Consider the following 57,671-nt stretch of genomic DNA (forward strand, 5'->3'; position numbering starts at 1 on the left):
AGTAATCCATTGATAAAGCTAAAATCTACTGCTGAATCTATTCTTTTTAGTATATGATTTTCTGGTATTTTATTATATAATGATGAGTGAAAAGATATTTGCTTTGGCTTATGTTGAAGCATGAAAAAACCCCCTTTTGGTTTTGTTTGGTCGTACTTACATTATACCATAAACGGGGGTTTTTTTGTCTAAAATCAAGTATTTTCAATGACCTTAAAAATATTTTGCACTTAATATATAAACATATGTGTAAGTTAAACTGGATGTTTACAGGGGACTTTTTCACTGGTCCCAAAACGTCCCCTTGACTTTGGCTTGTATTATACATTTATACTATTGTACCTATCGCCCTTTAAATAAATTACTTTATTACCGGCAACATGTATGTCTGAATTATTATCAACTGAATCCACAATTTTTTCGTTTTTACTTCCATCAATACTTAATCTATAAAGACCGTCATCTTCCTTTATATAATAAATCCATTTACCAGTGACATTCATCCGATAAGAGGTACCCCTAATTTTAAATATATGTACTCTTTTATTACCCTCTAAATCACACTTATAGAAATCACAGAAATTTTCCATATAATAGATTGAACCATCAACTATATTCACGTTATAAATGGAACCTTCCAAAATGGTACTTAGATTTGTTCCATCCTTCATCATTCTACGTAAGCCGCTTTGACGAAAATATATCCAATTATCCCAAACCACAAAATTATAATCGCCTATTTTACCCAGTTGTGTTTTGTTAGTTCCATCCGTTTTAATTTTACAAAGGTATAGATCAGACTGATTGCTAAACAAACCTTTTTTCACACTTTTACAATAGTATATCCAGTCCTCGGCTACATGCATATATATAGCTCTATCGAGGTCTATGGTAGTAAAGGATGATCCATCAGTTTTGACTTTGCCGATTCCACCTAAAATGCTACCATATTTATTAAAATAAACCCAATCACCTACTATATTAAGATTATTTACTTCGCCTTCATAAATCCTTAGAGGTTTTCCATTCCCCACCTGCTCTTTATAGATACCTGCTTGCCCTCCCATTGTAACAGCAGAGTATATATAGTTACCCTTAAATCCATAACGTCCTCCGTTATTAATATTTCCAGATGTATTTCCATACTCAATCCTGTTTTTACTTGTATTATCTTTAATTGACAATGTATTTTTATCTTGGAATGAATTATTACTTCTTTTTGAGTCGTAATCAACTTTCATTTTAGGCTCTACCCTTTGTTTTTCTGGTTTCTTTACTGTTTTAGTAGTAAATCCATTCATAACATCATATTTAAATTCCATAGACCAGTTAAGTTCTTCAAATAATTCATCTATACTAAAACCTGAAATATTTCCTAATCTAACATGGATAATTAGTGCTCCCAGGTAAATATCTTCTAATTCATAATCCCCTTTATAATCTTTTAGTGTTTCAAGGGTCATTTCATACAAGGATGAATGGATGCTTGATATCTCATTTATCACTGACAATGTTGATGCTTGCATTGGAAAGTGTTTTCTTAAACATTCATCAAAGGAAATGCTATTATTATTCTTTTTATCATGTGTTCCCATTTGGCTATTGTTTTTTCTTTGGTTTCCAATTGCTTTTTCTTTATTCTTATCGGCTATAAACTTTCTCTTAGCTAAAACATACATATCTCCCATCATAGCCGTCATAGTTTTTTTATCGTTTGATTGAAATTTTCCGTAAACGTCACTTAAAAATATATTCATAATAGGCCTGGCAGATTCATCATCTCCAGCCTCTGCGGCAAATGTTCCAGTGAAAATAGCTAGAATCATTCCTGAAAGCACTATTCTTTCAAACGTATCACATTGTTCTGTTAAGGAGTCAAGTATCTTATTAAGTGTATCTTTACTCCGACCAGAATCTTCGTATTTAATCATATAGTCAAAGCTTAATTCAAAAATATTAGTAGACATTTTTTTTAATTTTACTCTGTCAGTAGTATTACAATGTTTATGAATCAACTCTTCAATATCATCAATATATCTATTCTTAAAGTCGTTAATATGATTATTTTCATTAATACTACTGGTTTGAGATTCCTGTTCGATTAATTTCAAGCTGCCTTTATTAACTAGATTATTAATAACAGTTAAGCATACAAATTCATTTTCATATTCTAGATCGTAATCTATTAGGAACTTATTTATAGTAGTTTTTTTCCCTGCAAAAAATACCATTTGATTTCTGTCAAGTTTATTAAGTTTCACGCTAATGCCCCCTCAATTGTCAATTTTAATTGTCAGATAATTACCAGTTAGTGCTTTAAAGCTTTGGTTTACAAATTAACAATTTAATTGCAACTATTTTTTCATATACTGTAAATTTCAACTATTATACGGCAACGCTTGATAGGTTGTTTTCCTGTGTTTTTTAAACAAATATTATTATGTCAAGCAAAAATATACTTTAGCTAAAAATCAAGTTGTTTCATGTTTCTAATGGCACTTAAAGTCAGCTCAGGAGAAACCCCTTCAAGCATTACATCTATAGCTTGCTGAGATTTTTTTATCATTTGATGTAAATAGCCATAATCAAGCTCCCCTTGACCTGCGGTAAGCATTTGCTTCTCATGGCCTAAATATGCAAAATCCTTCACATGAACCATACTGATTCGATTATCAAAAGCCTCAAAAAAAGTTTCGAAAAACCGCCTTTGATCGACTTTCAGTTCTTGTGTCATCAAGTTTACTGGATCAAAAATAACCTTCACCCTTTTGGACCCAATGTCATGAATTAATTTAGTCATTGTCTTAATATCATATATAATGTGATGGACAGCTGGCTCTATTGCAAAATCTACTTGACGTTCCTCGGCATATGCAATTAAAGGCTCTAATTGCTTGATGAAATGATTGTAACCAACTTGTGAGTGATCCTCCTTATGGGGCTTTCCATTTGCATTTAGCGTAAAGGATTCTGTTCCTACGCACTTTATGTTATTTAACGCTGCAATATTTATATAACCCTTACTAATATCTAGGAAATGCCTTTGTTGCTCAGAATCTGGATGTGCATGGTTAAGATAGCAACCAAGCATTAAAATTTCTTTCTGACATTCTTTAAATAATTGACAAACAAATGATGAGAAATCACCCTCCATAAACATTTCATGCCTTTTAATCGTATCAAACACCTTAACAGGTGCCAACTGTACACCGTCTAGCTTTAGTTCATCCAATTTATTCAATATTTGTTCTGGGGTCAATATCCCTAAATCATGTGCTCTAATACCATATTTTCGTATCATCTTTTTCTCCTATTCCGATTTTTTTGTATCTATATTAACTATAATTTATAATTGGGTTACAAATCAATGAAATGTTATCTGGTTTTTCATAGTTTATATAAATTTTTCAGCTGTGTCATAGCCTAAAAAATTAACATACATCTGCTTGTGCCTTCAGACTATATCTAGACAATATTAACTGCTGAATAATTTGAAAAACATTACTTGATACCCAGTACAACGTTAATCCAGCTGAAAAGCTGCGTCCCCACCAGAAGATCATAATGGGTAATAGGTAATTTAGAGCCCTTTGACTTTGGCCAGTACTATTAGATGATGCTGTGATACTTGTTAGGTAAGTTGTGAATCCTGCCAACAGAGGTAATATCAAAGGGTCTGGATCCGTTAAGTTGCTAAGCCATAAAAAATTGGTGCTCATACTGCGATAAATTTCTTCAGAAGCAAAAACGTACACCTCAGGACTTCGCAACACCGTAAATAAACCGATAATTATTGGAAACTGAATTAGTAGAGGTAAACACCCTCCATAAGGGCTAACATTTTGTTCTTTATATAGCTCTAGGGTTTTAACGTTCAACTTCTCTTGATCGTTCTTATACTTTTCCTGTAGCTCTTTGAGTTTCGGCTGCATAGCCTGTATATCATTCATTGATTTCGTTTGTTTTAGAGTTAACGGTACCATAAAAAGCTTCACTAATACAGTAAACAATATAATGGATAAACCATAATTTCCTCCTATCCCATAAATTAATCTTAGTAATATACCTAATGGTTGTGCTAATATATTCAAATACTCAACCTCCCTTGTGTTTTATTGCAGCTTTTTCTACACAAAATAATTAATATTTTCCCTTGCAAACTCACGGAAGGTTCGAGGTTTTTTTCCTGTAAGCTGATAGAATTCATTAGTCACTGTCTTAGCTGTACCCATTCTTGTCATGAAGTACAGGGCTACTGTTACATTTACATAATTTTTATCCAATCCCCTTTTCTTAATGTAGTAACTTCTATACTTTAAGAAGCTGGGTTTTTTATATGTTATTTTTTTCCCAGTAACCTCGCTTAAAATTTCTGCTATTTGATGGTAATCCAAAGACTCTGGCCCAGTTATAGTATGGGCAGTATTTTTATATTTTTCTGATTCATTTAATAGCGTTGCTACTGAAAGTCCTATATCTAATGCATCAATAAAGCTTGTTTTACTCTTTCCAGCTGGAATAAATATTTCATTTTTTTCTTTAATTTCTTCTGAATGTATCCCTGATAAATTCTGCATAAAAAACCCTGGCCTAATATGAGCGTATGGAATTCCTGATTTTTCAATATATTTCTCTATCTTGTGATGAGGAGGTATGGTATTTTTTTCAACACCCATTAAAGATAAAAATGAAACCAGTTTTATACTATGAAACTTCATAGAGTCAATAAAGGGATACATATCCTCAGGCTTGCCAAGATGTGGCGGCCTCATTAGAAACACACGGTCTACTCCCTTTAGTCCATTATCAAATGTTCTTTCGTCTGTAAAATCAAGTTTAACAGCATCAACTTCATCACCAAATATATTTACAATTTTAGTAATGTCGATGTCTCCAGCCACTACTTTCTCTCCTTTTTTTATTAACTCCCTTACTACATACTTACCTACATTACCTAATGCCCCGGTTACTAATATTTTCATTTACCTCTCTCCTCAATCAGTATTGTATTTGCTTTTTGAATAAGCTTAAAAAATGATTTAAAATCATCATCTCCCATTTTATCTTCTAGTATTGCTATGACTTTAAAGTATTCATCATGTGTTGATGCAACTAGTTCTTGTCCCTTCTCAGTAACAGAAACAGTATAGCTTCTTCCGTCGGTAGCAGAAGGTACCTTAACTAAATACTTTTTCTTAATCAGCTCATTAATCATTGCAGTCACCGAAGGTTTGGCTATTTGAAAGAAATTACTTATCATTAAGGGAGTAACAGGTTCATCTTGTTTCTGAATATAAATAAGCACCCCCATCTCACTTGATCTAATTGGCAACCCCTTTTTTACCTGCATTTGCAATCTACAAAACATAGCTATTTCTTCTGCGGCTAGAATTGTATTTTTCTGCATTGTTGTATCATCCTCTCATTTGTTAGTTAGTTTAACTAACTATATTGTATATGTATAACTATTTATTGTCAAACTTTTTTATTCCATCCAACTGAATTCTCTCATCTCACAAAATCCCTCTAGTCTACTAAATACTTCTCCACACTTTAAAAGCACTCCCCTCACTGATTATAGTTAATCAAATAACAAACCCTCTCACCGATTTGTGAGAGGGTTTGTTATTATGGAATTTACTAATTCATTTATCAATTTGCTTCAATATTAATTTCAACTAGCTGATACTTCATTGTACCCAGTCCAATTTTTTCTGCATGATAAAGAGATACCCTTCCTTTTTCAAAAAGCTTTTCTCCGCTATTACTCTGCACTAAGTCTAAACATGCAGTATCTAAAGCTACTGGATCCTTTGAAGCTAGTATACCTATATTGTCTGCAATTGGTTTCATTGGTTTACCCATACAGTCACAATCCTTAGTAATGTTATGTACGAAGGTTATGTATATTATATCTTTGTTCTTTGATGCCCCATAAGCATACTCTGAAAGCTTCTCGAGAAAATTAGAACCTCCCCAAGTGTTTCTAATTGCACCTTTAGGACAAACAGCTATGCAGCCAGCGCATCCAATACATTTGCTATCATCAATAACAGCAGTATCAGTCCTATATATGGCATCAAAATCACATTTCTCTACACAAAGATCACATCCAATACATTTTTCAGCTGTTACATTAGGGGAAATCCCTGAATGCTGTGCTAACTTGCCTCCCCGCGAAGCAAAACCCATACTTAGTTGTTTTAGGGCACCACCGAATCCTGCTTCTATATGTCCTTTAAAATGACTCATAACGATATACTGATTAAAGCTTTCAAAACCTTTGCCTATTTTGCAACTATTAATATATTCTTTGTTTATTTCTATTTCATTGTATTCTGTTCCCATTTCCCCATCAGCAATTATAATGGGGATCTGCGTGAATCCATGGCTTCTTGCTGTTTGAATATGACTAGTTGATGTTGTTCTTGCTCCCCTATACAATACATTGGTTTCAATATAACATGGAGATACTTCATTCTCTTTAAGATAATTTATAATTTCTTCGTAGCATACTGCAGGAATGAAGGTTGTGTTTCCCTTTTCACCGAAATGGACCTTTATAGGCATTTCTTTTTCAAACTGATGTGCAGTTTCTGATATGATTTTTTTCAATAAAGTTAACGCATCTTTTCCTAGTTGGGCATAATCCGCACCAGAATTCCTAATAAAATATACTATATTCATGATATTTCTCCTCTTACATACTAGTTTAATCAGTGGATTTTTCTAGTAATTTGTGTTTATATGAAACATATATTATCAATTAACCACTACCTGATTTTTGTCTATCACCAATACATAATCCACATGTGTTTTGATAGAAGGATGATAATGATATATCTTTAATCAATTTTGGAACTTAACCTGTTAAACCGTTGCATCCTCCTCAGTTTAGCATTGATAAGGGCGATCAAAACGTTTTTCATATGCATTGTTTGCTTTTAGCTGTTGATCCCAAAAAAGGTTTATTAGTCCAATTCTTGTAAGTAACTTAAATAGAATACTCAAACCCTTTCCCAATCTAATTGGCCTGCCCAGTTGACGAATATCTGACGGGCTGAAATTTCCATTACACACCAGGTTCACAATGGCACCTACCATTGGTTCAATAATTTTTTCTTGAGCATTAGTAGGTCTAACCTGCAAACCTTCCACTTGTCCCTTAATGGCTGTACCAACATATGTTCTTCCCAATCTAAGAGCCAATTGTTCAAAATATGCCTCAAGGAAATGAGACTGACTACTTTCAGGAAACCCCGATTGTATAAAAAAGCTTATACTTCCTTCAGAGGCTTGAAGTTTCTCTATAAAGCCCATGACATGGGAAGGCATTGCATGGACATATAGAGGCATGAAGAACATAACATGTTTCTCACTTTTAAAGGTCTCTATCCACTCCTCCCATTTATCTCCTTCCTTCAAATCACGAACCTCAACCCTATTGGAAAGGGCTTCAACAGCTTTTTTTAGAATAAGTGCCGAATTGCTTCCACTTTTTCTAGGCGAACCGTTGTAAATAACTAGTTTTTCCATGGGTTCAACCGACTGAAAGGCTACAGTCTGTCTTTTCGCCTTCCTTGATTCCAATAATCTCAATTGAATCCCACCATCTTTTACAGTTCTGTAGGCTCTAGACTTAAAATGGAAGGCAGTACGATACAAATAATCCTCAATAATCTGTTCTTCTCTATTTTTTAAGTCTACAGCATCATAGTAAAATACCATATCAGGATAGCACTTGTATCTAGCAACATGATGACATTCGCCATCTACAATTTCTATATATGGATGGTAGTGGGGAATAGTTCTGTCAAAAAAAGCTTTAGCTTGATGGTTTATGAATCCTTGGGCTGTATCCATAAGTAAAATTACTGTATCACTGTTTACATAGTCGTGATAGGACTCAGCCATTTGATCCTTCATTACACATCTACCAGGGTTCTTGAGCCAACAATTCCAACAGCCAATGCATGCAGCTATGGATTGATCTCCTAATTTAATAACCTTCAACGGTTCATCATAAAGATTTCTAATGGTCTCAATCATTTCGTCATCTTGCTTTACTCTTAAATCAATCAAAGTTTTCATATATTGTGCTCCTTCAATACCTTTTTTATATTTTAAAGGCGTCAATATTATAACCCATTCATATATACTTCATATATTTTACTATTCTATGCCTTTTTTATATTTACCTCCTAGTTATTATTGTTTTTGCAATCTTATTTTTTATCAAGCAGGCCCATCATTAAAAATCCAGTAGTCTTCATTGTGACAAATCCATCATTGTACTATTCATTAGAAAAACAAAGAGGACAAACTGTCTTAACGTTTATGGTTTTTAATCGACAAGTATAAAAACTACTTAATCCCAAGCTCTTCCATTTTTATGATTTATCGTGTATAATTACTAATATTATAGTATTAATTAGTCTGGAGAATGTGGAATGGATTATAAATTATTACTTAAAACCATTTTGAAATATAAAAAACAAAGCATAATTGTTGTTGATTCAGATGGCACTATTGTATATTTAAATGACATCAAAGGTGAAATATTTGAAACAGATCCAAAGTATGCAATAGGCAAAAATATACTGGATATCTTTGGAGGTATAGATAAAGAAGAAAGCACTTTATACAGAGTTTTGACAAGTAAAACGCCAATTATTAATAATATCCAGACTTTTTATACCTACAAAGGCAATAGAGTGAAATCTATAACGACAACTTTGCCGCTGCTGATAAACGACAATATTGTAGGTGCTGTTGAAATATTGGAAAATATTAATGACTATAAAAAACTTTCTAAAACCATAATCCTCTCTGATCACATATCTGAGCCTGAGCATAATAACACGGTGTACAAATCCAACGGAACTCAATATACATTAACTGATATTATAGGTGTAAGCAAAAACATAGAAGAACTAAAAAAGAAAATACATAAAATTGCTGACAGTTCTTCTTCAGTACTGATTTATGGTGAGACAGGAACAGGAAAAGAACTCATTGCTCAATCTATTCATAATGCAAGCTTTAAGAGAAGAAAAAGCCCTTTTATAGCTCAAAATTGTGCTGCCATACCCGATACATTGCTGGAAAGCATTCTCTTCGGAACAAATATAGGCAGTTTTACTGGAGCAAAGGAGAAATTGGGATTATTTGAACTGGCAGACGGAGGAACATTATTTCTTGATGAAATAAACTCCATGAATATGGATTTGCAATCTAAGTTATTAAGGGTTCTTCAAGACGGCATAATCAGAAGAGTGGGAAGTGATAAAACAGTTACTGTTGATGTTAGAATAATTGCATCAACAAATGTTTCACCTATAGAAGCTGTTGAGCAAGGCAATTTAAGAAGAGATTTGTATTACAGGCTTAATGTTATAGCTCTTACTATAGACCCATTAAGAACAAGAAAAAAAGATATAGATATATTAACTCAATATTTTATAGATTATTATAACAAGCTTTTATCAAGAGAGATCAAGGGATTATCCATGCAATGCAAGAGCTTGTTGAATGAATATAATTGGCCGGGAAATGTTAGGGAACTAAAATACACTATTGAAAATATTGTAAATTTAATTGATCATAACGAAATCACAGAGGATGATTTACCTAAGCATATACGTACCTTTGCAGATAAGCCTCTTCTCAATACAAGTATAAAACCTGAAACTAAAGAAGATGATGATGAAATTAAACCGTTGAATGAGGTCTTAGAGAATATTGAAAGAGATATGATCGTAAAAGCACTTTTAAAATCTAAGGGAAACAAGTCAAAAGCTGCGGAATTTTTAAAAATTCCAAGACAAACATTAAACAATAAAATATCAAAGTATAAAATAAAAGAGAATTATGAGGCAAAATAATTAGTGACTCAAAAATAACAAACTGCCCAAAAGATTACATCTTCATGTCGTGATTTTCGTCTATACATATAATTTTAATTTGAATATCATCAATGTTTTTAATATTTTTGTTCTATAAACACAAGTATTAAAAACCCCATTAATTTCATTGTTGTGGCATATAAATTGCATTACTATATCAATGAAACCTTATTGCAGAAAATCCAACTGAAAGTACACCTTAAGAAAGCTTTGAAAATGGACTCCCCTTAGCTTATCATTGTTATAAAAATTAAGAATTGTAATAAAAATAGTATTAGCTGATATTTATTAGATATTTGATGGAGGTTTAGTAATGTTTAATAAAATAATGTTATTAATGCAAAATGAATTTATTGACGGTCTTTTAATCAGCAATCCATATAATGTTCAATACATAAGTGGCTATAGAGAGCAGCACGCTTATGCTCTTATTACTGAAAAGGGAAGATATTTACTCACCGATGGTAGATACAAAGAGCTTGCCTCTAAAACAACAAGGGGTTTCCAAATTATTGACTGGCAAAAAAAAGAATATAAACTAAAAGAAGCCATCAATGAACTTATCAAAGAGGAGAATATTAAAAGACTTGGTTTCGAGGCTGAGTATATTACCTATAAGCAATTTACAGATTTATATGATATGATACAAGCTGAAATTACACCAGTTGTAGGTATGATTGAAAAACTTAGGGAAATTAAGTCACCTGAAGAAATTTACAACTTAAAGATTGCATGTCAAATTAATGACATGGTATTTTTGAAGTTATTGGATGAAATCAAAGTTGGCATTACAGAAAAAGAGCTTTCAGCATTATGCGAATATTATATTAAAAAGGAAGGCGGAGATGCTCAGGTTAGCGAAAGTGTTTTTTTAGCCGGAAAAAGATCCTCGTTAATTTTGGGTTCTCCGACTGACGCTAGACTTGAAAAAGGCGACTTTTTACTCATGAATTATGGAGCAAGATACAAAGGATACATGTCAGATTTCTCGAGGACAGTTGTTATTGGGAAACCAGATTCAGAACAAAAGAGAATCTATGAGGTGGTTCAAAATGCCCAGAATGCAGCTATTAATTCAATAAAAGCAGGCGTTTTAGCGAAAGAGCCTTTCTTTAAATCCGCCAAGGTGTTTGAAGAAGCAGATTTGATAAGATATCATTATGAAGGAATGGGTCACGGCATCGGACTGTTTCTTCATGAAGAGCCTTTTCTCGATAAGAATTCAAAAAACATTTTGGAAAAAAATGCGGTTTTGACAGTAGAACCGGGCATTTATATTCCAGAATGGGGTGGCGTTAGATTGGAAGATATTATAGTCGTTACAGAAACAGGTAGCGAATTGCTATCCAAAACCACCAGGGAATTAATAGAAATTTAAATAAAAAACTAAAGGAAGTTGACCACAATGATAGTAACCAGAGCAGCATAAAGTTTTGTTCTGGTTGAACTGTCATAGACAGGTTTATATATACGAATACAATGAGATGTCAAATCCATAGTTCTCAATCATTCTCTTAATTTGAGATCTTTTGATATTTCGATATTAAGATTATTTATTTTATAATGTAATGTCTGTCTCGGTATACCCAGCAATTTTGCCGTATCGGTAATTGAATAGGACTTCTCTGCCAATGCTTTCTGTATCACTTGCTTTTCAAAAGCACTGACCATCTCTTTTAACGGCTTGTCCATTTCTGGCTTGCAGTCATCTAAGAAATTATCTGCATAACTCTTAAACACGACAGTATTTACCATTGCCGGCAAATCTTCACTCCCGATTATAGTACCCTCTGCCATCAGCATGCCATGCTCTATTGCATGTTCCAACTCTCTCACATTACCAGGCCAGTCATGATTTAATAGTGCCTCCAGTGCTTTTTCACTGATACCTTTAATATTTTTTTGAAATTTTCGATTGAATTTTTTGATGAAATAGTCAGTTAAAACTATTATATCTTCTCCCCTGTCCCTTAATGGCTCGATTTCTATGTTCAATACATTAAGCCTATAAAACAAGTCTTCTCTTAATTTTCCAGTTTTTACCGCCTCTAATGGCCTTACATTCATTGCGGCTATAACCCTGACATCCACCCGTCTGGTATATTTGTCTCCTATACGCCTGATATGGCCGTCCTGAATGACTCTCAAAAGTTTGGCCTGAAGGAAAGTATCCATTGAATTGATTTCATCAAGAAATAATGTCCCTTTGTCAGCCAGTTCAAAAATACCAGGAGAATCTTTAGAATCGGTGAAACTGCCGACAGATGTGCCAAAAAGTATGCTCTCAAGCAGTGTCACAGGTATAGCAGCACAGTTTTGAGCAACAAAGGGCGCTTTACTTCTTTCACTCAGATTGTGAATGCTCTGAACAACCATTTCTTTTCCTGTTCCGGTTTCACCCGAAACAATGACCGGCGAGCTACTTGCGGCTATTTTTTTGATCTTGTCTTTTAGTCGGGTGATTGATTGACTTTCACCTATAATAGCATCTAAATCATGAGGTGTTTCCTCTTTAATAATTTTTTTACCTTTGCTATTTCTGATTTTATCTATTTTATCGTTGAACTCCCCGTACTTGTTGAGATCTTTAGATATTTCAATGGCACCAATGATGTCACCATTTTCAAAAACAGGGTAAGTGGTGGAGATAATCGTTACTTTTTTAAGATTATAATTGTAGTAGCTTTGAATGTGTCCAATAATAGGTTCTTTCATTTCCATGACCCGTAACAGGGTGCTGCTCTCTTTAGTCAACTTAGGGAAAATTTCCAGAATATTCTTACCGATAGCATTTTCAAAATTCACACCGGCCTGATTATCAGCAGATTCATTGTAAAAAACGACTTCTCCCCCTTTGTTGACAACAAATATACCATCATCAATATTATCCGTTATTATTTTTAATATCTTTTTGTAATCCATAACCTTACCTCGTGTTATTTTATTTACCAATAATTATAACACAAAAAGATCATCAATTGAAATTTTGTTCTACCCTGTTAATGCTTTTATCCCCAATTGCTTTTATCAAATTTTAAATCTGTTTACCTCTTTTTCTAAAGCATTTGATTCTTTGCTTAGATTCTCACTAACAAGTTTCACTTCTCTTACTACTTTCAACTGCTCATCTGTTACCCCATTTACCTGTTGAGCAGCTGCTGATGTTTCTTCTGTTATAGAGGATAGATTTCCCATAACTTCTGATAAAGAGGTCTTTGATTCTGAGATTTTTACTGTGCTCCTATTTATCTCTCCCATTACCTCCAACAGCTTTACGCTATTATTTTTAATAATGTTAAAATAACTAACGGTGTTTGTCACGTACTCACTCTGGTTCTCGGTAGAAGACTTAACGTCGGATATTTCACTTGCCATCTGATTAGAATCTTTTATAAGGTCTGTGACAGTATTACTTATACTCTGAGCTAATTCATTACTTTTCTCAGCCAACATTCTAACTTCATCTGCCACTACTGCGAAGCCCCTTCCAGATTCCCCTGCTCTAGCCGCCTCTATAGCGGCATTAAGTGCTAAAAGGTTGGTTTGTTCAGCAATGCCCTTTATATTGTCACTGGCTTTAGTTATATCATTTATCTTAAGATTATTGTTATGAACAATTTTTACTACTTCTAACACTTTATTAATATTGTTAGCATTAACTAATTCCAGTCCCTCAGTAGTCTCCTGAGATAAATATATAACACTGTCCAACTCTTTTATCGAATCCAATGCAGCTGATATTTCATTTGATATAATGTCTATACCCTCGTTTAGCTCCATTACCAGGTTAAGACTTCTTTCTGTATCGGATGCCTGCTCTTCACTGGCTTTTGATATTTCAGAAACACCTTGAGCAGCTTCATTAAGACCTTTTTCCGATAATTTAGTTTTCATCTCTAATTCAGATGCCATCAAATTAAGCTTGGTTCCCGACTCTTTCGTTCTCTGTAGGGCTTCTCTAAAGCTATTTATTAGGGTCTCTAGAGAAGAACTTAATGTACCTAACTCATCTTTTCTGTTGTTGAATTTATTGTCTATTAATGTAAAATCTAGATCTCTACCAACAACTTCCATCTGACTTGAAAGGTGGGTTATAGGTTTGGTTATACTTCCTATCAACAGCGACATAGCACCTAATAATGTTATAAGGGCTGTACTTCCTATTATACCTAATTTCCACAACCTATTTTTATATTGGTATAGGTCGCTGTAGGGTACATCTGCTGTTATATACCATTCAATTTCTTTACCTAATCTTCTATCCAATACAAGAGGTACACTTTTAGTATAATTATCAGAGTGATGCTCTTCATCATAGGTTAAAACAAATTTACCATTTTCAAATATCTTCATTTTTGACAAAAATTCGTTTATATACTCTGTTTCAATGTTAACACCAACAGCTCCTTCGTTAACCCCGAAAAGGTTAATAGGATAGGCTATAGAAATTATTTCCACATCTTTACCATCTACATCCCATACTACTGGGTCGTGTATATGAATATTACCCGATTTGTATGTGTCATAATAAAAGAATCCATCTTCTTCATTATCCATCAAGCCTTGTGCATTAAGAACTGTTCTTTTTATGTTTCCGTTTTCTCTGTAGTAGTAAGGGTTATATTTTCCACCATCTGCGTAGGCTGAGTTGCTGTCAACGAATCTACTGTCCTCAAATCTGAACCATATACCGTGTATATAGCGGTTATGTATTATGTTATTATTTAAAATCCTATTATACGTATGAACTTGAAATCCGCTAGTTTCTATCATTGATTTCGCTATTCCTTCCAGGTTGGCAAGATTTTCGATGTTCGAGTTCAAAAAATCCGTTACGGCATTGGAAGCAACTACTAATTCACTTTCTATATATTTATCGTTACCTGCCTGCTCTACAGAAGCAATATCAAAGATTACAGAAGTCATAAGTACAACTAATATAATGCTGCACAATAAACCTCCCGCCATCAAACTCTTCTTTTTCAAGTTTGACTTATTGGTTTTAATTACCTTCTTGGTATTCTTCTGGATTTTTTTTGAGTATTTCCCTTTTAACCTCCGTGCCCCACTACTAAACATTTCCTTAACATGTAAAAAGCTTAACTTTTTATGAATTTTCAATTTTTGTCACCTCCTAATTAGAATGTACCAAGATTTGGGAGTGTAATGCATCACTCCCAAGTCTCATTAGTATTAGAATTAATTTACATACTCAAATTATTTTATTGAAATTGTAATAAGCTTGGGAAATCATTCAGATAGCTATGCTTATCATCTTCGCTTAATTTTAAAAATTTCTCAAAATTCTCTAAGCTAATTCTTCCTGCAGCAAATAATAGCTCTGTAAACTCTTTTTCATTAAAACCATATTTTTTTTCCCAATCACAAAGTTTCTTCAATCCATAATAGTATGTTGTAAAATAACCTTGTTGTCCTTCCTGTGCCTTTACTTGACCTCTTGCAGTTCCTCTATCAAATCCAAGTTCTTCAACATAAAGCTGAACTACATCTTTAATAGGTTTTCCGTAATATCTAAGCATTAAATCAGCCTTTATTCTCACTGAAGTATGATGTCTTCTGTATGCAACAAATAGAGGATAAAATTGATCTTCTATAAATACAAATTCAAACAATCTTTCTGACCTATGGGCAGTTCCTTCTGTTATAGGCGCTGATTTAGCTCCTATTTTTACCGTTTCAGGTACTGGGTCAAGGGTTGTTCTTACAAATTGAACATGATGTCCCGGATATGCTTCATGGACTGTATTCATTTTTATCCAACCATCTGTTACTGCTTTGAAATTATAGTTATTTAAAAACATATGTCCCTGTAGTGGTCTTCGTATGGGACATCCGCCCCCGTAACCCCCCCCATGGATATGACAATTTCAATTGTTCAGGTACCTTTTTTACCAGGCATATCTCATCTTCTGGTAATAAAACATATCCTTCACAAGCCCCTCTTGCCCTTAGAATATATCCATTGGCTCTTTCGTACATTTCTTCTGGTGTATCACATGGTCCTGCATATTTAAGTAGTATTTCATTTACCTCACTCATAGTTTTAGGTATAGGATCTGATATGTTAAGCTTATTAGCTATCTCAAATACTTCATTTCTTGTTTTTTCTATTTCATCTTCATGCCAAAAAAGAATTTCATTAAGATTTACACCTATTATATCTTCTAGAAGAGTTCTGTAATATTCTTCTTCAAATTTGATGATATCATCGTCTGAGGCTTCCTTGACTTCACTGATCCCTCTTTCTTCTATGATTCTTTTAATCTCTTCAATCCAGGCTCTCATTTTCGAAGAAAGTACTTGGATTGCATCAACCAATTCTATATATTGTTTTTCATTTAATTGACTGAAATTCTGCGGAAGCCTTGGAATTTCAACTGTCATTGTATCAATAAAGATTTGACAATTATCAATTAATTCCTTCAGATACATAAGGGATACATCTGAAATCCATGTTCTGATTCCCTCCCAAATTAAATCTGCTTGTGAAAATCTATTAATCAAAATTTCTACTTTTTGTGGATCAGGTCTTGAATCATTTCTGACTGCATTGGTAAAAGTAGACATAAACACGTTAATAGTTCTGGAAGGTCTTTCATATATGCTCTGTAATTCAACTCTTTGTCCAATAACAAAATCCTTCATATGGCATTGAATTAAATCAAATACATCATCTGGTCTTGCTATGGAATTTACTCTTTCTTCCAATTCATCTAATTCTTCATTTAAAGATTTTATGTTATTTGTATGTGGTATAAATAACTTAGTTTCATAATCTCTTTTGTTCCTTATTTTATCGGAAAATAAAGCACAATCTCTGTCTAACAACCTGTAGCTATAAATTAAATCGATATCTCTCATTTTACTTCTCCCTTCTTAAATCTTTTAATTATATAAAGTACATGCAACCAAGTGATTAGGAGCAAGTTCTTGTAATTCCAGCTCATATTGTGTACACTCGGGCTTAGCAAAAGTACATCTATTTGCAAATCGACAGCCTGGTTTTGGATTAATTGGATTTGATACCTCTCCTTTTATTATTTCTCTCTTAGAGTTTCGCCCTGAAAGATTAGGTACAGGAATAGCATCCAGCAAGGCTTTTGTATAAGGATGGAGAGGATTGCTAAACAATTCATCCGATGACGCTTTTTCAACACATTTTCCCATATACATAACCATTATCTCATTGCTAATATGTTTTACTACGCTTAAATCATGAGTTATAAACATATATGTTAAATCACGGCTTTCTTGTAAATCCATCATGAGATTTAATATTTGCGCTTGTATTGAAACATCCAGTGCAGATACGGGCTCATCACATACTATAAATTTTGGATCCAATACCAATGCTCTTGCGATTCCGATTCTTTGTCTTCTGCCTCCATCCAATTCGTGAGGATAAGTGTTAACGAATCTTTCTGCCAATCCTACGGTTTCCATTAATTCAAATATTTTGTTATCTATTTCAGTTTTATTTGTTATTGTTTTACAAACCTTTATAGGTTCGGCAATTATTTCACTTACTGTCATTCTGGGGTTTAAAGAAGCGTAGGGATCTTGAAATATGATTTGCATTTGCTTTCTCATTTCAATCATTTCTTTTCTGCTATAATTAACTATATTTTTTCCTTCAAATAATATTTTTCCATCAGTTGGCTCCAGAAGCCTAAGAATAGCTCTTCCTAAAGTAGATTTGCCGCAACCTGACTCGCCTACAACTCCCAATGTACTTCCTTTTTGAATTTTAATGTCTATACCGTCTACGGCATGCAAATTTCCTTTTGGCGTATTAAAATATTTTTTTAGACCCATTGTTTCCACTAAAGGATTATCCATCGAATTTCTCCCTTCATTCACAAGTAAATTTTAACTTTATTTTTATTACATTATTTGAATAAATGGCATTTTATTGTATGGCTTCCATTTACGGCATTGGCCGGTTTTTCTATTTTACATTTGTCCATACATTTAGGACATCTGGGATTAAATGCGCATCCCTTTGGCAAATCTGTCGGATCAGGCATCAAGCCTTGTATAGGGCTCAATCTTCTAGTTGATTTAGTTAAGTCTGGTATCGAACCAAATAACCCTTCAGTATATGGATGATGATTTTTATTTTCAAATATATCTTCTACCTTGCCGATTTCAATTACTTCTCCTGCATACATTATTGCAACTCTATCACAAGTTTGAGCTACAACCCCCATGTCGTGAGTAATTAGTATCATTGATGTTTTTAATTTTTCCTTTAATGTTTTCATCATTTCTAAAACTTGGGCCTGTATTGTTACGTCCAATGCTGTTGTAGGTTCATCAGCAAGCAATAATTTAGGTTCACAAGCAAGTGCTATAGCTATTACCACTCTTTGTTTCATTCCGCCTGAAAATTGATGTGGATAATTGTTTTTTCTATCGGAGGGTATTCCTACTAACTGCAATATCTCATCAACTCTTTTACTCAGTTGAGCATTAGAAGAATCCTTTCTATGAAGCTTCAAAACTTCGTATATCTGATCACCTACTGTCAATATTGGATTTAAGCTTGTCATAGGATCTTGAAATATCATTGATACAATATTTCCCCTGATGCTTCTCATATCAGCTTCAGCTGCATTGATTATATCTAAATTATCAAGCTCTATTCTCCCTTTTTTAATTGTACCTATCTTTTCAGGCAATAATTTCATTACACTTAATGCTGCCGTTGTTTTACCGGCTCCTGTTTCTCCAACCAGTCCTAATGTTTCACCTTCTTCTATTTCTAAATCTAAACCATTAACAGCATGCATCGTGGCATCATCTGTTTCATATTCAACATACAAATCTTCTATTCTCAATAATTTATTAGTCATAATTACACCCCTATTTTTAATTCTTTAATCTTGGGTCCAATGAATCCCTTAAACCATCTCCTATTAAATTTAATCCCATTACTGCAAACACTATTGCAATTCCTGGTATAATAACCAAATGGGGATAATATCTCATATATGCCTTTCCCTCTGAAAGCATAGAACCCCACTCTGGAATAGGCGGTTCAATTCCCAAACCGATAAAACTCAATCCTGCTATACTGATTATCGTAGATGCCATATTCAGTGTAGCCTGAACTATTATCGGGCCGATTGCATTAGGTATAATATGTTTTGATATTATTCTTGCATCACTTGTACCACACGCCTTTGCTGCTTCGATAAATTCTTGACCAGATATTGATAATATTGAAGACCTAACTATCCTTGAGAATCTTGGAACCGACGATATACTCATGGCGAGTAAAAGATTGAATATTCCAGCTCCTAAGGCAGCCACTATGGATATAGCCATTAGAGTTTGTGGTATAGCTAAAAGAACATCCATTAATCGCATTATAACATTGTCTATTTTTCCGCCGTAGTATCCTGCCACTGAACCAATCACAACTCCTACAGCCAACGATAGGGTTATAGAAACAACACCTACGAACAACGATATTCTGGCTCCGAATACCACTCTGGCAAATATATCTCTTCCATAATGATCCGTCCCCAAAATATGATCACGGTTAGGAGTCTGAAGTCTAGCCTGCATATTCTGTGAAATTGCATCAGCCTCATAATCAGCAATAAAATTTGCAAATACTGCTATCAAAAACATCAAAGTTAATATTACAAGACCAAACATAGCCAATTTATTTTTTTTGAACCTAAAAAACATAGATTTTAGTTGACTTCTCTTTTTTATCTTTGATTTAACTTCTACTTTACTTTTACTTGTCATCTTATCGCTTATACTTGTCATCCGAATCACCCCCTATTAACTTTTTGAATATTGAGATTTAATCCTTGGATCTACATAAACATATAGAATATCTACTATAAGATTAATTATTCCTGCAAATATTGCAACGAACAACACTGATGCCATTACAGTGGGTGTATCCTTCATCCTAATTGCATTTATTGTTAAAGTTCCAAGCCCAGGCATTGCAAATACGCTCTCTATTATCATAGTTCCTCCTAAAAGTCCACCAAAATTCAAACCTATAATTGTTATTACGGGAAGAAGGGCATTTCTTAAAGCATGCTTATATATAACTGTCATCTCTTTTGCGCCTTTTGCACGTGCTGTCCTTATATAATCTTGTCTTATTACTTCCAGCATATTAGACCTTGTCATCCTGATTAAAGATGCCATCATTGCGGCTGCAAGAGTTGTACAAGGCAGAATAAAATGAACTATTGTATCTACACCAGTTGCCGGTAACCATCCAAGTCTGAGGGAAAAAAATAAAATCAGCATAAGCCCCAGCCAAAATGCCGGCATTGAAGTTAACAATAGTGCTGTAACTAGACTAATTCTATCAATTAAGGAATATTGTTTAACTGCAGATATAATACCCACTGGAACTCCTATGAATATCATCAGGAGTGTTGAACCAAATGCCAGCTTTAAAGTGCTGGGAAACCTTTCAAACAATTCAATTGTAACAGGCAGTTTAGTAGAATATGAATTACCAAGATCAAATTTAAAAACCGCATCCTTTACATATCTAAAATATCTAACTAAAATGTTATCATTTAATCCCATTGCTTCTCTTAAATTTGCTACTTCTTCAAAACTTGCACCTTGTCCAAGTATAAGTCTTGCCGGATCACCCGGGGTGAAGCTCATTATCAAAAAAACTATAAATGAGACGCCCAATATAACAGGAATCATCAACAAAACTCTTTTAGCTATATATTTTAACATTTTTCCTTTCCTCCTATATTGCAAGTTGTGTTCCACTATGGATTTTTTATTGCCTCAAGATCATTTTGAAATTATGCATTATCTCTAATATCTATATTTGCCTTGACATATATCAAGGCAAATATAGTTTAAATTATGAGTATTTATTGACGCTTCTTAATTTACTTCCAAGAATAATCGTATACAAACATTCTATTGGTGGGATGTGCCATGACTCCTTGTAAATCTTTATTAGCTGCAATCGGTGTCATATATGTGTATAGAGGAATAGACACTACATCTTCCTTAAACAATTCACATATATCTCTGTAAATTTGTTTTCTTTCTTCTTGATCATTTGACAATCTTCCTCTTTCTAAAAGTTCGTCAAGTTTTGGATTCGCATAATTAAAGTAATTTCTTCCTTCAGTTACCATCTTACCATGGAATGTTGAATAGATATAATCAGCATCAGGATACGCCGTTGTAGCTGCTGAAACAACTATTTCATAATCGCGTTTAGTAAGTATATCATCCCAAAAAGCTCCTCTTTCCATTTTAGATATGCTTGCGTTAATACCAATTTGTCTTAATTGATCTTGTAAAACTTCTGTTGGTTTGAAATAAGTAGCTGATTCATTAGTTTTTAATGTTATATCTAATCCATTTGGGTAACCAGCTTCTATTAATAATTGTTTTGCTTTTTCTACATTATATTCTCTATTTTTGAAATCTGCTGGCCAACCAAAAGTTGATTTAGCCATTGGAGTTTCCAAAGCTGTTCCTATTCCTTCAACAGAACCTATAATTAAAGATTCTTTGTCTATAGCATGGGCGATAGCTTCTCTTAATTTCTTATTTTTACCTATCTCACTATGATGATTTATTGCAATAAATACAGTAGCAGCTATTTCTGTTTCATAATATTCTATATTGGGATTATTAATTAAATTTTGTCGATCAGTTCTAGGTGGTGTATCAATTATATCAATTTCGCCATTTTCTAAAGCAACAACTGCCGTACTTCCATCAGTTATTATTTTGAAAGTTACATCTTTAATCTCAGCAGCACCTTTATAATAGTCTTCAAATGCGGTAAGTGTTATACTATCTCCGCTTCTCCATTCCACGAATTTATATGGTCCTGTTCCTATAGGATTTCTTCCATATCCATCTGGATTAGCTTCATGCACTTTTTTATTAAGTATAGGTATTTGGGAAGAAGCTACACAATACTCAATAGGTCCATAGGAATGCTTCAATATTAAAGTGACGGTATTCTCATCAACCTTCTTCATCGATTCCATAACTGAAGTAACCCCTTGAGTAAAAGCTGATGCTATAGCAGTTTCAAAAGAGTATACAACGTCATCTGCTGTCATTACATCTCCATTATGAAATTTGACACCTTCCCTTAGTTTGAAAGTAATTTCTGTACCATCATCTGAGTATGTCCAGCTTTCTGCAAGACCTGGCACTAAATTACCATCAGTTCTATTATCAATTAAATGATTGTAAATTTGATGCGTTACATAAAATGCAACTAAGTCGCTTACCTGAGTAGGGTCAAGAGTTTTTGGTTCTCCTATTGCTCCTAAATTCAGGTCAGTTCTTTTTACTTTGTTATCACCACCGCCGCCGGCTGGCTGAAGATCCTTGTCCGTTGCCTTACCACATGCTGTAATAAACATCATTACTATTAACAATAAACTCATCATAGATATAAATTTCTTTTTCATAATATCCTCCTTTTTGTTTACCAAAGTTTTTCATTTTGATCATCCTTATAATGTTTGTTTGATCCAGCATCTTTGTTAGTTAAGCTCAATTAAATCCCTTGGTGATTTTGTCAAGACTTCACAACCTTCATCTGTCACTATAACTTGATCTTCTATTCTCACCCCCCCCCATTTAGGAATGTATATCCCCGGTTCAAGGGTTATGATATTATTAGCAACAAACCGGGCTTTGGATTTTGGCCCAATAAAGGGCTTTTCGTGAACAGCAAGACCAATACCATGTCCAACTCCTGTGTAATGGTATGCCTTGTATACTGAGTCCTCCATAGCCTTCAATGAGGCTATATAGGTGTTCCTAGCATCCACTCCTGCCTTTACAGAGGCCATCATATCTTCCTCCGACTTCTTGATGATACTGTATATTTCCCGCTGTTTTTCAGTGGCTTTTCCCATAACAACTGTACGGCTCATATCAGAAAGATAGCCCTGATACCCAGCACCAAAATCCATTAGGATTAGATCCCCTTGTTCAATGGGCTTATCTGACGGAATGCCATGTAACAAAGAAGTTCTAGCACCTGAAAGTGTAATGTTTTCATAGCACCTGGCGTCGGAACCTTCAATTCTAAGATAATAGGCCAGCTTTGCCGAAAGTTCTCTCTCAGTGACGCCCACCCTTATGTCCTTTAGTATTCTACTAAAAGCCCGATCTCCAATCTCACATGCTTTTCTTAAGCAAACGATTTCATCAAGATTTTTAACAGACCTTAGATTCTCTATAATTCCTTTAACAGGAAAGAGTTTTGCCTTCGTCTCCTTTTTTAATTGGCTGAATAGATCAAAGCTGATATTGTTTTCCTCAAAGTATAAGCTTTCAACTTTTTCACTAAGAAGCAAATCAGCCACTGTATATCCTACACCATTGTAATCGCGCCAGTTCACAATTTGGTAACCTTTGCAATTATCAGAAGCCTCCTCTATATATCGGGGATCTGTTATTAAATAACGCTTATCCCTTATCAGCAATAGATAGGCATCATCACTTTTGTATCCACTGAGGTATCTGACGTTATGTATCTCACTGATGAAAAGAGCCTCAATTCCTTGCTCTTCCATAATCTGATGTATGTCTTTCTTCATAATTCATCACTTCCTTAACTTGTTAGTTAACCAAAATGCAAGTTGCATGCCACATTAAAATATAAACTGTGTTTTTGCTGACAGGCTTTATCATAAACGTCTTTATCATATATATCAGCTTATACTTTTAAAAAAACATAAAAAAACGACCATAATTTTGACGTTGTTCCGCCCAAATTTGGTCGTTCAGCTTGTTTTTAGTCGTTTTTCGATGCTTTACTAATATTCTAAGCTTAAAAGGTCTACTAACCTTGTGAGTTGGATATATAGGATTGGTATTAATTTGGGAAGAATAAACTCATTATAGAGCTTGAAAATAAAGGGATTTCTAATAGAGTCACTTTTAATTACTTCTTCTCTATCAAGGATACCGTCTCCACTTGGTTTTGATAGAGAGATGGTAATATTTCGTAAAGGGTCCAAACAACTTACTCCGTACCCGCTTTCAGTGCCTCACTCATGGATATTTTCGCCAGCTTCCTCCCGCACAGCCACTTGGTTATTTCGTACACGGCGAAAATAATTATAAAACTTATCAGGACATACAACGGGTTCACAATCATGGGTATCACCATATTGATGGTCTCCGCAACATAACCGTATAGGATGTTCCCGAAGGCCAGCATTAACGGCAGCCCCAGCCAGTAGCCGATAAACACCGCCGGCGTAGAGCTGTTCAGAATCAGCCTCGCCAGCTCATTCCCGCGGTAGCCCAATACTTTGAGCAGTGAGATGGTGTTCCGACTCTCATCAATCATCAACGACGTCACAAGGAAGATAATAATGACCGCAATAAGCACGGCCAAGGCCGTTACAGACGCAACTATCAGCGTCGTTGACATGTTGAGGTCTTCAAAGGCCTCGGGATCTCGTGCATCCATCACCCCAGAAAGCTGGCTTTCGTCAAAATCTATCTCGTGGCTGCTGAGGACGGTACGGTAGCTTCCAGGAGGATGACCAGTTATGCGATTGAACTCCTCAAGGGGCATAAAAACAAATTGTTCACCGTAGGCTTCGACGATCCCATCGATTATCAGGCTGTATGATTTTCCATCCAGCTTGTTTACAAAGCTGATGGTATCCCCTTCCTTGAGCTTCAGCCTGCTGGCCAGTGGATACGTAATATTTACTTGATCTCTGGGCAGCTGGTCGCCCCCCAGGTCCTTCATCTTGAGGCCTACAGAATCCGTCTCCATTCCCACCAGATAAAACTCAACCGATTCTCTACCCTCGGGATAGGCTCGGCTGGCATTGTAGGGCTCCGCCCCTTTAGGAATACTTCTATCCTGTAAATTCTGTACTTCCTTAAAGTTATACTCCAGGGGATACACGTATCTCTCCAGCGCCCCCCTGTTAACCTCATCCATCGAGTAGTTGAAGGTAAAACCAAACAGCAGTATCATTGACGCAGCACTAACCCCCAGCACTAAGAACAACAGACGAGGTATGCTTCGTACCTGCTCCCGGATTCGGAATTTGGTATTGAATTTGAGCCGATCCAGTCGGAGTGTGGCTTCTATAAAATTCACCTTTGCTTTTTGCTCGTCCCCCTTCATCAGCTCAACAGCGGTTTTTTTGAGTATCTTGCGTATAAAAAGAAAACTTGACAGACTGATGAAGGCCACCGGTATCAGCACGGCAAGCACTAGGTTTAATGGAGAGAAGGTAATGCCTTTATCCGGCAGGATGTAATAAATCAACATAGAATTAACAACGGGCCTTACACCAGGCAGCGCAAGCAGTGTACCCGCAAAACCTCCCACCCCGGATAGCAACACAGGGATCGCCATAAAGTGCCTGGTCAGTTCACGGCGCCGGTATCCCTGTGCGTACAACGTTCCGATGACTACGCCGTCGGACTTAACTATACGCATGATCATCACTGCTACAATAATACAGCTAAGAAGAAAAAAAACCGTTGCTACTGGAAAGCTCATGGACTTCATGCTGGAAATATTTGCCCAAGGCATACTTACGCGCTTGTTATTCCCGGCGACCATCCACTCAGAAAGAGAATATCCTTTTTCGCTTAAAAGTCCATGTAACTTCGATGTCTGTCCATTTATGTTTTCCCTATCCTCAAAGTATGCCGAATAGACCGTGACCACCTCCGGGAACGCCTCGATATCGGCGCTGGAAACAATCCCGATGCCAAAACCACTGGTTGGCAGCACATCATAAAGGTTTTTGAGAATAAAAACATAATTGGGTACAGCCATTGTACCTACTATATTGAAGGTTTTACCGTTTAGCTCTATTTCACCGCCTATATTCAAGCCATGAGTCTGACTAAAATACGGATCCAGTAAAATATCCCCAGGGTTTTCAAGACCTCTCCCTGATAATACCGCTGGGATATTGATTTTAGCAGAAAGGCTAAGTAGCCGCAGTTCTCCGTCGGGCAGTTTGATGTCGTACTGCCGGTAAGCCTCTATCAGTGCACCGGATTCATCCTCCAGCGCCGCAATATCCTCAATGGACTTGTCTGTCGAAAATGTCAAGTCTTCCTGCCTGTATTCTTCGGCAAACCCGACAACCATTTTTTCGAGGTTATTTGCTACCCCTGTAGCCGCGGTAAAATAAAAGCTGCCTAAAAGAATCAGAATAACGATACCAATATACCGCCCTTTGTTTTCCTTTATGATTCGCCATACACGTTTTCGCAGAACCATCACCATTCAATCCTTTCCGCCGGGATTATTTCGGAATTGTGGGCAACTTCCGCCACCTCGCCGCTTCTCATCCGGAACACAACCTGCGCCATACCGGCGATGGCGCTGTTGTGGGTAATCATCAGTATGGTGGTGCCAAACTGTTCGTTTACTTTTTGGAGCAATGACAGCACGCCACGGGAAGTCTCGAGGTCTAGCGCTCCAGTGGGCTCATCGCATAGCAGGAGTTTTGGATTTTTGACGATGGCTCGTGCGATGGATACCCGTTGCTGTTCGCCACCGGAAAGTTCCCGGGGGAAACGGTTCTTTTTGTCGTAAAGCCCGACAGCAGAAAGCATCTCATCTGTTTTAAGTGGTTTTTTACTTATGTTGGACACAACCTCGATGTTTTCGGCTACTGTTAGGTTCGGCACAAGGTTGTAAAACTGGAAGATGAAGCCTACGCTCTCCCGACGGTATTCAACCAGTTGGCTGTTGTTTAGATCCGTAATACGATTACCGTCCACTTCCACCGTGCCACCGTCTGCCCTGTCCACACCACCTATAATATTCATCAGGGTAGATTTACCTGAACCAGAGGGGCCTAATATTACTCCAATTTCTCCTCTTTTCATCTCAAGGCCCACACCTTTGAGTACATGGGTAATAATCCCTGTATTATAGCTTTTAGTAAGGTTTGATGTTGATAAAAACATAATTAACACTCCATTCCTATTCTTATTAAGCTCCAAGTTTTGAACAAGTTCATTTTTTATGGTCTGCTCCATGTCGGCAGCTATTTCTGTCGTATAGTCAATATATAAATTCATCTAGCCCACCATAGAACAAAAGCATTTCATGCGTTAATTATCAATGGATAAAATGCTTTTGTTTTCCAAAGGAACCCCTGAGTTCCTTAGGACGCTTCGCTGTATCCTCCTCATTAATCATAAGGGGGACCGCCCCCTTAACAACCCCGTACTTAATAGGAAAGTAGGACTTTCCTATTAAAAAATAAAGAGCCGGTAACAGTGAATAATCTCACATGTTATCGGCTCTGCGTCTTAGCGTCTGGCTCTTTGATAACTGACATATTTAGTTGCTTTACATTGATTATAGTTTCCTGCTTACACTTGGGACAAAATAGTGGGAAGTTTTCAAGCACCGTATCACCATGTATCTTGACCCTTGTTTTGTTGTCACAGATCGGACATAATATCCACTGGTATTTACACACTCTATCACCCCTTTACTTGAAACAATAAGCTGCTTTGCGCTTATATGCCCTCATTGCGAATACATATCCCCCTTTTACTTTGTTTTATTTGATTTATCTGTAATCTTTTTCGTGGCCTTGTTAACTTCTTGTTCAACATATTCTTTATAAATGTCCGCGTAAGTTTCTGAATCTTTTATTAGATCGTCGCAGAAGGCTGCAACGTCACTGCCCGTCACCTCAAGCACGCCTTTCCCCAAGGCCGCACCCTCTTCAAAAAGATCTATAATTCCCGAAAGCAACCCTGTTCCTTCGGTTAACTCAACAGGGCCTACCTTAAAGAAATATTTTTGGATCTCTTTATAAACAATCTGATAATCCTGCGGAAGCCCTTTGACACGGGCCACATGGGCTCTCCACTCTTTTTTACCTTCGATAATTTCTCGTATACTCATATTATCCTCCTATTTACCTAATTTTTTTGAGATATTATTGTTCAGTTGCTGGCGCCACTTGTCGCGATAAGACTTTGCGCCTTCTTCGCCCACCAGGGCTGAACAGAAACCTTCGATATCATCACCCAAAACCTCTTGTACACTCTGACCGTCCGCCACTGTTTCCTCCAACAAATCAAGGACACCATCAAGAATTGGCATGAGGTTGCGACCGGTGAAATCTGAGTGATGCCAAAGATTGGCGTTTATTTTTTCCCATGCCCCTTGAAAATCAGCAGGCAGCTTTTTGGCACGGGAATCGAAGGTTTGCATTTGTTTTGTCATGTCACTTCCTGTGACCTTTTCCCAGAAATTCATTATATTTCCTCCTTTAACTGGTTAATTTTTGATGATAGAAACTCCCATTTTTCCCAAAACTTCCGTAATTCCTTGCGTCCCCCGTCGTTGAGGACGAAAAACTTTCGCGGCGGCCCCGCATCCGATGGTTTTTTTGTAATTTCCACCAACTTGTTTTTCTCAAGCCGCACCAAGATTGTATAAACTGTACCATCCACAACATCCGAAAAACCGAGGGCGTTCAGTCGACGGGTGATCTCGTAGCCGTAGGTTTCTCCACGGCTTATAATTTCAAGGACACAACCCTCTAGCACGCCTTTGAGCAATTCTGTTAGGTTTTCCAGTGTAATCCCTCCTCGCTATTCAGTATAACTGGTATTCAGTATTACTTACTACTAGTATATAGTATCACTGAATAGTCGATCTGTCAATAGTAATTATTCCGATAATAAACTTAGTTCTGAGTATAGTATTACCATGAATTTCTCCACCTACGCAACCCTCATCTTATCTTCGAATATCTATTATGTGTCCAATTTAATCAGACTGACGTTTCAAAAGTAAACTGTATTCAATTTAATTGTTCAACAAGCATAATATTCACATGTTTCAGGTGTAAAATAGGCATTTCTTTTTTCGCACTATTTCTCATGTAGTTTTCCATAAAATAGTTTTCGAAATCTCTTTTCATATAAAATTTACAGTAAAAAGAGCCAGTCAAGGTGACATCAGATCCACCCCAACTGGCCTATAAATGGTCATTCAGTTATTGCAATTAGCTCTGTCAGTGTAACACACTCAACATGATTTTGATAGATAAATGACATTTTACTTAGGTAGCATTATTATAAACTTAGTTCCTTTGCCTTTTTCACTATCTACACTGATTTTACCACCATGGGCTTCAACTAAGGTTTTTGTAATGGTTAGTCCTATTCCAGCTCCTCCAGTTTTCCTATTTCTTGATTCATCACTTCTATAGAATCGTTCAAATATATATGGAAGGTCCCTATTATCTATACCAATTCCTGTATCATCAATAGTTATTTTTATTATCTCCTTTTCTTCTACTAGATCTACCTTAACTCTTCCTCCTGATTTTGTAAATTTAAGAGCATTTGATAACATATTTATTAATACCTGTTTAATTTTGTCCCTATCTCCTTTTATCTGAACATCCTTCTGAATACTGCTATAAACTTTAATTCCTTTATCTTGAAACTTTAATTTAAAGCTCTCTACCACTTCATCTAAATTTTTAGATAAAGAGTATTGTTGAACTTTTAAGTTAAGCCTATGACCTTCTATGTCTGTCAAGTGTTTTAGCTCCTCCACCAGCTTAATCAATCTAATAACTTCATTCTTACATATATCTAATTTATCCTGGGTGGGTTCCCATATGCCATCACTGATCGCCTCGATATGACTTTGTAATATGGTTAAAGGAGTTCTTAACTCATGGGATATGTCAGAAGTTAATCTTTTTCTTAATAACTGCTGATTATTTAGTGAGCTAGCTAAATGATTAATAGAACTAGAAAGTTCTTGGAGTTCTACTATGTTATTGAGTATTTCCACCTTAGTATCTAGCTTGCCCTCCCTTATAAAATTAGCTGCCTTGGTAATCTGCAAAATTGGCTTTGAAAAAATCCTTGAAGAGTAGATTCCTAGTAAAATCGCTGATATAATTGAAATAATTGCACTATACAGGATAGATCTATTTATGCCTTTAGTAAATTCTATTTCCCTTTCAGATACTTGAAAAGGACCTATGTGCCCAATTGCTATGGTTCCAATCCTTTCATTATCAAAAAATCCTTCATGATTCTCTACAATGTAGTTTTCTCCCCTTATGTTTTGGTTCATCATCCCCCTAGACCCCCTACCCATCATAGGATGTCCCATTTTACCCATCATCTGATTATGTAGCTGAATCATGTTATTGTCCATATAGTGAGTATACACAATATTATTTTGTTCATCCTTAATTTCAATGTCAAAACTATGGATAAGGTGAGAAATATTAATATTATATAATGTCTCCTCTGTCCATCCCCCATTTACGGCATAGGACTCCTCAATCAGATTGATTACTTCTTCTAGTCTATTTTCCTGCTCTCTTTGCATATAAACCTCAAACCTGCTAAATACAGTTATGTTTGTAATAATGCTCACTAAAAGAATTGAGAAAACAGCTCCTCCTAAAGTCATTAAAATAAACCTTATTCTTAGTTTATTGAACATTTTTAACCCTCCCGAAACTTATACCCTACGCCATATACAGTAACAATATATTTGATGTTGCCATCCTCAATCTTTTGCCTTATATTTTTTACATGGGTATCTATAGTTCTATCGTAACCTTCATAATCGTAACCTAATACTTTAACCACCAGTTCTTCACGACTAAATATCTTTCCTACATATTGAACTAATATACTCAGTAACTTGTACTCTTTTGCTGTTAAACTCACAATTTTGCCTTGCTTTTTTACCTCCATCTTATTTAAATCTATCGTTAAATCTCCATCAGAAAAATCTAGTATATTTGCCTTTACCTCTTCAGTACCTATTCTTCTTAAGATAGCCCTTACTCTAGCTACTAACTCCTTTGGGCTAAAGGGCTTAGTAATATAGTCATCTGCTCCAATATCTAATCCATAAATTTTATCTGATTCCTCTGCCTTCGCTGTCAGCATGAGTATTGGCACTTTGGATCTGACTCGGATTTTCTTGCAAACTTCTTCTCCTGACAGGTCTGGTAGCATTAAATCCAAAATTACCAAATCAATTTCCTCATGATTAAATATATCCATGGCATCACTTCCACTATAGGCAATAAAAGTATTATACCCTTCTTTTTTTAGATAGGCTTTAACTACATCTGCAATACTCTCCTCATCCTCTACTATAAGGATATTTCTCGCCGAATAATCCATTTTCCCACTCCCTATATCTAATTACTTTATCCATAAAGTTTTTGCTTTAATATTATAAAGTCCAGTATAAAAAAATACTGGACATTGTAATATCTACCCTATTTTTATTATTGAAAACGACCCATCATGTTGAATCTAGCACCTTTTCCTCTCATCATAGAGTTATGCATGTTTGTCATACCTTCTCTTCCAACAGATTCCATCATTCTAGCTTTGTTTCCATAGCCATTCTCTCTCATTAAATCAATCATTTTTTCATAATCTTCATCAGATAGATTATTCATAAACTCATCCATTGATTTAAAATCTCCTTCTTCCATCCAGATAATCATGTCCTCAAAACCATTTTCTCTCATTGCTTGGATCATATCTTCACTATTTCCGCAGTGGTTACTAAAGTTTCTTTCTGTTATTCCCTCCTGGGCCAAATAACCTCTTGTAGCATTCATAGGTCTTACAAAGTTTGTTTCTTCAGCAAAGGCATATCCTGCTATTGATGTAGCTGCAATAATTGTTACTCCTGCTATTACTAATAATCTCTTCTTCATAATATTTTCCTCCCTTATATTTTTAGGTAACCTTATTAACTTACTTACATTATAGGAAAGTATTTTGAAGAAATTATGAAGAAATTTTTCTCAGCATATATTTTTTAGCTTCTGTAAAATTTATAAATGCAATATCGCATCTCATTTATTTTCATCTTACAATAGTAAAACCTATCAGTAGATATCCAGCTAGAGATAATACTACTCCCGCTATTACATAAGGAAGAGATGTAATCAAATGATCCCCGAAGGATGTATCAGACATTTGTGCTGAGAGTGGAGAGACTACGTCTGCTACTGCTCCGCCCGCCCATACTGTCCCTACCATAATTGCAACATTAATTCCCGAATTAATTGCAAAGGTGATTGCTAACGGCATAATCAACGCCCAAGTTGCCCACGAAGAACCAATGGTGTATGCTAGTATTCCTGCAATCAAAAATAATACCGATGGTATTAAGAAATTAGGGATATTTTTAATCATCCCTTCAGCAATGAGCCTATTAAAACCAAGCTCTTCAGTTACAAGCGTAAGGGCCCAGCTCAATACAAGAATCATCACCAGACCCATAACCTTTTCTGCTCCTATGATAATATGCGCCTCAATTTCTGCAAGACTAATTTTTTGTAGCATGAAATAAATACTGGTAATAAGTAAAGTCAACAATACACCCGCAAATATTGATGCATTGAAGTTTGCAGCGCTTAGTGCTCCAAAAAAAGTTTCCGCTTCTTCTCTTCCAGTCCACCAAAAAAAGAAAATTGTACTGATCAACAAAATTAAAACTGGTATCAGAAGATTTCTGCTTTTTTTGGGGTATTCTTCGATTTGTTCACTAGCTTTTTCTTCTCTTTCAATATGAGCCTCAGTAAATTCTTCTTCTATTGCAATAGCCCTTCCTAGCTTTATCCTACCAAACCCCAACCCCATCAAAGAGACTAATGCAGCTAGCAGTAACATAGACCATGAGAAAAAATTCCATATAACACTTTTTACAACAATCATATAGGCACTTTCAGTAATTCCAGTCCCCCTTATATTATTGGTGACCAGTGTTACCATGTATCCTAGGTATGCTGTTGCAATAGGAATTAATAAAATAAGCTGTAAACTTGTTACCGATAGTACAAAAGCAAATTTCTCTTTTGAGCCCTTTACTTTTTGCAATACTGGATTTAGCATCGTTCCTACTGCTATTGTATGAAATGAGCTGTCGAAAAAAGTAAATATACTTAAAAACCAAGCCCATCCAAGTACACCTTTTTCGCTCTTTATCCATTTACTTACTTTATCACTAAAGCCTGCAATTCCCCCCGCCATCTCAATCAAATCAGCCAATGCTCCAAAACTAATAAGAAATCCTAGAGTATACGCACTATCTTTATCAGCTACAGCATCGATAATATAGCTACCTATCTCTGTAATGCCTCCTAATAATGAACGGGTATTAATAAAAGACCCTACAACAACTCCAGTAAAAAGTGCAGGTATTAACTTCTTTGTTTTAAAGGTAATAACTATGGTAATTAGAGGTGGGATTAAAGATAACCAAATCATATAAATGCCCCTCCATTGTCTTTTCTATTTAATGCCATCTATAATAATATGACCTAAATTTAAACTCAAAATACCATAGTTATTGAAGCAGTTGCTATTAAATATATCGACTGTGCATGTAATGCATAACTAAGACCATGAATGGTACATGTTTAAATTTTCTAAAATGAAAGCTATTATTTCTTGTTTTTCAGTACCCAAAATGGACATATCATTAGACATTATATACAAAGATTCACCTCACTTGATTGAAGTTAAAATAAGTCTTGCTCCCATTCAAACACCCTAGAGTTCACCCCGTCTAAGTTCATTATCTCAAGACGAATGTATTCTTTATCTTTATAATCAAGCTTTGTCCCCTCTTGTTCCCTAGGAACTTTGATCATACCCGACACATGGTGTCCTCCTCCTTCAACCATCGTCCATTGGATATTTTCTGTAATTTTAACTTCATCTCCAACGTATAAAAAAGTCATTTGACTCAAATTATAGCCATCTAAATCAACTGAGTGGGTATTTAAAGCTACACCAAAGTTAAAATAATCATTATCTTCCTCTATAGGATTTAGAAAAGCAACTCCCACCGATACATCGCCCTGCATATCTATCTTATATAGCTTATCGTTAAAGACATCCACTACTTCATAATTCTCTTCATATGCTACTTCATCTTTTGTATTATCTTGGTATGTATTCATATTAACTACCTCACCTTCATCCGTAAGCTGTCTATTGTCTGCTGTGTTTTGTGGAAGTCTTGTAAAAGTACCGAAACCTACAGCAGTAAATGCCATCGCTCCAATAATAGCTATACTAATAATCGCCACGTTTTTTTTATTCTTCATATATTGTTCTCTCCTTTCCTTAACTATTTTCATATATCTTTAATCAACTTCACTAACCTCTGTCAAGGTAAATATTACCCTCCCGTTAAACCTCATTTGATGCTAAATAATTATAGGAGAGTCATGAGAATCTCCTGTGACAATTGGTTTTATCCCCTAGGATTTTGCTCCCCATAATCTTAATAAAAGTATCACCCCAACAATGACCGGCTGATGAATTAAGTAAATGGAAAGGGAGAAGTTATTTGATACCTCACTTAATATCTAATTTTCTCTATTATAAATTAAAAGTTTGAAGAGATTATGAAGAAAAGATAAACGATTCCACGGGGTACGATTCATAGAACAAAAGCAAAAGCAGATACAGAAAAGCATCCTGAGTGCTAAATATTTTTCAAAGAATTTAGAAAACAAAATTATTAAAAGTGTAGAGTCTCATGGCATTTCACAGCCTAATCTCTACACTTTCTAATTTTTTATTTTATTAACATATCCTCCTAGCGACTCCTCACCTTCTTGATATACTTCTATAAAAATAGGTAATAAATGCTATTTTTTTCAATTGATATTACAGTTTCTACTTTAGTTTTTCCTAAATCTCATCATCGGAGTTTTTATCTATAAACTCAAGTATTCTAGCATTAACCTCATTTACTATACTCACCATTTATAGCATGGGATGCATTGAGCCAATTTTCTATTTCAATATCATATAGTGCTTCAGTTCGAGAACTGCTTCAACACGTAAAAAGAATATCTATTTGAAATTTAGTGAATATATACTATGTAAATATTTCTCCCCTCTAAAAATTTCATATTTTGAACCAGTCAAAACAAAACCTAGTTTCTCTGCCAAGCTTATAGACTTATGATTCTCAGTATAAATACAGGCATTTATTTCCTTTAACTCCATAGAGTACTCAGCGAATTCAATAATTCCTTTTAAGGCTTCATACATGTATCCATTTCCCCAAAATTCCTTTTTCAAATCATAGCCTATTTCAACTTTAGAATCTTCAATACTCCAACAGTGGAATCCACAGGTTCCCATCTTCACCCCATCAGCTTTTCGTATTACTATCCATCTATGTTGTGGTCGTGGTTCAGGTTTTAAATAAAATTCTATCACTCCATCTGCCTCACTAATATCTGTCAATGGTTCAGCATCAAATAAGTATTTATTTATGTCAACATCGGAAAATTGACTAAAAATAAATTCACTATCTCCACTATCAATGTTTTTCAGTAACAACCTATCTGTCTCTATATTATTATAAAACATACCTTCACCTCCTTATGCTTTGTTGATTAAATGGTGACTAATTTCACTAATAGAAATGTAATAATCAATACGTATTTCATCTTCACTAATAATATAATAACTCAAATCAAATCCTCCCTATGGATACTAGTTTAATAATACATTCTAGAAATAATAAACTCTTGATATTTTTTATCATCCCTATAGCCGCTCTATCTAGATGCAGCACCAGTCGAAGAATGAATAAGGCCCCCCCCTTCCCTTTTTTAATAATCCTCACACCAGTTACAATTACCACTTGATATTTAATTTTGTTCCTTTAATGCATGTATTTCTGCTACTGTATAAAAGTAATAACTAAGTCCTGTTTGTTGACCTTCTAACATATCTCTGTGAAAGTCATCCTCAATAAAAAACCAGGCTGTTTCAACAAGTTCTTTAGAATCAGTGGGCATATTATGGGAATTTAGAAAGTCTATATGCCTTTCTAATTCATTTTTTAATCTCTCGTCATTTGGTTTCCATCGATTTTTCAATGCATTAGCTAAAAAGCTCATAAACCTTTCTGATTCTATCGCTACTTCATTTAAAGCATTTGCATCAATCGACTCTATATCCATCTCAAATTCATACTCATTTATCAAATACTCTTTTTGCTCAGCAAGTACCTCTTTCCATTGTTCTTTGTTTAGTCCTTTAAACATTTTTGATTGATCCATATTTTCTCCTTTTTCGGCGAATATGATAGATTCTTCAATTGTCTTTAATATGCCATCCATTCTCTCACTACGCTCACTAAGAAGTTTGAATTGTCGTTTTAAAGTCTCAACACGATTTGATTCATCATCTAGTGCCTTTATAATATCTTTTAATGAAAAGTCTAATTCTCGGTAAAACAATATTTGCTGTAATCTTTCTAATTCTTTTATACCATAAATTCTATATCCAGCCTCTGTAACTTTACATGGTTCCAAAAGTCCTACTTTATGATAATGATGCAGTGTCTTCACTGTAGTCCCTGTTAATTTTGAAACCTCTTTTACTGTATACTCCATGACTTCTTCGTCTCCTTAAATTGAATATTTTACCTAAGATAAGAGTCAATAGCTTATTTACCCTTCTTAATAGAAAAGCAATAAATATCTGTTCCTTAGCCACAATTATATCGATCTTTGAAAGGTTTTAAATGATCGAAGTGAGATTAAAATACATATTACTCCAAATAGGAGTACCAAAGTTCCATTAGTAATTACATCCATCCAATAAATTTGCGAACTTAGTACCTCACGGGCTCCTAATATTGCCCAATCAATTGGATTTATAATACTTATTGTACGAATCCAAGCCGGCATAAGTTCTCTCGGCATAAATGCTGATGATAGAAACATAAGTGGCAAAGTAAAGAATTGTAATGCAGTTATCATAGCTTCATGTTTACGTGTTATTAGTGCTAAACTAATCGATAGGGCACTAACCGCTAGACCTAATAGTATTGGTATAGTTAAAAATATTATAATACTGTAGAAATTCAAGGAAAATTTTGCTCCCATAATAATAGCTAATAGAATAATGATAATAAACTGAGCCAACAAAAGAATAATTAATTGTACTAATTCACTTAGTATAATAATAATTTTATTGATTGGTACAATTAAAAACCGCTCCATAACACCGCTGTTTATGTCGTTTAGTGTCCCCATTCCAGTATAAATACCTATAAACAATGTATTCATGACTATCATGCCCGGTAGTATATATTCTACATAGGAATCAGTTGAAAAACCTGGAACTTCAACAATTCCCTTAAATAGGTTACCGAACAGTAATAACCAAATAATAGGCTGTACCATTGACATAACAATAGTCATTGGTTGCCGAAATGTCGGCCTAATACGCCGTAGGGCCATATACCAAGTATCATTTAATACTTTTTTCATTTCAACCTCTCTCCTTTTCATTATATTTAATACATTTTATATTTCAATGCTTTTGCCTGTATATTTTAAATACACTACATCGAGAGAAGGGGGAATAACCTCAACTGACAATACTTCAACTGATAATGATTGAATTAACTGTAATATATTAGGCAATATTGTTGATCCATTACTCACTTGTAGCATTACCTCCCTTCCTTTAACCTCCACCTCTTTCACCCCTTGCTGTTCTTGCAAGATGTTTTTAATATGTGCATTATTATTCGAATAATGTTTTTGAAATTCTACCTTAATTATATCTCCCTTTAACTCTTCTTTTAATTGTTTAGGTGAACCTTCCACAACTACTTTTCCTTCATCAATAATAGCGAGACAATCTGCAAGACGATCAATTTCATCTAAATAATGAGAAGTAAGCAGAATAGTAATCTTCTCCATCTTAGATAAATCTGTAATTAGTCCCCAAAGGGCGCTTCTTGCCTCTGGATCGAGACCAGTAGTAGGTTCATCTAAAAATAAAATTTGAGGGTTATGAATAATACCCATTGCTATATCAAGTTTTCGAAGCATCCCACCAGAATAAGTTAAAGTAGACCTATTGGCAGCTTCATTTAATTTGAAAATATTAATTAATTCATCCACCCTATCATTGAGCTTTTTTCCTCCCATTCCATGTAATTGCCCCTGGAGGGTCAAGTTTTCACGCCCTGTAGATTCAAAACAAACCCCTGACCTTTGAGATACACATCCAATTACACTACGAACCTTATCTGGTTGTGATATAACATTAAATCCTAATACTTTTGCTTCACCACTGTCAGGAATTGATAATGTAGTTAAAATTTTTACTGTTGTGGATTTTCCTGCACCGTTGGGACCAAGAAGTCCGTAAATAGTTCCAGATCTAATGCTAAAACTTAATCCAGCTAATGCATTTATACTGCCTTTATAGGTCTTTACTAAGTCATTGACTTCTATATCATATTTTTTTTCATCCTTTAATACCATTTGATTCCCTCCTTATAATTGCAATATTATCTCTCGAAATTAATTCTAATGCCTCCCCTAAGGTAAGAGTCAATGTTAATTTGGATAAAAAAATTTTCGTCTTATTATTGCTCACACAAAAATCCCCCCAACCCGTAGTCTGAGGGGGAACATGTATCGCTTAGTCTTTACTTGGGATTGCAGGTCAAGAAGTGTTTAGATTCCTTTCTATGGCGCTTTTGTTTCTAAGAAGCAATGACATAAATTCTTACCAGTATACCTATGCTACCTACTTTAATAGGTAGCATAGGTTGTGAATAATTTACAGCTTCTCTTTCTTATTCTCCATCAAAAGCTCTACGTGCATTCATTGTCGCAATAGTAATGGTGATGACTGATCCAATAAATCCTACAAGAAAACCGTAAAGTATATGCGATGGCATCCATCCTCTAATTAATAGAGCCCTCATGCCTTCAAATATATACGTGGTAGGATTAATTATTGCTGCTATGCGCAACCAGCTTGTTTCAATTAAATCTAATGGCACAAAGGTTGTACTCAGAAAAAGCATAGGAAAGAAAATCATTGTGCTCATTTGAACAGCTTGAGAACTTTTAGTTACTAAAGCAACAGTAGCTGCATAACCGGTAAATGCTAATCCTAGACCAGTAACCAATAAAAGAATTAACATAAACCCACCTATGCCACTATAAATTCTAACTCCCATCAACATTGCTATCATAATCAATAATGTTGATTGAAGTACCAGTTGAATCATACCTGTAATAATTGATCCCAATACGATAGCCAACCTCGAGGTTGGGGTAAGAAGTAGCCTTGCAAAATATCCACTTTCTAAATCTTTTACTAACGTCTCAACTGCTCCTGTAGCTGCACCAATAGCGGCGGAAACTACTGACACAGGTAAAATAAAAGCAATATAATTAACACCTTCTAGAGTAGGTAGGTTTGTCACTGCACCTACCCCAGCTGTATAAACAAATAGGAAAAATAAACTCATTATAAAATTTGGAATATAAACAAATGGATTTCTAATTGAACCAATAAGACTACGTTTCGTTAATAGTATTATATCTAAGATTAACATTGTTTTTTTCATGCTTACACCTCCGTTTTTCTTCTTTTAGTTATTTTTATTTCTGATAACTTGCAGAAATACGTCATCTAAGGTTGGAGAAGATATACTAATATCTTCTGGAAATACATATGCTTCTGCCAGTATTCGAATGATTTCGGGCAAAACTTTTTGACTTTTTTGTACGTAAACCTTAATCATTGTTTCTACCGATTCCAAGTTAGGAGCAATTTTTATAACAGCTAATTTAGCCTTTTCTTTCTCTTCCATAGATGAAAAAGACATTTGTATCTTATCTAACGCAAGTGAATTTTTTAATGATTGTGGATTTTCTAAAGCTACAATTTCTCCATTTTTAATAATACCGACCCTATCTGCCACTTGATCTGCTTCTTCTAAATATTGAGTTGTTAGAAATATAGTGGTACCATATTCTCTATTTAGCTTTTTAATTTCTTCCCATAAATCTATTCGACTAGCTGGATCAAGTCCTACAGTAGGTTCATCTAGAAACAGCACTTTAGGACGGTGCACCAATGTAATTGCTAAATCAAGTCTTCTTTGCATGCCACCAGAGTACTTACCACAAGCCCTATCAGCATCTTCAGTTAACCCTACTAATTCCACCAATTCATTAGCTCTATTGTTAGATTCAGCTTTTGAAAAACCAAATAACCGTCCTTGTAGCCTAATCAGTTCTCTTCCAGTTAATGTTGGATCTATTGCTGTGTTTTGTAAAGCTACACCTATTTTAAGGCGTATTTTATCTGGTTGTCGTAGCAAGTCATATCCTGCTATTTCTACCTCTCCTGAAGTAGGTCTCGTTAATGTTGTTAACATTTTAATAGTAGTAGATTTTCCTGCCCCATTAGGTCCTAAGAAAGCAAAAAACTCCCCTTCTTTTACATTAAAGCTAATGTTTTTAACTGCTTCTACTCCTCCTTTATAGGTTTTAGAAAGCTGTGATACTTTAATAATTTTATTAGACATTAAAAACCCTCCTATCTTTTCAAGTAATTAAAAACCAGACTTTTATATCAAGCGTATTTCATTATACACTCTAAACATAAGTCTGGTGGTATACTGGAGGGTTTGAAATTAATCAATACTTTTTTCTAAATTGAAAAATCCCCTAAACTTATATCGTCTAAGGGATCATTTTTACATTATTAAATTTTATATTCGTTATTCTAAACCACTTATTTCAACTTACTTCTTCTCTATCAAGACATAACAAACCCATTCTCCTGATTAGTGGATTGAAAGATAGTAAGCATATTCAATTGGTCTGCGATAGATTAGCTGTTCATGCTTAAATTTATTAATGTCTTTGTATATGTTTTTTTGAGGTTTACCGTTTAGCTCAATAATCCATAAATTCATTTTCTCGTCTAATACAAAATCCACACTTAATTCACCCAGCAAACCCATATTGGTTTCTAACACTTGGGCAGCATTTACACTTATCTTGTTAATAGAATTAATAGTAGTTTCTTTCGTTTTTTTTAGGGGAAATATCAGATCTAAAATTTCTGCAGCATCATATAAAGATTCGTATACGCCAGTGTTAAAATAAAGTTGATTAGCCACTCTACAGACCATGGTTGTAACATTCCATTTGCCGTTAATATCTTTTTGAACAAGCACTCTAATATCATAATTTTTATTATCTATAAGACTTGCTTGAATCCCTTTTTGCACTATGAAAATATTTTCACCTATTAGTTTATCTAGTTTTTGCTGAATATTTTCATTTTTTCTGCAAATCAATCTAGGAGCTAAACTGTGTAAAGATATATGAATATCTCCATTCTCCTTAAGCTCTAATCTATACACGTTCTTTCCACGATTTCCATAAGATGGCTTCATGTATACCATTTTATATTTCTTCACTAACTCTGATAGATTCACCTCATTTAATAAAAATGTATCTGGTATATACATTTGAAGGTTTGATTTGATTAACAAGTTATAAACTTTCCATTTATTAAACCAATTAATACCGTTAAAACATTTTTCTCCACCAATTATACTATTAAGGTGCTCAATAGTTGTTGTTTTTTTATTATAACACCGGTTATAAACTGCATGAGGAAAGGGAAACATCTTTTCTTCCCATTTACCCCCAATCTGACAAAGGCCAATTATTTTATGCTTTTCCCAAAGAATACCTGCCCGAGTAAAAGCGAACAGCTTCAAGGGCAGATTGTGATGACGTTGATAAAGTTTCAAGATTTTTTTTCTTTTATTCCTATTAGGTACCAAAATACCTATTATTGGGCAATCCGACATTCTTATCACTTCCTTTTTTTACCTCTTTCAATATCTTATGCCGGATTAAATATATTGATATATTTGCTTATATCCATCACACCTTTCTTTTTTTTTGAGTATTATATACCATACCTAATAAGAAAGGAGATGAGAATATGGGAAGATGTATTTGTCCTCCAGGTCCTCCAGGACCGGAAGGTCCAGAGGGTCCTCAGGGTCCTCAGGGCGAACAAGGTCCAGAAGGCCCTCAAGGAATACAAGGTCCTCAAGGGCCTACCGGCGAACAGGGGGCAACTGGGGCAACTGGGGCAACTGGGCCATCTGAAGGAATACTAGCCTATGCTGATTTTTACGCCTTGATGCCTCCTGATAATACAGCAACAGTTGCTGTCGGTACGGATGTAGATTTCCCTCAAGACGGGCCTTCAAGTATGACTACTATCACCCGTGTTAATGACAGTGAATTTAACTTAGGTGCAATTGGCACTTATCAGGTCTTGTTTCAGGTGAGTGTCGACGAAGCAGGTCAACTGGTTTTAACTCTCGACGGCGCTGAGCTAGCCTATACGGTTGTAGGACGGGCAACAGGCACATCTCAGATAGTAGGTATGGCACTTGTGTCTACAACAGAAACCGATTCAATACTCACTGTGAGAAATCCTGCTAATAATGCAACGGCGTTAACCATTACTCCTATGGCTGGAGGAACCGAACCTGTTTCAGCTCACCTAGTTATAACACAAATCGCATAAAGGGAAATAGAGTATAGGGACTTTCTCAAAATGATTAAAGATCATTGAAAAAGGTACACTATTAAGAATACTATTATTCAGTAATTGAAGTTTCAAACCTGTGCCGGTTAGGGTTCTCCCTCCGGCACCATGCTTTTCATAAAACCATTCCAATTAAGTTCTGATCTTGTTGCGTTGATGGACCATTTAAAGCTGGATCAGGCAATCCTCTGCGGACTTTCAATGGGAGGACATATCTCACTTCAAACAGCCATCAACTATCCAGAGCGTGTCAAATCCCTTATTTTAATTGGTAGCCCATGTAGTAATACTCTTAACCTATATGAAAAAGTATTTGTTCCAATAAACCGTTTCAGTAGTAAAATGATTTCTATGGAGCTCAGTGGAAAGCTACAAGCAAAAATGCTATCGAAATTCAATCCAGAAAATTTCGACTATATAATGAATGCATTTTCAATGATTACTAAAGACAACTGGGTTCGTATTTGGGATGCTGTAACTAGAATGGAAAGCAGAAATGATCTTCATAAAGCAAAATGTCCTACTTTACTTCTAACTGGTGATCATGATAGAATGTGCCACAAACCCAGATAATCCAAGAGCTGTGAATGAAGAGATTATAAATTTCATTAAACTATAAACACATGAGTCCAGCACAAGATGCTCAGTCATAAAGTTCTCCATCTGATGTCAATTTTTTATCATATTGGTCAACTTTAAGTACTAACATGCGCACTTAGTTCTTTAAATCAAAGACGTAATCATAATGGTAGCGAGTCCTAAGAAAAAGAAAAAGCCTAAAACATCTGTGACTGTTGTAACAAAAACAGCTGATGCCAATGCTGGGTCAATACCAATTTTTTTCAATATAACTGGAACATAATAGCCAGACACTGTCGCAACAATCAAGTTTAAAAACATCGCTAGACCAATAACAAATCCAAAAGCAAAGCTTCCTACCCAGAAATATCCTAGCATAGCAACAACAAGACCAAGACATAATCCATTGATTAAGCCAATAGAAATCTCTTTTTGTAATATTTCCTTTTGATTCTCATAGCTTAATTCACCTAAAGCAATACCTCTGATAATCATGGTAAGTGTCTGTGTCCCAGCATTTCCTCCCATACCAGCAACAATAGGCATAAATGTAGCAAGGGCAACTATTTGTGCAATAGTATTTTCAAAGAGACTTACGGTTGCAGCTGCAAGTATTGCTGTGACTAGGTTTACAAGCAACCAAGGCAACCGGGACTTAATAGCACTTGAAACAGATCCAGAAATTTTTTCTTCTTCATCGAGACCAGCAAGTCGGAACATATCTTCAGTGTATTCTTCTTTCATGATTTCAATCACGTCGTCAACGGTTACAATACCTAATATCACACCTTTATGGTCAGTAACAGGTATTGCCATAAAGCCATATTTTTCAAAAATATTGCTTACCTCTTCCTGATCCATATCAACGGGTGCACTTATGATTTTTTCTATCATAATATCTTTTATCAGTGTATCTGGATCGGAAACTATAATTTCTCTTAATGGGACGACTCCTTTTAAAACATCAAAACCATCAACCACATAAATGTAATATGGTGTTTCTGAGTCAGGAGCCATGGTTCTTAAATACTCTATAGTTTCGTTAACGGTATATGATTCCTTAATGGCTATAAACTCAGTGGCCATTATCCCCCCTGCTGATTCAGGGTCGTAGGAGAGAAGCTCTTTCACCTCTTCCACATCATCAACGTTCATGTTGTTGATGATTGCGTTTTTGTCTTCTTCATCAAGACTGCCAAGTAAATCTACAAGTTCATCAGATGACATCTCAGAAACGATTTGACCTTTTCTTTTTTCAGAAAAAAGTGAGAGCAGCTTAAATTTTTCATCGTCTTCAGCATAGTCAAGTAAAAGCCCCACATATTCATCAGGTAATTTTGAAAGTACAATTATAGGGTCTTCTTCAAATTCAGCAAGGGCTTCTAAAAAGTCAACTGGATGTATTTCATCAATTTGATCAAGAATTGCTTCAAAGGTACTGTTGATTATGAAATTGAGTATCTTGTTTTTATGCACCATTATAATACCTTCTTTTCTTTTTCTTATTCTTTAATATCAATTATAACATTTTTGAGTTCATATTTTTATATTTCCATCATTATAATAGACTAGCCCACATAATCAAAATGATTCACTTATACCTGCAACACCCAATCCTACACCTTTCCTAGAAAACTAATAAGGCCAAGTGATAATCCACCTCTGCTGTTATATGTGTCACATAAATATTAGCATGGGAAGGTGTTAGAATTGCTTATAAACTGTATTTTTTTCTAGACTAACTACTGTCTCCTCATAGTCTTTACTAAAATCCCATTTTTTCTAACCACTCATATAACTTTTTCTCTCGGGAAGATGTTTTTTCCTCTTCTCCGTTATATTTTCCTAATGTCAGTTTATCATGGATATTTCCATCCATAAGGAATATTACTCTGCTTGCCCTGGCTGCCACCTTCACATCATGGGTAACAATGATGACAGTTGTGCCGTCAGTATTGACAGCATTAATGATATCTAATACCTCCCTTGAGGTACTGCTATTCAGGGCTCCAGTTGGCTCATCTCCAAATAAAATGTCTGGCTGATTAATCAGTGCCCGGCAGATGGCTGCGCGTTGCAGCTGCCCCCCTGAAACTTTTTTAATATCATGCCCAGCTACACTGTCAATGCCTGTCTTTACCATAAGTGAATCGGCATTTTGATTTACCTGCTCCCTCGATAAATTACCAAGCTTAAACCCAGGAAGTACAATGTTATCTCTGATAGATAAATTTTTTAGAAGATAGGAGTGTTGAAAAATAAACCCCATTTGCTTTAATCTTACTTCACTTATTTTTTCATCATCTAGCTTGGAAATATCTTTACCACAAAGTAACACATTACCCGAAGTAGGGCTATCCATTCCACTGATACTATAAAGCAATGTGGATTTTCCAGAACCCGACTGCCCCATGATTGCTATGAAGTCACCCTCTTCAACATCAAAATTTATGTTATTTAACACCTGTGTATCTTCAAAACTTTTACATAAATTCTGTACCTTCAATATTGTTCTCATATTTCACCTCCTCAATTTACTATTCATTTATAATAGAAATAATATTGTATTTTTTTATTGTTTTCAGAACAATCAATGTTACTAGCAGCATCAACACCTGTAACAACAATGGTACCAGGATGTACTGAAATAAAGGATTGACAATAAGCTCAACCTTCTTAACCCCAAGCCCTGAAATGCTTAACACAAGGTTAATTATCTTTTCTCCTAAGACATTAGTTAAGATAATTCCTGCCAAAATACCGGTTATGGAAACACAACCTATTTTTATCAAGTACTGCTTTTTAATATCAAGTTCAGAAAATCCTATAGCCTTTAAGACTGCAATTTCCGAAAAATCCTTTGCTAACCGCAGCTTTAAAAATAAAACAGTGATAAGCATTACCAAACATGCTCCAATTATTACAATTATAAAAACGGTGGTTTTAAGCTGTTTTACGACGCCTCCCAATGTCTGGTTAATGAATTCCTCCATTGGGTCTACTGCTACACCAGATCCAATTATTTCAGACCATTCATCAGCCTTTTTTTCCACTTCTACATTATCTTTAAGATTAACTGAAAATGAATATTTTTCACTGGTCAGTTCTGAAAAAACATATTTTGACTTTGCTGTGTATCCACCGCTGGTAACGTCCTGATATATTCCGGAAATAACAAATTCTTTTTCTTTGTCATCATAGAAAAGTACTATTGCATCACCGGCAACTTTTCCTATTTCATTGGCATTAAGATAGGAAATGGCAATTTCATTTTCCCCATCAGGAGCCTTTCCACTAATATACTTTAGCTCATTTCCGGAGTTATCTCCACAGTCTATATGCAAATTCATAAGTTCATCTTCAGCATTGGTGGTCTGAACACGTATCCTTCGATATTTATAATAGCTTTCAATTGAATCATCATTTTCCAAAACCTGTATTACCCTCCCATAGTTGGTTTCAAGATTTTCCCCATTTTCCACTTCAATTAGGATATCCTCCAGAGAACTTCCCATATATGTAATAAATTCAGGTGCCTCAAAGGTATTCATCAGATTAACAGGAATCAGAATCATTAGTACAGTAATTATCACAACTGCAAATACTATTATCCAATTATTAAACTTATAAAAAACCTCCCTGATTGCCATCAGCCAGTTAACAGGAAGCTTCTTTGAATTATGTAGTCCATCCTTTATATGGCATTTATCTTTATCAAATCCCTTCCCTCTAACCAATGTATCAACAACAGTAACCTTTTTAATTTTCTTTAATACCTTCTTGCAATAATAGTTTATAAGAAGAAAAACAAGGCATCCAACAACAAGTGATAATATTACTACTGCGGGGGACATACTAATATTTCCAAATGTAGTCCTGATATGATTTGTAAATACACCACTAGTCAGCAATGCTAAAATATACCCTATTATTACACCTACCATCGCTAATATCCTGTACTTATTTAAATAAATATCCCTAATATCGGCAAATGGAAGTCCAATAGCCTTCATTGTACCTATTTCACCGATTTCTTCTTCCAAAGCAGCCATCATTGTAAACTTGACACAGATAAAGGAAACAATGATTAAAAGTATGCTAACTAGAAGTAAAACAAATACAGTTGTAATATCAGTTATTGCACTTAATAAAAAAATCATTGCATAGGTTACTGCCTGCCCATTCTGAGGAAGTCCTGCGTTCTCATAGGCTGTTTGAAAATTCGAAGCCTCTTTTGAATTGGTAAAATAGGCTTCTATCAGATATTCATTCTCTCCAACCTGATCTTTGAGCATGTCAAAATCTTCATGGCTTAACAGTATTCTTGTAGAAGAGACCATTGGAGAATTCATCTGGGAGTCCAAAATAAATTCCTTAATTACAAATTTCTTTTGGACATCGTTATAGGTCAAAACAACATGATCCCCGATTTCCATACCATACATTTCCTTTAATAGTACAGGAATTCCAATTTCCCCTGCATCAACGATAACTTTTTCATGTTCAGAATTCACGAGTAAATCCTTAGTTTCATTCTGCTTTACCAGACCAATGCCAAGACGGCAGTCAGAAAGATTATATGTATTCTTATTACCAAAAACAGTAAGAGATTCACCGTGGACATTAATCATTGTAATGGTCTGCCAGTAGGTTATACCTTCATAGTCTGACAGAAACTCATCTATTTTCTCCTGATTAATTTCTCCCTTATGCATCTGAAGAAAATGAGGTGGCTGAGCTTTCTCATATAATTCAGAAATTGATATAAATGTTTGAACCCCCGTTATCACAGACAAGACAGCAAGACCTGCTGAGAACATCATAAACAAAAGTAATGCAAGATTAATCACTTTATTTCTCTTAAAATCATTTTTAACAATTAACCAATTCATCTCCAATACCCCACATCTCTTTAATTATTTTGGAGTTAAAACCAAAACTAAGTACAAAAGCAAATGTTAGCATTCCATTAATAGTAAGCATTAGCCCAAGTTCTGCATAAATAACTTCATAAAGGAGTCCTCAGGAACATCTAACATCTTCTCAAGAGTTGAAATTAATGCTGCTAGAACCTTCATTTGGGAATCAGCATCCAATTCAAAAATACCTTCGTCGGTTAGAGTTAATGATGCTGCTAGAAAAATCTGCATATACTGTAACGGATATCTGCAACTCCACACTTTCTTTTCAATTCCTTCTTCAATGACCTTTACCAAAATAGGAGCCATAGCTGTAACTATCTGATTTAAGGCTTTTTGATGTAATAACGCATTTTCAGTTTTATGCATATCATCAAGGATATCGCTGTTAACCTCTTCCTTAATCCGCATAGCCATAAAGACATGCATAAGTTTTTCTTCTGGATTAATATTATCATTTTTAAGGATTTTTTCTGCCCTGCTAACTACAACTTCTTTATACCTCGATACAATGGCATCCACAACTTCTTCTTTAGATTTGAAATAATAATAAAAAGTCCCTTTTGCAATGCCAACCTCTTTAAGTATGTCATTAATAGTGCACTTCTCATATCCTTTTCCATCAAATAGCTTTTCGGCAGCATTAAGAATTTCATTCTTCCTTTCATCATACTCTTTGGTAATTCTCATATATACACTCCACTTCTTTATAGACTGACCGTCGGTCTATATATACTATATTAAACCATTTATAATCTGTCAACATTTTTTTATAAAATGAGATAAAAACAAGCAAAATTCACAGATTTCACCCCAATCTTCCACCTTTATAAAATACACTTCAATTATTACCTCGTGAGGTGCAAGTATTTTTTTAAATATGTTTTGTACAAACATTACTGAAAAAATTGTGGGCAACTACAAAAATCTAAATCATGATTTTTTCTATCAATAACTCAATAATCCCAATTCTATTTCTTACTTATTGTGAGTCATTATTAGTACTCCTTAACTTTTCTAAAACACCTCTATTCTGCGAGATTTCTTTCCTCCCCCCCAAAAAATCAAATCCCCTAAACTTATCGTCTAGGGGAACATATTTATACTATCCATTATTATCTAAACCTTCAAAACCAAATGATAGAATGAACTGGAAGTCTATACTCATATTCATTATCAAACATAAATAGTTTACCTCCTCAATATAATCTTTTAATGTTCATCAATCCTTTTCAGAATAGGCCATTATTTACAATAGACAAGTGAAACGTCGTCTTGTTATTCATTAAAACGATATTACACCTAAAACAGCTAAAATATTTGTTATAACTATTAATATCGGTATAGATATCATAGTTCTAAAAAAAAATACTTTAGTCACATCCCAAAAGCTCAAACCAATTTTACTCTTAACTAAAATCATTCCAGTTTCAGACATAAACACTAACTGGGTAAATGCTAATACACCAACAAAAAATCTTGAAGCTTCAGAAACCGATCCACCGATAAATAAAGCTGGTAAATACATATCTGCAAACCCAGCAACCGATGCTGGTGCCATGGCTGCTGCTACTTCCTTGCTGTATCCTATTAGAGTATATAAATATATCAGTGGTGCACTAATGATATTAAAAAACTGGGTATATTCTGCTACTACCAAAGATAATGTTCCAACCGCCATAATAATAGGTAAGAAGCCAACATATATATTTATAATATTCTTTAACGAATCAATTATTACTTCTTGAATCTTGGCATCTCCTGCCTGCTTTATTGCAGATTCATATGCATGCTCAAGAACAGTTTTACCTTTTGGAATCTCAATTCTATTAGGAGTTACCCCTTCATAATAATTTGGTGGAAATTTCTTAAGTGGCATTCTAGATGTAATAAAAGCCAATATAACAGTTACTAATGCAATAGATCCATAAAATATTGGGAAAATATGCCCGAACCCTAGCTCTTCAGCTACTGCAGAAGCAAATGCAATACCAACTATAGAAAAACTGGTTGCAATAATATAAGCTTCTCTTCTATTATAGTATCCTCTTTGATATTGGTTATCCGTTACCACAATACCAATTGTACCATCACCAACAAAGGATGCAATAGCATCGATAGTTGAATAACCTGGTACTTTAAACAACTTTTCAACTATAGAACCTAACAAAGTCCCTATAAATTCAACAATACCAAAATGTGTTAATAAAGGCAGGGCAATAATGCCTACAAAGAATGTTATATAAAGTGTAGTTAAAAGGCCACCATCTCCTGCCATTAGCCCGCCAGTATCGCTATCTAAAATCATACCTGCAAACTCATAGTTTTCAAGCCAATTATTAACCACCATAAGGTATAAGAATGAGCCAACTACCCTTAATACAGCATTTGAGCGTGATGATTTAAATACAGAATTAACAAACTCATTTTTTGATGAATAAAAAGTGAAAAGCACAGTTGCAATTAACACAATCCATGCACAAATAATAGTGAACCCAATAAACGGATCAAGCATATTGCCTGTAACAAAATTCACTATGTGGGATATAGCTATTTTGCTTTCACCATTAATATTAAACGGCATTAGAAAAAAAACAAATCCAAAAATTGATAAAAATACAAACTTTAACTTGCTTATCATACTTACAAACCTCCATTTTGTCTTAACTACGATGCACATTTTTTAGAATAACATATACCATGGAGTGTTGCAATAGATTTTTGCATTTTTTATCTATGTTTTGTATAAATATTCACTTTGGTGTACTATGTCATTTCGGTTTATACGTGAAACTGCTCATTATTTCATCCTCTTTTTATTACTCTATTAATATTTCTTTTTTATTAATATCAAGAATTGAAATCCTATACATACCGCCTAAATTTTCCTGACTCAGCTTTGCCAGCTCATTTAATGCACTCTCGAAGTCATCCATTCTGCTGTCATCAACTAACTCAATACACAAAAAAGCATTTTTTGTATTTTCAGTGAGCATTGTTCTGACGGATTCCCTCCAGTTCCAGCATCTGCAGATAGCTCCTTTATCATCCTTATACACTATCTCCCCCTGGTAGGGTGGCGCATTCTCATTTGTTCCGAGTGTTATAAATGGTTCGTTCCCTTCTGCTTTGGTTAAGCTGATATCGCCAACAAAAGTATCAATATCCTCTCCACCACATGGCAATGCATACTTTAGAGAAATAGAGTTGTAAATATCAACAAGGGGATTGATCGTTCCAATATGATCGCCCTTGTGTACGCGTTTCAGCAAAGCTTCAATTGATGACCTTGCTCCTTTCTTTGTTTTAAACTTTTGAAAAGCATCTCTCCAGACTTTAATAACAACATTACTGCTGAATTCTTCTTTCGTTAAATGCGCTAGGGCCTGCTTCTCTGAGCTTAGAATCATCTCTTTGTACTGATTTATATCCTTTATTGTGTTGTCAACTCCGTTAATAACAACAACTCCTATCTTTGCTCCTGGAAACAAATCCCAAAATCGGTCCTCAACAATGAATTTTTTCATAAAAACATTCCTCCTTAGTTATAAGAACTTAATATATAGAAATATTAGTATCTCCCAAAGTTTTCCCTTCCGGCATAGGGTTAACTGATTTTTTTCTCAGGAGATTTAACATAAATAGAAAAAGAGATATGTTAAATATATCCCTATAATTGTAATGGTCCCTTTTATGATCTATAATTTCATCACCATGTATAGCGCCCCATCTGAAAATTTTGTAGCATTAGGAAGATTCGTAATGGGTTTATTTTTGTTATCTGGTATTTTACCTTCTCTTATCATCTCAATTATTTTGGATTTCTTATATAAGAAAAAAATCAAAATTTGTGGTTATTAGTTCAAACATTTTATTAACTTCATTTTTTATTGTTCTGTATACAGAAGAGAGAATTATTTAGTACTTATCTTTCTTTATATATTATAAGCAATGAAAATATAATACAGTTGATGAAAACTTTATATCAATTGGCTCTATTGATGTATCTGCTAAAATTATTTGCTTTATCTTCTAAGCCTTTTTCAGACATAGCGTAAAATATCTTTACTTTCAAAATACTCATCCTCCTTTATTAACGAAGCTGAGGAAACCCTTCTTTGTTTTGACCCACAGGGACGGTTTTTATTTATTGGCTAAAGAAGTAATTATTTTTAAAACCACCTTTATTGTATTTTCAATTGTTTTAGAATTTAAAGTATCGAAGGTGTCCAATTGAGTATGATAGTATCTGGGATTACCAGGACCATATTGTAAAAATGCTACTGGTATTCCTATGTGTTCAAAGGGTCTATGGTCACTGTCTCCATTAAAATATTCAACTGCTTTAATGTTAAGATCGTTGGCTGCCCTTAAAGCAATTTTACTCAAATAATTGGAGCTATTCCTACTCTCTCTATTAACCATCAGAGTATGACCTATACCTATCCCATCAAGATTAATCATCCCAATTACATTTTTATAGCCAGCAGTATATCTTTGTTGGACATGGAAATTAGAGCCCACAACATCCATTTCTTCAGCACCGAAGGCAATGTAGTGGATGTTAAAGGGTAAATCAACATCCCTTAATACTGCTGCAATCTCCAATAAACCACCAACTCCAGCGGCATTATCATTGGCCCCCGGGGTATTTGCGCTATCATAGTGGGCACCAATAATTAGAACCTTATCGGTTTCTTTACTGCTTTTTTTAATCCCGATTATATTTCTTGAAGCTCCATCTTCTATAATGGTATCAACAATTAAATTAGCCAACAGTTCCCCTTCCTTAAGGGCTTCAACTATTTTTTCTCCTTCTGAGGAAGATACTCCAATTGCAGGGATCGTTGACTCCTCCAGAAGACTAGATATTAAGGAAGTATCTTCGCTATTAATTATAATAACAGCCTTTGCCCCTTTTGAGGCACTATTTATTACTTTATCTCTAAAATATATATCTCCCCTACGAACTACTGCAATAGCATCAGTTAGATCTAGTTCAACTAAATCGGTTGTCTTACCCAGACCAGCATAAATTAATGGCATATCCTTTAAACCATCCGCTGGTGTAGATGCGGAATAATCAAAAATATTTGCTGCCAAAGGAATATACTTCCCTTGATTGTTAATGGTTATTTCAACACCTTTTGCTTCGAAAATTTGTACTGGAAATTCTTCAACTTGTGTAATTAGATTTAAATTTTTGAAGGCTTCTAACAAATATTTGCCTGCTTCAACGTCGCCGGATTGTCCCGGAAGCCTAGGACCAAAATCCACCAAGCTTTGAATATGTTCCATTGCCCTCTCAATTTCTATTTTCTCTTGCAGATCTTCATAGTTTAAATTGCCCGCATCCTCCATTGTAGTACAGCCTACCAAGACAAAAACCAAAGAAAAAATCATAAGGAAAATCAATTGATTATTTTGTAGCAATCTATTATTCAAAATTATTCCTCCATGTCCTAAATTACACTATTGTCATATTTTTGATATTGCTCTTTATACTTTAAAATTTAGATTATCCTTTTCTCTAAATATTCTATTCAACTACTCAAAATCCCTCTTCTTTCCGGCAATATTCATCAAATAGTAAGATCCTCTAAAATAGAAACTTCCTCAAACAATAGTCTGAGGAATCATATGTTTACTATTAAACTCACTTATAATATATACTATTTCCTTTTTTAGTAGTAAACAACTGTAAAATACCTACTAGCACTCTAATAAATATGCACAGAATTAATAAGTGACCTATTCTAGGGTTTAAGAATGCTAATATTGGCACTATGTGTCTATTCAGTAAATAGGTGATGTATCCTAAAACTAGGCTAATACCACATTTTAGTACAAACTGAGTTTTGTTTTTCAAATGAAGGATTTGCCTCTTTCCCCTTCTCAAGTCTTTATATAATTGAAGTAATTCCATTACAGACCATAACATTAAAACTGATGATACTGAATATATAGTAGCATTTACTCTATGACATAATTTGTCAAGGGCACGTTTGTTTTGAAACACTTTATAATGCCATGAATTCAACACTTCATTAATTAAATATGTGCCATTATCACCATTGGTTAATATTACAACTCCATCTCCTGTAATTGGTGCTAGTGAGAAATTTGCTTTCCAACCCTTGTTACCTCCATCGTGAGCAATTAAAGGTTTACTTTTTTTATCAGTATTAACAAAATGACCTAGTGCTGTAGTTTCGTATATAAACCCTTCTAAATCCCCAACTTCTAACACAGGGCTATACATCTCTTGAATTATTTCCTGTCTCAAGAAATTATCTTCTTTATAATTACTAATTGATGTAATTACGAATTTGCTCAGATCCTCAATAGTTGTGTAAAGCCCTGCTGCGGCTTTTTCTGTAAACAAATAGTTTGGCAATAACTCTAAGTTTTCATTGTAAGCCTTAGCAGTTCTATTTTGCAGCTTCTCTATCCATCTAAAACTACTATCCTGCATTCCTAAAGGAGTAATTACTGTCACATCCATATAAGTCACAAAGTCTTTGCCAGTCACTTCTTCTATTAACAGCTGTAGCAAATTATATCCTCCACCAGAATAAAAATATCTAGTTCCTGGTTCATAAATCAGTTTTACTGGCTGAGAGCCTCCCCCAATTCCACTAAGCGATTCTTCTAAAGATGGCAGTTCATTAAATGGTTCGTATCCCGGGTAACCCCCTCCTCTGGATAGTCCTGCTGTATGACTTAAAAGCCTTCTGATAGTAACCTCATCTTTGTCATATACCGACTCAGGAATTTCCCATCTTGTTATATATTTTTCGATGGGGTCATCCAAGTTTAATATACCATCTTCTACGAGTTTCATTATTCCAAGGGCAGTAACTGATTTTGAGATAGATGCCACTTGGTAAACTGTATCTTTATGTATTTCAATTTTTTCTTCAATATCTGCATACCCAAAAGTACCTATCCATTTGAGTTCACCATTTTCTATTAATGATATTGATGCCCCAGGTATATTGAATTTTTTTAATAAAACAGGAGTTTTTGTTTCTAAGTTTTCAATCATGCTGTAAATATCTTCATTTTTTGCTAAGCTATTATAGTCTAAAAGAAATGGAGTGATAGATACTACTAAGAATAATACCAAAATCATCAACTTCCTCATCATCTTAGCCTCCACATAAGTATTTGTCCCAATATAAGGCACATTATTCTACTTTAATTTATCATATAGTACCAAACATAACAAGTAGAGTATACTACAGTAGCTGATAGTGTTATAAGCCTCTAAGAACAAATTCTATCTTGCATTCAAATATCAAAATACACTCCTTTTCCATAATTCTTCTATTCTGTAAAATTTCTTCTCCCGTCTAAAGAAAAATCCCCTAAACTTGTCTCGTTTAGGGGAACATATAAACATTATCAAATTCTACTTGAAGTCTTTTAAACCAGTGATAGCAGCCTATTTTTTCTCTAGTAACACCACACACACATAATCGAAACTATATAGTATAGATTTCTGAACTTAGATTTATTTCACATATTTCAGAGAAACAATATTATTAATCCCAACTTTCTTTGCACGATTTGGGGGAAGAGATTTTCTTTTATATTCGTTAAATCCCAATTTTTTGTATAGTTTTAGAGCTGGCAAATTCGTATCAGCTACCTCCTCAATTAAATATTCTTTGTACGGGGTATTTTCTATAATATATCTTATAACTTGCGATGCAGCACCTTGCCCTCTAAATTCAAGAGCTGTTCCTACATACTCAATAGAGCCGGTTTTGGGAGCAGGATTTCTAAATGGACTTTCAAATTCTTTTTTTAAAACAATTCCAGCAATGCTACCTTTAATGACACCTAAATGCTTTCTTAGCTCTTTCTTGTCTAGTCTCACCGCTAAAGCTCTACAATCTGTACAAGCAGCCATTGCTGCAATTTTATTATCTATCACAGCTACATAGAATTGGTCTAAAACAAACATATGAGCAAATGCCTTGGCGATTATATTTTTATCTTTTGAAAAATATTCAAGCCATTGTATAAACCCCTCTGCAAAAATCTCAGACATTTGTGTCCTTACATCTAACTCTATTTTATCGGCTCTGACAACTGTAAAATCGTAACTGCTAAATTTCATAAATTACTCTCCTTCCTTATTCAAAAAATTCTAAGAATAGTTATGGCCCACATTTCAATTAATATACAACCATCACTTTTATGAGTGAGTATATACTCATAATTGTAGTTAAAAAAAATCATTTTCATGCCTTACGCTTAAATAACTGTCCTGCAATAAATGCACTAAGAATCATGATTGCTAAACACCATAAAATGGCTTCCATAGTATAGGACGAGGATGTACTTGTAAATAAGGAACGTAGGCCCTCTACCAGAATCGTGATAGGCTGATGCTCTGCGAAAATTCGTAGTGCTGTGGGAAGTGTTTCAAGAGGAACAAAAGCAGAGCTGCCATAGGGCTCACTTCCTTCCTTTCTTCATATAGGAAACTTGTCACTAGGGATTTAGCAGGCAGTTTGAAGATCGGTTGAAGGGCTGCTCGAATAATCGTGATACCCTGAATGGTTGAAAAGAAAAGAACAGCCATTTGCTAAATTCCCCCCAAACTTATCAGTCTGAGGGGATATATAAAACTCTCTAAACCTGCTCTATCAATGCAACACATTCCACATCATTATGATAGAAAGATTATATTATTTCGCATAATAGTTAACTAGTTCCCTTTTTCCCCCTCGGCTTGTATAGGCATTTTTCAATATATTATATTATTATTTATTCTTTCAAAACAAAAATAAACCCAATACTGTATAGGTATTGGATTTTGCTTATTCTTTTTGTTGTCTATATAAATATTGAACTTAAGACCTGCAGTTTATAGAAGAGCTGTTATCCAGATCTCTTTTTAAATGTCATTCTTACCTGCTTTAAGCTAATTTTCCCATCAATATATGATTCGAATAATTCTAGATCCTTCTGAGTTAGCTCAATATTATTCATATCATTAATTGACATTGCATAGTCAACCTCTCTTATTCTCTTTTCCATTTCCCTAACCGATACTTTACACATGTCTTTTCTCCTTTAGAGGCTGGCTTATTCAGTTCTCTTACTTAGAGTATATCACAAATACTAAAACTTATATAGTAATCTCCTGGTATAATCTTATTGATTTCTAATCTTACTTCTTCATCTTTTAATCTTTTAATAATAACTTCATCTAAACAATTATCTTTATTATTTTCTTCATTAAATGCTTTAAATTTATTCATTGCAATATCCTTATCTTCCGAAAAATATTTAAGGGGTTTGGTTGATGATATGCGTAAGTAAGGCAACTCTAATGAAAAATTAAACTAGGCAACGTACATATAATCTTCAACTCTCCCTCTCTATAACAGTAACCTGCACTCTGTCACCGGGTTTTTTGCCGATTTTGGAGCGAATATCCTTACGAAGTCCTATGATATAGCAAATACTTCCATCCTCATTCCTAACTCCCATGTTTACAATGCTCCCGTCATATCCCTCTCCATCAAATGTCGCGTGTACTTTTACTCTGCCTTTTCCAAATTCCTCTCTCACATCAAATGGCATTTTTACATATGCCCCATCAATATCAGGAACTTTATAAATTTCCGATTCAAACTCATATTATTTTTTCATTTCATCTACCTTTCTTATGGTAATTAATTCATGTATATCCATTGTAATACAATAACTTTTTTTTGAATAGATACCTCGATCAAATTAACTATTTAATAATAGTTCT

52 protein-coding genes are annotated in these 57,671 nt (G+C 34.7%); 4 read left to right on the forward strand and 48 right to left on the reverse strand.

All coding sequences use genetic code 11. From position 1 onward, the window contains the following. Positions 1-320: 320 nt before the first annotated feature. The 7 genes from BLP68_RS04920 to BLP68_RS04950 all read right to left on the reverse strand — a co-directional run bounded on the left by BLP68_RS04920 (position 321) and on the right by BLP68_RS04950 (position 8,091). Complete coding sequence (locus tag BLP68_RS04920) at positions 321-2,261, reverse strand: DUF5050 domain-containing protein (protein WP_091540754.1); 1,941 nt, start codon at positions 2,259-2,261, stop codon at positions 321-323. Between the two features lie 203 nt (positions 2,262-2,464). After that, on the reverse strand, positions 2,465-3,301 hold the full coding sequence (locus tag BLP68_RS04925; protein WP_091540756.1) for a sugar phosphate isomerase/epimerase family protein: 837 nt from the start codon (positions 3,299-3,301) through the stop codon (positions 2,465-2,467). Between the two features lie 130 nt (positions 3,302-3,431). Continuing rightward, positions 3,432-4,091 (reverse strand): YidC/Oxa1 family membrane protein insertase, encoded by a 660-nt coding sequence (locus BLP68_RS04930; RefSeq protein WP_091540759.1) that lies wholly within the window; start codon positions 4,089-4,091, stop codon positions 3,432-3,434. Positions 4,092-4,127: 36 nt separating this feature from the next. Beyond that, the gene (locus BLP68_RS04935) at positions 4,128-4,982 is read right to left on the reverse strand and encodes an SDR family oxidoreductase (protein ID WP_091540761.1); all 855 of its coding nucleotides are present in this window, start codon (positions 4,980-4,982) and stop codon (positions 4,128-4,130) included. After that, a complete protein-coding gene (locus BLP68_RS04940) occupies positions 4,979-5,407 on the reverse strand; it encodes a MarR family winged helix-turn-helix transcriptional regulator (RefSeq protein ID WP_091540764.1) in 429 nt (142 codons plus the stop codon). The genes BLP68_RS04935 and BLP68_RS04940 overlap by 4 nt, the downstream gene beginning before the upstream one ends. Positions 5,408-5,652: 245 nt before the next feature. Continuing rightward, positions 5,653-6,687: a DUF362 domain-containing protein gene (locus tag BLP68_RS04945; protein WP_091540766.1), complete on the reverse strand. Its 1,035-nt coding sequence runs from the start codon at positions 6,685-6,687 to the stop codon at positions 5,653-5,655. 207 nt (positions 6,688-6,894) lie between these two features. After that, positions 6,895-8,091: a flavodoxin family protein gene (locus tag BLP68_RS04950; RefSeq protein WP_091540769.1), complete on the reverse strand. Its 1,197-nt coding sequence runs from the start codon at positions 8,089-8,091 to the stop codon at positions 6,895-6,897. Positions 8,092-8,450: 359 nt separating this feature from the next. Between BLP68_RS04950 and BLP68_RS04955 the strand changes: the two genes are divergently transcribed. Both BLP68_RS04955 and BLP68_RS04960 read left to right on the forward strand, forming a co-directional pair. Next, on the forward strand, positions 8,451-9,884 hold the full coding sequence (locus tag BLP68_RS04955) for a sigma-54 interaction domain-containing protein (protein ID WP_091540771.1): 1,434 nt from the start codon (positions 8,451-8,453) through the stop codon (positions 9,882-9,884). A 334-nt stretch (positions 9,885-10,218) separates the two neighbouring features. Next, positions 10,219-11,283: a M24 family metallopeptidase gene (locus tag BLP68_RS04960; protein ID WP_091540774.1), complete on the forward strand. Its 1,065-nt coding sequence runs from the start codon at positions 10,219-10,221 to the stop codon at positions 11,281-11,283. Between the two features lie 128 nt (positions 11,284-11,411). Here BLP68_RS04960 and BLP68_RS04965 read toward each other — a convergent pair whose 3' ends face one another. The 29 genes from BLP68_RS04965 to BLP68_RS05105 all read right to left on the reverse strand — a co-directional run bounded on the left by BLP68_RS04965 (position 11,412) and on the right by BLP68_RS05105 (position 41,640). Beyond that, positions 11,412-12,827 carry a sigma-54 interaction domain-containing protein gene (locus BLP68_RS04965; protein ID WP_091540776.1) on the reverse strand — a complete coding sequence of 472 codons (1,416 nt, stop codon included), beginning with the start codon at positions 12,825-12,827 and terminating at the stop codon, positions 11,412-11,414. Positions 12,828-12,932: 105 nt separating this feature from the next. Then, a complete protein-coding gene (locus tag BLP68_RS04970) occupies positions 12,933-15,026 on the reverse strand; it encodes a methyl-accepting chemotaxis protein (RefSeq protein WP_091540778.1) in 2,094 nt (697 codons plus the stop codon). Positions 15,027-15,127: 101 nt separating this feature from the next. Further along, positions 15,128-15,676 carry a DUF885 family protein gene (locus tag BLP68_RS22235; protein WP_330389075.1) on the reverse strand — a complete coding sequence of 183 codons (549 nt, stop codon included), beginning with the start codon at positions 15,674-15,676 and terminating at the stop codon, positions 15,128-15,130. A 37-nt stretch (positions 15,677-15,713) separates the two neighbouring features. Continuing rightward, on the reverse strand, positions 15,714-16,787 hold the full coding sequence (locus tag BLP68_RS22240) for a DUF885 domain-containing protein (RefSeq protein WP_091540784.1): 1,074 nt from the start codon (positions 16,785-16,787) through the stop codon (positions 15,714-15,716). A gap of 24 nt (positions 16,788-16,811) precedes the next feature. Beyond that, a complete protein-coding gene (locus BLP68_RS04985) occupies positions 16,812-17,765 on the reverse strand; it encodes an ABC transporter ATP-binding protein (RefSeq protein WP_091540786.1) in 954 nt (317 codons plus the stop codon). Positions 17,766-17,815: 50 nt separating this feature from the next. Beyond that, positions 17,816-18,781 (reverse strand): ABC transporter ATP-binding protein, encoded by a 966-nt coding sequence (locus BLP68_RS04990; RefSeq protein ID WP_091540789.1) that lies wholly within the window; start codon positions 18,779-18,781, stop codon positions 17,816-17,818. A gap of 16 nt (positions 18,782-18,797) precedes the next feature. Next, the gene (locus tag BLP68_RS04995; RefSeq protein ID WP_091540791.1) at positions 18,798-19,709 is read right to left on the reverse strand and encodes an ABC transporter permease; all 912 of its coding nucleotides are present in this window, start codon (positions 19,707-19,709) and stop codon (positions 18,798-18,800) included. 15 nt (positions 19,710-19,724) lie between these two features. Continuing rightward, positions 19,725-20,660, reverse strand: a complete 936-nt coding sequence (locus tag BLP68_RS05000; RefSeq protein WP_091540793.1) for an ABC transporter permease — start codon at positions 20,658-20,660, stop codon at positions 19,725-19,727. A gap of 161 nt (positions 20,661-20,821) precedes the next feature. Continuing rightward, complete coding sequence (locus BLP68_RS05005; protein ID WP_091540795.1) at positions 20,822-22,378, reverse strand: ABC transporter substrate-binding protein; 1,557 nt, start codon at positions 22,376-22,378, stop codon at positions 20,822-20,824. A gap of 75 nt (positions 22,379-22,453) precedes the next feature. Continuing rightward, on the reverse strand, positions 22,454-23,518 hold the full coding sequence (locus BLP68_RS05010; RefSeq protein ID WP_091540798.1) for a M24 family metallopeptidase: 1,065 nt from the start codon (positions 23,516-23,518) through the stop codon (positions 22,454-22,456). Between the two features lie 219 nt (positions 23,519-23,737). Next, complete coding sequence (locus tag BLP68_RS05015; protein ID WP_091540800.1) at positions 23,738-23,941, reverse strand: hypothetical protein; 204 nt, start codon at positions 23,939-23,941, stop codon at positions 23,738-23,740. 5 nt (positions 23,942-23,946) lie between these two features. Further along, positions 23,947-26,196, reverse strand: a complete 2,250-nt coding sequence (locus tag BLP68_RS05020) for an ABC transporter permease (RefSeq protein ID WP_091540803.1) — start codon at positions 26,194-26,196, stop codon at positions 23,947-23,949. Then, positions 26,190-26,999, reverse strand: coding sequence for an ABC transporter ATP-binding protein (locus BLP68_RS05025; protein ID WP_330389076.1), 810 nt, complete (start codon positions 26,997-26,999; stop codon positions 26,190-26,192). Before BLP68_RS05025 ends, BLP68_RS05020 begins: the two co-directional genes overlap by 7 nt. Before the next feature lie 218 nt (positions 27,000-27,217). Next, positions 27,218-27,406 (reverse strand): cysteine-rich KTR domain-containing protein, encoded by a 189-nt coding sequence (locus BLP68_RS05030; RefSeq protein WP_091540805.1) that lies wholly within the window; start codon positions 27,404-27,406, stop codon positions 27,218-27,220. Positions 27,407-27,480: 74 nt separating this feature from the next. Further along, complete coding sequence (locus tag BLP68_RS05035; RefSeq protein WP_091540808.1) at positions 27,481-27,840, reverse strand: DUF1048 domain-containing protein; 360 nt, start codon at positions 27,838-27,840, stop codon at positions 27,481-27,483. A 9-nt stretch (positions 27,841-27,849) separates the two neighbouring features. Then, positions 27,850-28,197, reverse strand: coding sequence for a DUF1048 domain-containing protein (locus tag BLP68_RS05040; protein WP_091540811.1), 348 nt, complete (start codon positions 28,195-28,197; stop codon positions 27,850-27,852). Beyond that, positions 28,197-28,490 carry a PadR family transcriptional regulator gene (locus BLP68_RS22425; RefSeq protein ID WP_408606024.1) on the reverse strand — a complete coding sequence of 98 codons (294 nt, stop codon included), beginning with the start codon at positions 28,488-28,490 and terminating at the stop codon, positions 28,197-28,199. Before BLP68_RS22425 ends, BLP68_RS05040 begins: the two co-directional genes overlap by 1 nt. Positions 28,491-29,004: 514 nt before the next feature. After that, positions 29,005-30,420, reverse strand: coding sequence for a sensor histidine kinase (locus tag BLP68_RS05050; protein WP_091540817.1), 1,416 nt, complete (start codon positions 30,418-30,420; stop codon positions 29,005-29,007). Positions 30,421-30,422: 2 nt separating this feature from the next. After that, positions 30,423-31,115, reverse strand: coding sequence for a response regulator transcription factor (locus tag BLP68_RS05055; protein WP_091540820.1), 693 nt, complete (start codon positions 31,113-31,115; stop codon positions 30,423-30,425). Positions 31,116-31,222: 107 nt separating this feature from the next. After that, on the reverse strand, positions 31,223-31,663 hold the full coding sequence (locus BLP68_RS05060; RefSeq protein WP_091540822.1) for a hypothetical protein: 441 nt from the start codon (positions 31,661-31,663) through the stop codon (positions 31,223-31,225). 151 nt (positions 31,664-31,814) lie between these two features. Beyond that, complete coding sequence (locus BLP68_RS05065; RefSeq protein WP_091540824.1) at positions 31,815-33,221, reverse strand: Na+/H+ antiporter NhaC family protein; 1,407 nt, start codon at positions 33,219-33,221, stop codon at positions 31,815-31,817. 254 nt (positions 33,222-33,475) lie between these two features. Further along, positions 33,476-34,066, reverse strand: a complete 591-nt coding sequence (locus BLP68_RS05070; protein WP_091540826.1) for a hypothetical protein — start codon at positions 34,064-34,066, stop codon at positions 33,476-33,478. A 757-nt stretch (positions 34,067-34,823) separates the two neighbouring features. After that, positions 34,824-35,348, reverse strand: a complete 525-nt coding sequence (locus BLP68_RS05075; RefSeq protein WP_091540828.1) for a GNAT family N-acetyltransferase — start codon at positions 35,346-35,348, stop codon at positions 34,824-34,826. A gap of 284 nt (positions 35,349-35,632) precedes the next feature. After that, complete coding sequence (locus BLP68_RS05080) at positions 35,633-36,382, reverse strand: MerR family transcriptional regulator (protein ID WP_091540830.1); 750 nt, start codon at positions 36,380-36,382, stop codon at positions 35,633-35,635. 105 nt (positions 36,383-36,487) lie between these two features. Continuing rightward, positions 36,488-37,264: an ABC transporter permease gene (locus tag BLP68_RS05085; protein WP_176758870.1), complete on the reverse strand. Its 777-nt coding sequence runs from the start codon at positions 37,262-37,264 to the stop codon at positions 36,488-36,490. 36 nt (positions 37,265-37,300) lie between these two features. Beyond that, the gene (locus BLP68_RS05090; protein ID WP_091540834.1) at positions 37,301-38,272 is read right to left on the reverse strand and encodes an ATP-binding cassette domain-containing protein; all 972 of its coding nucleotides are present in this window, start codon (positions 38,270-38,272) and stop codon (positions 37,301-37,303) included. A 317-nt stretch (positions 38,273-38,589) separates the two neighbouring features. Next, positions 38,590-39,372: an ABC transporter permease gene (locus BLP68_RS05095; protein ID WP_207647870.1), complete on the reverse strand. Its 783-nt coding sequence runs from the start codon at positions 39,370-39,372 to the stop codon at positions 38,590-38,592. A gap of 24 nt (positions 39,373-39,396) precedes the next feature. Then, on the reverse strand, positions 39,397-40,338 hold the full coding sequence (locus tag BLP68_RS05100) for an ABC transporter ATP-binding protein (protein WP_207647871.1): 942 nt from the start codon (positions 40,336-40,338) through the stop codon (positions 39,397-39,399). Positions 40,339-40,599: 261 nt separating this feature from the next. Then, positions 40,600-41,640 (reverse strand): YheC/YheD family endospore coat-associated protein, encoded by a 1,041-nt coding sequence (locus BLP68_RS05105; RefSeq protein ID WP_176758871.1) that lies wholly within the window; start codon positions 41,638-41,640, stop codon positions 40,600-40,602. 137 nt (positions 41,641-41,777) lie between these two features. On the opposite strand from BLP68_RS05105, the gene BLP68_RS05110 reads away from it, so the two are divergent. Further along, positions 41,778-42,374, forward strand: coding sequence for a hypothetical protein (locus BLP68_RS05110; protein WP_091540835.1), 597 nt, complete (start codon positions 41,778-41,780; stop codon positions 42,372-42,374). Between the two features lie 129 nt (positions 42,375-42,503). Beyond that, positions 42,504-42,968: an alpha/beta fold hydrolase gene (locus BLP68_RS05115; protein ID WP_207647872.1), complete on the forward strand. Its 465-nt coding sequence runs from the start codon at positions 42,504-42,506 to the stop codon at positions 42,966-42,968. Positions 42,969-43,118: 150 nt separating this feature from the next. Here the strand turns inward: BLP68_RS05115 and mgtE are convergent, their stop codons facing one another. The 12 genes from mgtE to BLP68_RS05175 form a co-directional block, all read right to left on the reverse strand. After that, the gene (gene mgtE, locus BLP68_RS05120; protein WP_091540837.1) at positions 43,119-44,453 is read right to left on the reverse strand and encodes a magnesium transporter; all 1,335 of its coding nucleotides are present in this window, start codon (positions 44,451-44,453) and stop codon (positions 43,119-43,121) included. A gap of 286 nt (positions 44,454-44,739) precedes the next feature. After that, positions 44,740-45,492, reverse strand: coding sequence for an ABC transporter ATP-binding protein (locus BLP68_RS05125; RefSeq protein ID WP_091540839.1), 753 nt, complete (start codon positions 45,490-45,492; stop codon positions 44,740-44,742). A 19-nt stretch (positions 45,493-45,511) separates the two neighbouring features. Further along, a complete protein-coding gene (locus BLP68_RS05130) occupies positions 45,512-47,866 on the reverse strand; it encodes an ABC transporter permease (protein WP_091540842.1) in 2,355 nt (784 codons plus the stop codon). A gap of 90 nt (positions 47,867-47,956) precedes the next feature. Further along, positions 47,957-48,583, reverse strand: a complete 627-nt coding sequence (locus tag BLP68_RS05135) for a TetR/AcrR family transcriptional regulator (protein WP_091540844.1) — start codon at positions 48,581-48,583, stop codon at positions 47,957-47,959. Between the two features lie 595 nt (positions 48,584-49,178). Next, entirely contained in the window at positions 49,179-50,534 is a 1,356-nt protein-coding gene (locus BLP68_RS05140; RefSeq protein WP_091540846.1) for a YjiH family protein, read from the reverse strand. A gap of 178 nt (positions 50,535-50,712) precedes the next feature. Next, positions 50,713-51,420, reverse strand: coding sequence for a B3/B4 domain-containing protein (locus tag BLP68_RS05145; RefSeq protein WP_091540848.1), 708 nt, complete (start codon positions 51,418-51,420; stop codon positions 50,713-50,715). Positions 51,421-52,036: 616 nt separating this feature from the next. Then, a complete protein-coding gene (locus tag BLP68_RS05150) occupies positions 52,037-53,338 on the reverse strand; it encodes a M28 family metallopeptidase (protein WP_091540851.1) in 1,302 nt (433 codons plus the stop codon). A gap of 211 nt (positions 53,339-53,549) precedes the next feature. Further along, positions 53,550-55,040 (reverse strand): serine hydrolase domain-containing protein, encoded by a 1,491-nt coding sequence (locus BLP68_RS05155; RefSeq protein ID WP_176758872.1) that lies wholly within the window; start codon positions 55,038-55,040, stop codon positions 53,550-53,552. A gap of 369 nt (positions 55,041-55,409) precedes the next feature. Further along, positions 55,410-56,021: a GNAT family N-acetyltransferase gene (locus tag BLP68_RS05160; protein ID WP_091540855.1), complete on the reverse strand. Its 612-nt coding sequence runs from the start codon at positions 56,019-56,021 to the stop codon at positions 55,410-55,412. A 767-nt stretch (positions 56,022-56,788) separates the two neighbouring features. Next, positions 56,789-56,971 (reverse strand): antitoxin VbhA family protein, encoded by a 183-nt coding sequence (locus BLP68_RS05170; RefSeq protein WP_091540859.1) that lies wholly within the window; start codon positions 56,969-56,971, stop codon positions 56,789-56,791. A 41-nt stretch (positions 56,972-57,012) separates the two neighbouring features. Further along, positions 57,013-57,171 carry a hypothetical protein gene (locus tag BLP68_RS21640; RefSeq protein ID WP_176758873.1) on the reverse strand — a complete coding sequence of 53 codons (159 nt, stop codon included), beginning with the start codon at positions 57,169-57,171 and terminating at the stop codon, positions 57,013-57,015. A 106-nt stretch (positions 57,172-57,277) separates the two neighbouring features. Beyond that, complete coding sequence (locus tag BLP68_RS05175; protein WP_176758885.1) at positions 57,278-57,535, reverse strand: DUF1905 domain-containing protein; 258 nt, start codon at positions 57,533-57,535, stop codon at positions 57,278-57,280. Positions 57,536-57,671 lie beyond the last annotated feature (136 nt).

It is taken from the genome of Alkaliphilus peptidifermentans DSM 18978, from assembly GCF_900101495.1.
In the GTDB taxonomy this organism is placed as follows: Bacteria; Bacillota; Clostridia; order Peptostreptococcales; family Natronincolaceae; genus Alkaliphilus_C; species Alkaliphilus_C peptidifermentans.

Bases quoted from the DNA above. Each gene is read 5' to 3' on its own strand.
- BLP68_RS04925 (WP_091540756.1), bottom strand. From the start codon at position 3,301: ATGATACGAAAATATGGTATTAGAGCACATGATTTAGGGATATTGACC.
- BLP68_RS04935 (WP_091540761.1), bottom strand. From the start codon at position 4,982: ATGAAAATATTAGTAACCGGGGCATTAGGTAATGTAGGTAAGTATGTA.
- BLP68_RS04940 (WP_091540764.1), bottom strand. From the start codon at position 5,407: ATGCAGAAAAATACAATTCTAGCCGCAGAAGAAATAGCTATGTTTTGT.
- BLP68_RS04945 (WP_091540766.1), bottom strand. From the start codon at position 6,687: ATGAATATAGTATATTTTATTAGGAATTCTGGTGCGGATTATGCCCAA.
- BLP68_RS04950 (WP_091540769.1), bottom strand. From the start codon at position 8,091: ATGAAAACTTTGATTGATTTAAGAGTAAAGCAAGATGACGAAATGATT.
- BLP68_RS04955 (WP_091540771.1), top strand. From the start codon at position 8,451: ATGGATTATAAATTATTACTTAAAACCATTTTGAAATATAAAAAACAA.
- BLP68_RS04960 (WP_091540774.1), top strand. From the start codon at position 10,219: ATGTTTAATAAAATAATGTTATTAATGCAAAATGAATTTATTGACGGT.
- BLP68_RS04965 (WP_091540776.1), bottom strand. From the start codon at position 12,827: ATGGATTACAAAAAGATATTAAAAATAATAACGGATAATATTGATGAT.
- BLP68_RS22235 (WP_330389075.1), bottom strand. From the start codon at position 15,676: ATGAATACAGTCCATGAAGCATATCCGGGACATCATGTTCAATTTGTA.
- BLP68_RS22240 (WP_091540784.1), bottom strand. From the start codon at position 16,787: ATGAGAGATATCGATTTAATTTATAGCTACAGGTTGTTAGACAGAGAT.
- BLP68_RS04985 (WP_091540786.1), bottom strand. From the start codon at position 17,765: ATGGATAATCCTTTAGTGGAAACAATGGGTCTAAAAAAATATTTTAAT.
- BLP68_RS04990 (WP_091540789.1), bottom strand. From the start codon at position 18,781: ATGACTAATAAATTATTGAGAATAGAAGATTTGTATGTTGAATATGAA.
- BLP68_RS04995 (WP_091540791.1), bottom strand. From the start codon at position 19,709: ATGACAAGTATAAGCGATAAGATGACAAGTAAAAGTAAAGTAGAAGTT.
- BLP68_RS05000 (WP_091540793.1), bottom strand. From the start codon at position 20,660: ATGTTAAAATATATAGCTAAAAGAGTTTTGTTGATGATTCCTGTTATA.
- BLP68_RS05005 (WP_091540795.1), bottom strand. From the start codon at position 22,378: ATGAAAAAGAAATTTATATCTATGATGAGTTTATTGTTAATAGTAATG.
- BLP68_RS05010 (WP_091540798.1), bottom strand. From the start codon at position 23,518: ATGAAGAAAGACATACATCAGATTATGGAAGAGCAAGGAATTGAGGCT.
- BLP68_RS05020 (WP_091540803.1), bottom strand. From the start codon at position 26,196: ATGGTGATGGTTCTGCGAAAACGTGTATGGCGAATCATAAAGGAAAAC.
- BLP68_RS05025 (WP_330389076.1), bottom strand. From the start codon at position 26,999: ATGAATTTATATATTGACTATACGACAGAAATAGCTGCCGACATGGAG.
- BLP68_RS05035 (WP_091540808.1), bottom strand. From the start codon at position 27,840: ATGAGTATACGAGAAATTATCGAAGGTAAAAAAGAGTGGAGAGCCCAT.
- BLP68_RS05040 (WP_091540811.1), bottom strand. From the start codon at position 28,197: ATGAATTTCTGGGAAAAGGTCACAGGAAGTGACATGACAAAACAAATG.
- BLP68_RS05050 (WP_091540817.1), bottom strand. From the start codon at position 30,420: ATGTTCAATAAACTAAGAATAAGGTTTATTTTAATGACTTTAGGAGGA.
- BLP68_RS05055 (WP_091540820.1), bottom strand. From the start codon at position 31,115: ATGGATTATTCGGCGAGAAATATCCTTATAGTAGAGGATGAGGAGAGT.
- BLP68_RS05060 (WP_091540822.1), bottom strand. From the start codon at position 31,663: ATGAAGAAGAGATTATTAGTAATAGCAGGAGTAACAATTATTGCAGCT.
- BLP68_RS05065 (WP_091540824.1), bottom strand. From the start codon at position 33,221: ATGATTTGGTTATCTTTAATCCCACCTCTAATTACCATAGTTATTACC.
- BLP68_RS05070 (WP_091540826.1), bottom strand. From the start codon at position 34,066: ATGAAGAATAAAAAAAACGTGGCGATTATTAGTATAGCTATTATTGGA.
- BLP68_RS05075 (WP_091540828.1), bottom strand. From the start codon at position 35,348: ATGTTTTATAATAATATAGAGACAGATAGGTTGTTACTGAAAAACATT.
- BLP68_RS05080 (WP_091540830.1), bottom strand. From the start codon at position 36,382: ATGGAGTATACAGTAAAAGAGGTTTCAAAATTAACAGGGACTACAGTG.
- BLP68_RS05085 (WP_176758870.1), bottom strand. From the start codon at position 37,264: ATGAAAAAAGTATTAAATGATACTTGGTATATGGCCCTACGGCGTATT.
- BLP68_RS05090 (WP_091540834.1), bottom strand. From the start codon at position 38,272: ATGGTATTAAAGGATGAAAAAAAATATGATATAGAAGTCAATGACTTA.
- BLP68_RS05095 (WP_207647870.1), bottom strand. From the start codon at position 39,372: ATGAAAAAAACAATGTTAATCTTAGATATAATACTATTAACGAAACGT.
- BLP68_RS05100 (WP_207647871.1), bottom strand. From the start codon at position 40,338: ATGTCTAATAAAATTATTAAAGTATCACAGCTTTCTAAAACCTATAAA.
- BLP68_RS05105 (WP_176758871.1), bottom strand. From the start codon at position 41,640: ATGTCGGATTGCCCAATAATAGGTATTTTGGTACCTAATAGGAATAAA.
- BLP68_RS05110 (WP_091540835.1), top strand. From the start codon at position 41,778: ATGGGAAGATGTATTTGTCCTCCAGGTCCTCCAGGACCGGAAGGTCCA.
- BLP68_RS05115 (WP_207647872.1), top strand. From the start codon at position 42,504: ATGCTTTTCATAAAACCATTCCAATTAAGTTCTGATCTTGTTGCGTTG.
- mgtE (WP_091540837.1), bottom strand. From the start codon at position 44,453: ATGGTGCATAAAAACAAGATACTCAATTTCATAATCAACAGTACCTTT.
- BLP68_RS05125 (WP_091540839.1), bottom strand. From the start codon at position 45,492: ATGAGAACAATATTGAAGGTACAGAATTTATGTAAAAGTTTTGAAGAT.
- BLP68_RS05130 (WP_091540842.1), bottom strand. From the start codon at position 47,866: ATGAATTGGTTAATTGTTAAAAATGATTTTAAGAGAAATAAAGTGATT.
- BLP68_RS05135 (WP_091540844.1), bottom strand. From the start codon at position 48,583: ATGAGAATTACCAAAGAGTATGATGAAAGGAAGAATGAAATTCTTAAT.
- BLP68_RS05140 (WP_091540846.1), bottom strand. From the start codon at position 50,534: ATGATAAGCAAGTTAAAGTTTGTATTTTTATCAATTTTTGGATTTGTT.
- BLP68_RS05145 (WP_091540848.1), bottom strand. From the start codon at position 51,420: ATGAAAAAATTCATTGTTGAGGACCGATTTTGGGATTTGTTTCCAGGA.
- BLP68_RS05155 (WP_176758872.1), bottom strand. From the start codon at position 55,040: ATGAGGAAGTTGATGATTTTGGTATTATTCTTAGTAGTATCTATCACT.
- BLP68_RS05160 (WP_091540855.1), bottom strand. From the start codon at position 56,021: ATGAAATTTAGCAGTTACGATTTTACAGTTGTCAGAGCCGATAAAATA.
- BLP68_RS05170 (WP_091540859.1), bottom strand. From the start codon at position 56,971: ATGTGTAAAGTATCGGTTAGGGAAATGGAAAAGAGAATAAGAGAGGTT.
- BLP68_RS21640 (WP_176758873.1), bottom strand. From the start codon at position 57,171: ATGAATAAATTTAAAGCATTTAATGAAGAAAATAATAAAGATAATTGT.